Here is a 57,671-nt window from a genome sequence, read left to right as displayed (position 1 = left end):
TTTAATCTTAGCGGTCGATCTTCCTTATATGAGGATCAAAACTTTAGCTAGGCTATATTCCAAAAATGAGATAATCGGTTCGGGGGTTTTTTACCGAACGGAAGAAGGAATTGAACCGTTATGCGGTCTTTATTCTTTGGAATACTTACGGTTTTTATTCCAAGAATTCGAAAAAGGAGTCTTAAATTCCGTTTCTCCCAAACTTTTAGTCCAAAGAGGAAATCCTAGCCTTTTGGATGTTCCTGAGATGGAAAAATCCTCCTTTATTAATCTGAATTCTCCGGAGGATTTAAGGCCTCCAAAGTCCTAAGTTTCCGATTAAAAACCGATTTACATGGGGTCCGAGAGAGAAATCATGGTTCTACCAACCATGCGGGAATAGCTCAGTGGTAGAGCACCTCCTTGCCAAGGAGGGGGTCGCGGGTTCGAATCCCGTTTCCCGCTTACAGAAGTCGTCCTCCGCCTTCTGTCTTCTAAGACCATGGAATTCAAGACAAAGAAAAATCAAAACGCATCCGTAGACCTTAAGTTAACCTTTGATAAGAACGATCTGGAAAAGGCGTTCGAAAAGACATATAAAGAAAAACAAAAGGATCTCAAGATCCCGGGCTTTCGTCCCGGAAAAGCACCGATCGAAATGGTAAAACGCCATTTGGGAGACTCGGTAGCAAACGACGCAATCAATCTTCTATTATTAGAAACCGTAAGCGAACTTTCCGGGAAACTGGAACACAAGATTGTACGTTTCCCTAAATTTACCGTAGAGGACTATGTTCCTGAAAAAAGTTTAGTGGCAACCGCGGTCTATGATACTGATCCGGAAGTTTCCTTGGGGAAATATAAAAAGATCAAGATCAAACTTCCTGAAGTACAAGTGACCGACGAGGATATCACTGAAGAGCTTCAGTTCGTTCGTAAACAACTTGCCAGAAAACTTCTGAGAGAGCCGAGCGAAGGAGCCGAGAACGGCGATATCGTGGACATGGAATTCGAAGTGAAGGAAGACGGGCAGGAACCTAAGAACGCTAAAAACGGTTCAAGCGATTATAAATTAGGAGAAGCTAATAATCTTCCCGGTTTTGACGACAACCTGTACGGTATTAAAACAGGAGAGACTAAGAACTTCTCTTATACTTACCCGAGCGATTATCCGAGAGAAGATCTGGCCGGCAAGAAGATGGAATTCGCCATGACCTTAAAGGCGATCTATAAAGAAGTTCTCCCCGAATTGGACGATGATCTTGCGAGCGAATACGATGGTTCTTCTTCTCTTCAAGTTTTGAAAGATAAGGTGAAAACCGATCTACAAAAGAATTATACGGAAGCCGTAAAAAATAAGAAGATGGAAGAGATCTACAAGGAACTGGTAGCGGATTCCAAGTTTGTATTCCCTGAATCCTATCTTACTGAAGAATCAGAGCATGTGTATCAAAATATGATGCAGGATGTTTTGGGAAGAGGGCAGGCCAGAATTCCTAAAGAACAGATCCCGAGTATCGAAAAATATGCAGAAATGGTAGGAAAACCTTTAGAAGAAGTAATGGGTTCCTTCAAAACCATCGCAGAAAATAGACTGAAAGGCTATTTCTCCAGACAGAAACTGGCTTCTACCGAAAATATTGTTTTGACGGACGAGGATTTCGACCGCGAAATCTCGACCCTTGCCTCAAGATATGGTATGCCTGACGCCGATTTTAAAAAAGAATTGGAAAAAGGTAAACTTCTGGAAACTTACCGGGACAATTTTTTAGCAAAAAAGATAGACGATACCCTCTTCCAGCTTGTAGAAAAGAAATACAACGAGAAGATGAGTATCCGTCAGCTAAAGGAATTCCTTTCTAATAAGGAAACTGGAGAAGTATGGCAATAATTCCTACAGTTATAGAGCAAACCGGTCGCGGAGAAATGCGGTATGACGTATTTTCCCGCCTCTTAAAGGACAGAATTATCTTTCTAGGTGACGCAATCTCTGACGATTACGCGAACGTAATCATCGCCCAACTACTGTTTCTGGACGCGGAAAATCCGGACAGGGACATCTACTTATATCTGAATTCCCCGGGTGGATATGTATCTTCCGGGCTTGCCATTTACGACACTATGCAGTATATTAAGGCAGACGTTCGTACACTTTGTATTGGCCAGGCTTCTTCAATGGCTGCACTACTTCTGGCAGGCGGGGCAAAGGGCAAAAGATCCGCTCTTCCTCATTCCAGAATTATGATGCACCAGCCAACCGGAGGAGCTACCGGTCAGGCTTCCGATATCGCTATCCAGGCTAAGGAAGTTCTGAAATTAAAGCAGGTGTTAAACGGTTTGTATGCTAAACACACGGGCAAATCTGTGGAAGAAGTGCAAAAGGATACCGAGAGGGACCTTTACATGACTCCGGAAGAAGCCCAGAAATACGGGATCATAGATTCCGTAATTTCTATAGAGCGTCAAAAGAACTGATAGGGGATCAACGTGGCAAAGAAACCGACCGGAACCAATAATAAACAAAAATTATTTTGTTCGTTCTGCGGAAAAGAACAAGACTCCGTAAAACGACTGGTTGCCGGTCCGGGTGTTTATATTTGCGACGAATGTATCTCTCTTTGCAATGAGATCATTGCAGAAGAGCCTGAGCAGGAAAAAGAACGCACAGAACTTTTGGGAGAAGTCCCTAATCCTGCCGCTATCAAAGCGATCCTAGACCAATACGTAATCGGACAAGACCATGCTAAAAAAGCTTTGTCCGTTGCGGTCTATAATCACTATAAAAGAATTTATCTCAAAGACAAAAAAGCGGATATCGAATTAGAAAAATCGAATATTCTACTGATCGGGCCTACAGGTTCCGGAAAAACTTTGCTCGCCCAAACTCTTGCAAAGATCATCAAGGTCCCGTTTGCGATCGTAGATGCTACCGCACTCACCGAAGCTGGATATGTTGGAGAAGATGTTGAGAATATCATTCTTAAGCTGATCCAAAACGCTGATAATGATATCAAAAAAGCAGAGATCGGTATCATCTATATAGACGAAGTAGATAAGATCGCGCGCAAGTCTGACAGTGCATCCATCACGAGAGACGTGAGTGGAGAAGGTGTACAACAAGCACTTCTAAAAATTATAGAAGGAACAGTTGCAAACGTTCCTCCTCAGGGTGGAAGAAAACATCCTCACCAAGAATATCTTCAAGTAGATACTAAAAATATCCTATTCATTCTAGGTGGAGCATTCGTTGACCTGGATAATATTATCAAAACCAGAACCGGTGTAAAAACAATCGGGTTCGGCAGCGATGAAAAAGACGGAAAAGTTTTAAGAGACGAGAGCAAAGGTGAAATTTTAGCTCGAGTAATTCCTGAAGACTTAATGAAGTTCGGACTGATCCCAGAATTTATCGGCCGTATGCCAGTGATCGCTACTCTACAAGACTTGAGTGTAGAAATGCTCAAACGTATTTTCAGAGAGCCTAAAAACGCGATCTTACGCCAATACACCAAGATCCTAGAAATGGAAAATGTAAAACTTTCTTTCGAAGAAGCTGCTATCGATAAGATCGCTCAGCTTGCGATCGAAAGGGCATCCGGAGCAAGAGGATTACGCGCTATCGTTGAAAATCTAATGCTGGATCTGATGTATGAAATTCCTTCTCGCAAAGACGTAGAAGAAGTGATCATCACAGAAGATTCAGTGACCGGAACCAAACCTCCAAAACTAATTCTGAAAAAAGAACCAAAAATCGCTTAAGAGACGCAGAGCGAGCAGAGTCGCCGCGGTATTGTTTCTCACGCAGAGACGCAAAGCCGCAGAGGTTTCTCACACGAAGATACGGAGTTTGTTATGGGCTAATGGAAATAGCCTTGCCTTATAAACAAATCCTTTTCCAAACCCCTCAGCGTCTCCGCGCCTCTGCGTGTAATTATCCCTGCGTCTCTTCTAACTCCGCGTCTCCTAATTTAGAGTAGCAATATCTATTACAAATCTGTAACGTACGTCGCTTTTAACGACTCTTTCGTAAGCTTCGTTCACTTTCTGGATAGAGATCAGTTCTATATCGCTGGTAATATTATGTTTACCGCAGAAATCCAACATCTCTTGGGTTTCTGCGATCCCGCCGATCAAAGAACCGGCCAAGCTCTTACGACCCATGATGAGAGAAAATGCTCCTACAGGAACCTGTTCTTCCGGAACGCCTACCACTACCAGAGAACCGTCCAATCTTAATAGGCTGAGATAAGCATTCCAATCCAAAGGCATAGAAACAGTATTGATGATCAGATCAAAACTTCCTTTTAACTTATTGAATGTGCTCTTTTCGGAAGTCGCATAAAAATGATCCGCGCCTAAACGTTTTGCATCCGCTTCTTTTTTGTTGGATTGGCTGAGGACAGTAACTTCTGCACCGAGTGCGTGAGCGATCTTTACACCCATATGACCAAGTCCGCCAAGACCGATGATCGCTACTTTTTTACCGGGACCCGCTTTCCAATGAGCAAGAGGAGAATATAGGGTGATCCCTGCACAAAGCAGGGGAGCCGCAGCATCCAAAGGAAGATTATCAGGAATTCTTAATACATAATTCTGATCGACTACGATCTTATTGGAATAACCGCCGTAGGTCGGGGTCTTTCTGTCCTGTTCTCTTCCGTTATAAGTGGCGCTCATCCCACCTTCGCAGAATTGTTCCAGACCTGCTTTACAATGTTCGCATTCCCTGCAAGAGTCCACAAAACATCCGACTCCTACCTTATCTCCTACTTTAAACTTAGTGACCTTAGGTCCTATTTTTGACACAACACCGGTGATCTCGTGACCCGGGACCATGGGAAAGATAGATCCTCCCCATTCGTCTCTTGCCTGGTGTATGTCCGAATGACAGATACCGCAGTATTGAATATCGATGACTACATCTTCGTCTTTTGCATCTCTTCTATCGAATTGAAAAGGTGCCAAAGGAGCCTTTGCAATAGCGGCAGCATAACCTTTTGCTTGGATCATTTTGTTCCTCGTTTGGTTTGGAATATTGGATGAATTTCAAGTGGTGAGAAATTCGAAAATTTTCAGTCTGAAAATTTCCCTAGTTAGACAAGATCATCCCGGTTTTGTTTTTTATTTTTTATTCTATTCTAAAAAATGAATATTATCCTTTGGTCTGGGTCGGGAGGCACAGAGTTTTGGAGAGGCGCAGTGCAGGATTATCTCACGCAGAGGCGCGGAGCCGCTAAGGTTTTTTGTTTAGAAAATCTGGTAAAAAATTCGGAACTAAAGAATCTAAAAATTCTCTGCGTCTTGGCGTCTCTGCGTGCCAAAGCTCTCTGTGTCTCTTTTATCCTCTGCGTCTCTAATCTCTAACCCGGCCCACGGTCAAGATTGCCGCCTTAGATAGGCCCTTCTTGCCGGATTCCATTTCTAAAAATCTTCCGAAATCAAGTGTGAGTTCCCTGGAATTCTTATATTCTCTGCCGGCACTCCAGTTTTGGAGTTGGATCAGAAGTGGAGCAACACCCGCGGAGCTAGTAAGTTCAGTCAGCCTATCGCTCAAAAAAACCAAGTATTCTCCAGGCCTGATCTGGATCTTTTTTACTTCTCTTGTAGAACTTCTGAAATCATAGAATACTTGTTTAGAGATCGGTAATATATTCGTTTTACCGGATTTATGAACGAGTGCGGGTAGTTTCTGGAACTGCAGGATACCTGCTTCTCCGTTTCTTGTTTCCAAATAGAATAATGTAAGATTCAAATAAGAGATAGGTGTGGATCTGAGTGCACGATCTATTTTATAAAGCAGATCTTCTCCTCTTAGTCCCGTGGTTTCCTGGGCGAGGGAAATCATACCTTCTATCCTTGCCTTGAGAGAAGATTCGATTGCTCCGTGGTTCGGAAAACCCGCTAATACTCCAAAACAACCGTCCGCCGTCGGAATAATATTGGCGTAATCCGATTCCCCGCTATCGGATGTGCGGGGAAAAACAGTAATGTCAAGGTTTTTGATCTTATGAAGTCTGATCTTATGGAAAAACTTTTGGATCCGGTCGGAGAGTTCTCTTTCTTTTTTATTTAAGGATTCCTGGGAAACCGTTTCTTCTTTAGTCTTTTTCTGGTATAGAGCGATACGGAAGTGCCTGGCAAGTTCTCCTAGTTCATCGTCTTTTTCGGATTCTCCGGAATCCTCATATACATCCTGGGACCAGTTTTGTAAGAGTTGGGAAATGGATTTAAGGGATTTAAAACTTAAACTTAAAAGATAATAGGTAAGTATTCCAAGTAGAACGGAAAAGGATAGACCGACTAGGAGCCTGATCCAAACAAATGCTCTTAATTCTTTTCTGATCTCTTCGCCGAATAAAAAATCATCTAGAAGTAGATAAGATAAAAATAATACGAAAGAAGCTGTAAAAGAAGCGAACGCTAATTTATGCTTGGATTGAAGATTCGGAAACAACTCATTTCCTCTCTATAATTGCGATTAGCGCCAATGAGATCCCGAATAGGACTAACAATGGAACAAATAACATTAACATTGAGATTACGTCCGGTCCAGGAGATAATACTGCTGCTGCGAACGCGATCCCTATGAATGCCTCTCTCCAATGTTTGAGTAAAAAAGAAAGTTTTAATATTCCGACTGCCGCAAGCAATACCATGATCACAGGAAGTTGGAAAGACAATCCGAAGATCAAATGCATATTGAAGAATACATCATAATATTCATCTATAGGAAGTCTGGTCTCTATATCTAAAGGCCGAACGGTAACTAAAAATATTTTTAGAAAACTTTCGAATGCTTGTGCCCAGCACAACCAAACCCCTAACCAAAACAGAATTGTAGAAAATGCGATCAGAGCTTTTCCGAGTCTCGCGGTTCTTGGTTCTAATGCAGGAGAAACGAATCCCCATAAAAAGGCTAAGGCAAAAGGGAATGTTATCAAGATAGAGACCATGAATCCTGTTCGTAGGTATACCATGAAAGGAGCCATGAGTTTGATCTGGTAGAATGTAGCGGATTCTCCCAAAATGTTCTTGTACGGTTTAATAACAATCTTATGCAGTTCTTCTCCGAAATACAAAGCTACCACGAAAAAAACTGTGAACACCAGAATGGAACGGATCAGAACGGAACGTAATTCTTCTAAATGTTCCCCCAGGGTCATAAACTTTTCCCTGTCATGAGGAAAACTTTCCTCCGGGGCAGAGATTATAGGCGGGGGAGTACTGGAGAGGTTCTTTTTTTTAGAAGGCATATCGAAAGGTTGGAGTTCCTTCCCTGTTATAAAAGGGCCCGAGGGCCCTTATCATATTAAGCGGATTTTTTGGATTTTTTAGGAGAAGAAGCAGGAGCGGCCGGTTTTGTTTCCGGTTCCTGGATTTTAGCCGATTCGGATTCTGCATCTCCGGATAAAGATTTGCGAAATTGGCGGATTCCGTCTCCTAAATCCTTTGCTAAAGAGGGAAGTCGCTTGCCCCCGAAAAGCAGGAGAGCTAAACCTAGTATGAAAAAGATTTCCCAAGGGCCTAAATTTAAAAATGCGAGTGGTGCGTACATATACTATCTCCTTAGTTAGAATTTTGCCTCTGTAATATATGTCAAATAGTTAGTAGGAACAAGCCGATAATTCTATTGGGACTTAGGTTCAGATAGAAAGGCAAAACGGACGAGTTTATGAGAATAGAATCCAGCCCCTTAGATTCAATCTCCGTTCCTCTTCCTGTTCGAGAACCGGGTGGAGAGGAAGAAAAAGAAGAAGATCGGAAAAAAGCGGAGAATACTCCGAATTCCGATTATATGTACGCTCTTTCTGTCGGAAGTTTGATAAATGTGCAGGTATAATTAATGGCTCTTACTAAGGAACAGAAGCAGGAATTCCAGGAGAAACTGGCGGATTTTCGTGCATTTTTGGAGGATTTGAAGAAGGAAGGAAATCTTCTCAAGGCCCAATCCAGAAAAGATCCTAAAATGGAAGCTTACTTCAATGTGGCTCTTTCCTTAAATTCTATCAAAAACATAAATACCTGTCTTCTGATCAATGAGATCTCCGTTGCGATCTTGGATCTGAAATCGGATACCTACCTCAACCAGGGGAGGAAAGAAATTTATAGCGCGATCTCCTTTATGGAAAAAGTAGTCGGAACCGACTTTGAGTCTGGTCTGGGAGAAAATAAGGACCTTCTCGCCAAAATTATAGAATTCAATCCTCTCCAAAGACTGAATTACGTAAAGGGACTTAAGAACTGCACTACGAACACGATCGAGGCATTCGGTTCTAACTCCAAATGGAAATGGAGTTTTCCGGAGATACATTTCAAAATCGCCATACTTAGTAAGAATCTTTTTGACTTCCGGGCTTTTGAGAAGGAAAGAGACTTAGAGAATCCGTTTTACTATCCTAGGCAGGAACACTATAATTTAATTCTGGAACTTTGTAACTTTGCCGCTCAGGAATATCGTGCCAAATTCGATTTGTCCACCCAGGACGCCGGGGATCTGAAAAAATCCATATCCCTTTTGGAGGTAAACCGTAAAATCCTGCAAACCACAGGCGAAACGGAGGACCTGGGAAAGACAAAAACCCTGATAGAATCCCTAAAAGAAAAGGTAGAGTCGATAGAAGCTGAGAAGGAAAAGAAGAAAAAGAAGAAATAGACCCGTCCAATTTGTTATAAAGAGTGGGAAAAAAACAGGAGAAAATCTAGCACATGGCATTGACCGAAATAAACGATTCAACTTTCAGTTCCGAGATCAACAAGGGCATGGTTCTAGTAGATTGCTGGGCGGAATGGTGTGGTCCTTGTAGAATGGTTTCCCCGGTTCTGGAAGAGCTGTCGTCCGAGATGAATGAGATCTTAAAAATTAAAAAATTAAACGTAGACGATAACCAGGACACGGCACAAAAATTAAATATCCAATCTCTGCCGACACTTCTACTTTTCAAAGACGGACAATTGGTGGATAAGATCATAGGGGCCCTTCCTAAGGCGCAAATCAAAAGTTTCATCGAAAGACATAAATAAAAAATTCGATCTCGACTGCGGCGGAATTTTCCATGCTAAAAGAACAAACCAGGGGATATATAGAGCTTCCTAGAGGGGGCTATTTAGTAGAAACAAGCGAGGGCTTCTTTCAGATCGGCTCTCCTCCAGAAACCATCAAAGATACGATGGCCGAAAAAAAGACTCCCCTGGTGTTTATACTTCCTAATAAATTTTTTCACGTAGAAAAGGGGATCAGTACTGCAGAGCTTGAATTCCCGATTTACTTTAACTTCTTCTTAAGACAAAAAAAGACTACGATCATTTGTACTGCCGAGCAAAAAGATCAGCTCATCACAGTACTTAAAGAATCCTTAATGGGTCCTGAAGAGATCAATTTAGAATCCGAGTATCTGGACGGTGCGGAGTCTTTCGGCTTTCCGGATATGAAAGCGGAGATGGGTTATTTCAGAGGGTATAAGGGACTAGACGATGTAGTCGACTTCCAAGTATTCGATAGAGATAATATGGTCAACCTGGGAAAGGTTTTAGTTCGTAAACTTCCTTCCGGTGATTTTAGGATTACCGACGGAACAAAAGAAACCGAGATCCCCGGCGAAGTCGGATTCAATATCAAATATGAGATCGGTCATAGATTAGAGGAACCTTTCCAAGCTCCTTTACTTGGGATTACATGTCTCGGACCTTCTCATGGATTCGATCCTGCAGATAACACTTCCGGTTTTATTATCTGGTTGAACCACCAAGGTATTATGGTGGATCCACCCGTGAACTCTACCGAGTGGCTTAGGCTGTCTAACGTAAATCCTAAACTGATCAACCACGTTATTCTCACTCACTGTCATGCGGATCATGACGCGGGTACCTTCCAGAAAATTATGGAAGAGACCAAGATCACAATTCACGCAACCGCAACTGTGATGGAAAGTTTTATCCGTAAATATTCCGCACTCACTAAAATTCCTCGTAAAGAATTACTGGAACTTTTCAATTTCCAACAAATCATCATAGGTAGACCTGCGATGATCAATGGTGGAGAATTCAATTTTCATTATGCATTACATTCTATTCCTTCCGTAGGATTCGAATTCTTCTTCCAAGACCAATCTTTCGTGTATACTTCGGATCACTTGAACGAGCCTGAAGTGCATGATAAGATGTATGAGAAGGGAGTTCTTCCTGAATCCCGCTGGAAATTTTTGAAAGAATTCCCTTGGGACAGAAGGATTATTTATCATGAGGCCGGAATTCCTCCTCTTCATACAAGAGTTAGTTATCTAGCAAGCTTGCCTCCTGAGATCCAGGAAAAGATCACAGTATATCATATAGCAAGAACCGATATGCCTCCAGGCACTAAGCTGAAACTGGCTCGTTTCGGAATAGAGAACACTGTTTATCCTGAGATCACTCCTCCTAAACATATGGAGGCTTATAATCTTCTAGATATTTTAAGCCAAATCGATATTTTCAGCGGTTTCCCGATTGAGAAGGCCAAGGAATTCCTACTCATTGTCCGAGAAGAAAAATACAAACGCGGCGATCAGATCATCAAGAAGGGAACACCAGGAGATAAATTTTATATCATCGCATCCGGGAACGTAAAGTTCGAGGGACTTCTAGGAGAGTCCGATATAGCGCCGATTAAACGATACGGTCAGTATGAATATTTCGGAGAAGCGTCTCTTGTTCTAGATCTTCCTAGGGCTGCGGACGTTTTTGCGGAAACGGATGTAGTAGCTCTTACAATAGAGAAGAATAAGTTCTTACAGTTTATCAGAAATACGGATCTAAGACAAAACTTAATACGACTGAACAGCATTCGTGATAGTAACTCTTGGAAAACACTGTTAGATTCACGTCATTTTAAAGGATTAACCAGCCATCAAGTCACTCAATTAGAAATGATCATGAGACTTTCTAAGGTGAACAAAGGTTCAGTGCTTATTACGGAAAAAGCGTTTTACCACGAGGCATATATTATCCGTCATGGAAAAGTAAGCGTATATCAACACGGCAAAAAATTGGCCGAGTTGACCGATGGGGATTTTGTGGGAGAGATCTACTCGATATCCAAAAAGCTGGTGTCCAATTACACGTTCCAAGCAGAATCAGAAACGGAATTGTTCTCTATTTCTCAGAACGAACTCATCCAGTACATTAAACGGAATCCCGGCGTTTACATGAGAATGAATACCGTCTACTGACACGGGAGATATAAATGGAAAGAGTCCTACAATTTACCGAAGAGCATGAAGCTTTTCGTGATATGGCGCGCAAGTTTTTCGAAACCGAAGTTACTCCTCATCACCATGAATGGGAAAAAGTCGGAATGGTCCCGAAAGAACTTTGGAAAAAAGCGGGAGCAAGCGGATTACTTTGCCCTGATGTTCCGGAAGAATACGGCGGATCCGGCGCGGACTTCCTATATAACGTTGTTGTAATAGAAGAATCTTCCAGATCCGGGAATAGCGGATTTTTTGTATCCCTTCATAACGATGTGATCGCACCTTATATAACCGCTTATGCGAACGAAGAGCAAAAGAAAAGATGGTTGCCCGGTTGTTGCAGCGGGGACAGCATTTTAGCGGTCGCTATGACGGAACCTGGAGCAGGTTCTGATCTAAAAAGCCTTAGAACCAGCGCCGTCGACAAGGGAGACCATTATATTGTCAACGGCCAGAAAACATTTATTTCCAACGGACAGCTTGCAAATTTAGTAATTACCGCCGTGAAACATGAAAACGGCACGATTTCGCTTGTTATGATAGAAGAGGGAATGAAAGGTTTCGAAAGAGGCCGTAATCTCGAGAAGATCGGGTTAAAGGCCCAGGACACCTCGGAATTATACTTCAACGACGTAGTAGTTCCTAAAGAGAACGTAATCGGAAAAGACGGACAAGGTTTCCGTTATTTGATGATGAAACTCGCTCAAGAGCGTCTCGTATTGGCGATTGCAGCGGTAGAAGCCACAGCACTCGTCCAGAGAATGACTCTAAAATATATTAAAGAGAGGATGGCTTTCGGGAAAAAGATCGGAAGTTTTCAACACATCAAATTTCAAATGGCGGAAATGGCTACGGAACTGGAAATGTGCCGTACCTTCGTCGACAAGGTGGTTTCGGAGCATATTGCTGGAAAAAAATTAACCGTAGAGGCTTCTATGGCTAAGTATTATTCCACCGAAATGCAAAAACGTCATACTGACCTTTGCCTCCAGTTCTTCGGAGGATACGGTTATATGATGGAATACCCGATAGCAAGAGCGTATTTGGATGCAAGGATCCAGACGATCTATGCCGGGACCACCGAAATCATGAAAGAAATTATTGGTGGAAGTTTAGGACTCTGAAATAAACTCGAAATAGTCATCGTCCAAGGGTAAAATGGATCGAATGGCTCCTTTAGAGAGTATAGTTAGGTGGTGTATTCGATACGCCGCCTTCCTTATTTTAGCTTCTTCCTTATATTTCATCCCGGTTTCTTCTGCAGAAGCGCAGGTAACATGCCTTCCTCCTGCTTCCGGAAACAATGTCTGTAGTTTAATCCCAGCGTCCACAGTCGCTCAGTTCAACGGTTTGGAAGAAACAATCCGTAAAGAATATCTGAACGAGTTGACCAAATCAATGGCGGACGCCTCCGTTCTAGCCAATATCAATTCTTCTATGATGGGACCTGGAACTGTGAATCGTTTCCAAGTGGGAGCGGGTCTAGGAGTTGCAGGAGTCAAAAAGGACGATATCAATATCCAATACGGGGATATTTCCATTCCTAAGTTCCCGAATGTAGGAGCTTCGATCAATCCTGGAGTAATGGTAGGTGTGAACCTAGGCTGGTTACTCGGTCAGGGGCCTTCTCACCAGCCAACCGATGACGAGAAGGATTCAGGCAGGTCCTTCCTGCATAGAATTAATATTTATGCGCACGGATTCCAGGGTGATATCTCCAATGGGGATATTAAATCACTGAGTGATTCCACTTCTAAGGATCTATCCATGTCCGGGAATATAAACAGTTTCGGAATGACCGTTAGATTCCAGATCGCGAAAGAAAGATATACCAAGCTGGACTTCTTCGGATTTACGGGACTTAGTTTGGGGATCGGCTTCCACAGAAAATGGGAAGAGATCAATATGAATTATCATCCGAGCGGAACAGATGCTGTTAAAGTTGCATTCGGTCCGGCTACAGGTAGATGGGACGCCGACGTTAACTTCGCTTATCAATCCAAGGTACAATCCGTTCCGGTGGATATTAGGACCGGAGTTAGGCTATTCTATATATTAACCCTATTTGCAGGTGCAGGTATTTCCAATAATACGGGATATACTAAATTGAATTTAGGAGTAAGCGGTCCTTTGTATTTGGCCCTAGATCCTAACGCGTCAGGCCTTCCTCCTCAGGTCATCCAACAGATGAACGGTAATGCAGGCGGAACACTATCCTTAAGGACCAGTGGAGCTGCAGATGTTAGAACTCAGATGAACTATTTTGTGGGTGGTTTCGAATTGAACATATTGATGTTCAAGGTATTGGCGGAAGCAATGGCCACTGACGATAAGATCTATTCTGCGAACCTGGGTGTTAAGTTCGCTCTATAAGTATAGTGTCCGGGTGGGACCGGGCTGTTTATTTCTGATATTTTTATATAAGCTTATATGAAAAAGGCACGCCTTTTGCAGTATTGTTAGTAGAATGCAAAAGTCTGAAATCCATTGGATAAAATGTCCAGGAATTCAGCAATAAAGGTATCCGATGATCACTACTCCAGGAAAACCTCTACATCTCTCTTGTATCCCTAGGGGCGAGGCTTATGCCCTAAAGGTCAATATTTCTAAAAACGAGATAGGGATCATTTATAGGGTCACCGCAGTCCTTTATGTTCATGGTTGGAATATAGAAGAGGCAATCGCCGAAACCTCCATGGATGGCTATATCCAAGACATCTTTATAGTGAAACGTATAGACGGTTCTCCGATGACGGACGAACATCTGAATGCGATCCATGCGGATCTTCATGAGCTGTTTTACGGTGGAATGTCAGTGATGAACTATTTGGCGAACCATCCTGAAAAGATGGAAAGTTTAAGGGCCAAGGTGGAAATTACTCCTGAAATTTTCCTATTCAACTCCGAGATCAGCGATTCCACAGTGATGGATCTTAGAATGGAAGATAGACCTGGTATCTTATTTGAGATCTCTCAAATCCTATTCTTATTCGGAGTGGATATTCTTTCCTTTAAAGCCGTAACGGATTCAGGTCAGGTAAGAGATACATTCTTACTTAGATTGGAAAGTGGATCCAAGCTGGACGAAAAACTCCATTTTCACAGACTCAAAGAAGCATTGAACGCGGTTCTTTGATCCGAACTAATCGAAGCAGATCATCCGATATACGTCAGAATATTCTTCTTTTCTAATTTTTAGGAGACGGCTGTTTTACAAATAGAAACAGACCTAAGAAAAGTAAACTTAAGATCCCTGAAACCAAAAAGGAAGTCTGAGGCCCTTTCTGAGAATATATCACGCTGAATATGATGGGAGAGATCCCTCTTCCGAAAGATCCTAAACTTCTTAATATTCCCAGATTTTTTCCCTGTTCGCTCGGAGAAGAGAACAAGGAAACGATAGAAGATACTGTAGGATTTAAGAACGCACTTCCCATCGCTAAAAAAGTCAATGCCACGAATAATAAGAACGTAGATCCTTCGGAAGCGATCACCGACGTGCTGGAAAAATATAGGAATGAAAATCCGAGTATCAAAAATACGGAAGCGAGAAGTCCCACTTTTTTTTCAGGAACTTTTCCGCTGATCCTGCGAATGATCCCGCCTTGTACGAATACAATGATGAGTCCGATATAAACGAAAGTATAACCTATACTTACAGGTTTATAACCTAAGAATTGATCCAAATAAAAGTTAAGGGAGAATTCGAATCCGGAAAAGAACAATAAGAAGTATAAATTCAAGAAACCCATATACATGATCTCTTTAGAACCTAGATCAAAAACTCCTAATGCAGGGTGGATCCTTCCTTCCGATTTTTTACGTAAGTTATGAGGAAGAGTCTCTCTGAATCTAAAAAGTATTAAAAGTAAATTTACGAAAGATGCGGCAGTCGCCATCAGAGCGACGGAAGGGAAGATCGTCATCTTCTCCAATGGTAAAAAAGGAAGAAGATAAGAAGGATCCGTATGTGCCAAGATCCCGCCGATAGAAGGACCTGCAATAAATCCAAGACCGATCCCGGCTCCGATCATTCCCATTCCTTTAGTTCTGTCTTGTTCAGAAGTGGAATCCGCCATCGCAGCAGTTGCCACGGAAACATTCCCGCCCATAAGACCTGTGATCAGTCTTGAAAGAACGAATAAGGAAAAACTTCCCGAGAATAACCAAACCAGGTATCCTAAAAAACTACCGGTGCAGGTAAAAACTAAAACAGGTCTACGTCCAGTACTGTCCGAAAGTTTTCCCCAGATAGGTGAGAACATAAATTGAAGTATGGAATATAAACTGGCTACGATCCCGCCGAAGAGTGCTACGAAAAGTTTCCAGTCACTTGTTCTTCCGTCCAAAATACGGGAAGTCCAACCGGCCAAAAGATCCAATACAGGATCTCCCGCCTGGGCCAGGAAATGATTTAATGTTTCCGGAAAAATAGGGAAGATGAGGGAAAATCCCATCATGTCAATGAAGACTGTAAGTATTAATATGAAGGATTGTTTCCGCATCACGAGTGGCCTGAATAAGATGAGGCCTAGTATCCGGGACCCGGTTTGTTTGTCCCGAATTTTTCTAAGGGTTAACTTTTATCAACTTTTCCGAATTTTACTTTTTAGTAAGCTTTTTCAGCTCTTCTAAAGCAGACTTTGCCTTAGTTTTAAATTCTTCCGGAAGAGCCTCGTCTATTTGTGTGGAAATTTTTTCGAAATTCTCTTTGAGCTGATTGATCACAGCTTTAGAACTTTCATTTGCATTCAGTAGTTTATCCTGAGCGTCACCTACCGTTTTTTGGATCAGGTCCCTAAGTCTATTTGCTTGTTCCGATTGGTTCTGTGCTCCTTTGTTCTTTAGATCCTGGTAGGCATGGTCCAGATCGGAAAGGCTTTGTTTTAGTTTATCTTCTCCGGATTGGAATAATGCGATTCCGGCGTTTAGGATGTCCATTAGAGATTTTTCCATGATTGTTGCTCCGAGGGGACCAAGGATATAGAAGGAAAGGACTTAGGTCCAGTATGTTCGTAGGAAAAATCCGATTTTTTACGGATTTGAAAAGAAATTAGGAGGGATTTTCCAGAAGTTTGCGGATCTGATCCCTGATCTTTGCCGCAGTTTCGTAATCCTCAGCTTTTAGAGCATTGTCTAGAGAATCCTGTAGGATCTCCAACTGGGACTTAGGCAACTGGGAAATTTTTTCTTTTCCGATAGTCTCTCCAGGGATCTCGTCGTCTTTCATTACGATCCCGGCTTCTTCGATGACTTTTTTTGCGAGATAGATCGGAGCGTTAGCACGAAGAGCAAGTGCGATTGAATCACTAGGTCTTGCGTCTAGAACGATGAGCTCTTCGTCTTTACGTAGAGTGATCTTCGCGTAGAAAGTATTATCGATAATTTCTTCGATCGCGATCTTTACGATCTGCACTCCCAGAGTGGTGAGTAGGATTGTCATAAGATCGTGAGTCATTGGTCTAGGAGGTTTTGTACCTTCTAAAACCGAAGTGATGGAATGTGTTTCTAGAGGACCGATAAAAATCGGAACGACCCTCTGATCCGAATCGTCTTTTGCCTTCAAAAATACGGCAAAGCCCACATTCGTGAGAGAGATATTATATATGGTCGCTTCCAAAAGATCCATTTCCTAGTATTTGAACCTATCTTTCGTTTCCCGAAATGTCAAGCGTTCTAAACCTGGGGCTCAAGTCGAGTCCAATCCTTTGATCCAGGAGTCAATTTCCGAGCACATTTCTTTCACCACCGGCATGTGGAAAACGATACCTAAGTGACCCTGTTCGTACGAAAGAATCTTATTTTTTTTGTGAGGAAGTGCGGCAAGATCGTTCTCGATCGTTTCACTCGGAACCACTTTGTCCACCGAACCCAAAACTGAAAAAAGAGGGATCTGCAGATTTTTTTGGAGCGCGGTATAATCCAAAGTTCCGTCGTAGGAGAGAAAAGATCTGTCTTGGCTCAATTGAGATCTCAAAAATTGAAGAACCACTTTTGTGGATTCTTCGCAGAAAATATCTTCGATCAGAAAATACCATTCAGGAGGAGAGATCTGTTTATATCCCACGAAGTCTCTCAGGTTTACAACTTTTGCATGAAGATCAAAAGAAACCGCTCTCAAAGAAGAATGTAATCCCAGAAGAAATTTAAAAAATTTATTCAGGTCCACAGTAGGAAGGGTAGTCTGCAAAGAAAAAGAAGTCAGATCAAAAAGAAAATCTGAGATCGTTTTAGAAGGAACCAGTTTTAGTCCCATCTTTAGAATATCCAGACCCGGGATTTGTGCCTGCAATCTCACAAAATTGGGAGAAGTAATGGAAACGATTCCAGAGATCAATTCTTTCGGATCCAGAAGTGGAACGGTAGGATTCGGTTTTTGTTTTACGATCTCTTCGTATGCGGAACAGTAGAATCTAGGGATCATTCCCCCCATACTATGACCGACTACGACTAGTTGTTCGTTCGGGAAATTCTCTTTGATCCATCCCAGGACAGCAGGAAAATCTTCCTGGATAAAATCATCCACAGTCCAGCCTTCTCGTATCCCAAAGAGAGGAAGTGTCCTTCTGGATCTTCCCCTCATATCCATGGAGAATACCCTATAACCATGGCGGAGGGATAACTCTCTGGCAACCTTGTCCATTACGGACCTTCTGCAAAAAAAGCCGGGGATAAGAAGAAGGTTCTTACCGGTATCATTCCTTTCCTTCGGTTCGAAACGTTTCAAACTAACGGAGTATCCATCCCCAGAAGGAATTAGAAAACTCGCGTCGAGTCGATACGATCTTTGGTAGGTATGAGAATCGAATACTATAGTAGTAACAGGCTCGTCCTGGCCGAAACCTCTGGTATAGAATAGATGTTTTGCTCTGGAATGAAGATCCGACTTTTCGATATTCTTACGTGCGTAGTAAGGATCTCCTTTTAGGCCCATCTCCTTGGAGATCACAAAGTCCACTACGTCATAAAGGCTGTATAACTGCTGGCGGACTTCTTCTTCCTGCTCGGGGCTCATATTGTCCCTGCGGATCCCCCATAACATACCGATCGGAAAACCTTTCACAAACAAAGGAATTCCCGCGGCATAGTTCATTGTTTTGGTAAGAAGCTGCTTTAAGTTGGGATGGACCCTTTCATCATCCAAACTATGGAAATAAACTTCCGGTCTTGCTTTCTTTTCTACGGATAGGATCGCTTCTCTCAAATATCTGGCAGAAAGATTTCCCGGATCTTGGATGGAGATTGGGATCGTATTTCGGATGAAGTCATCTATACTTTGGAGTCCGATCCTATCAGTTACCTGTTTCATTCTAAAATGAGTGGCGGATGCTACGATCTTCAGATTTTTATCTTGGATCGCCTCGAAAATTGCATACTGGAATACAGGTTTTCCATTCGGAAGGGTCATGGAGACCATTTTGTTTACGAATGCGGTCCAAACTTTTTGAAGAAATATGTTCGTACTTTCGGAAAGTGGAAAAATATAAATATCTTCCGCTCCCACCGTATAAGCGCCCCCTTTCCTGCGGGGCTTTGGGGTGACCTTTCGGGCTAGGGTCTGGTCCATTGTTTAAGTTTCCATTTCGCCCTGCAGAATGGCAATCTGGAATTCTGGCTAATTTTGGCCCGAAATTTAGAAAAATCGGGAAGAAATTTCTAAGATCGTACGAAAGAAAATTGATCCGAATGTTGTTCCTTATTGCAGAAACGGATGGAAACTTCTTTCTCTCCATTCAATTTCCATTGGATCTTTCCTTTCAACTGATCGACTAACATATTCACAAGCTGGAGTCCGAGGCCCGGAGAATAATCTGTTCGGAAACCTTTTGGAAAAGGAACCCCATTGTCCGAGACTACCAGGTTTACCCAAGATTCTTCTTTAAAAAGTCGGATGGAAATTTTGCCTTCCTGTTTTTTAGGGAAAGCGTATTTAAAAATATTGGTGACTAGTTCATTCAAAATGAGCCCGAGAGGAATTGCACTTTTTACATCTATTTCCAGATCGTTCAGATCGAGTTGAAGAGAGATCTCTTTTGTTTTTTCTTTAAATGCATTCAGCAGATTTTCAGTGATCTTTTGGATATAACGGTCCAAACGTACGGAATGTGAATTGTTTGAAGTGGATAACATCTCGTACAAATTCCCGACGGAATGGATCCTATTTACCAAATTCTCCAAAGTATTTTCCAGCTTAGTATTTGAAGATCTGGATGCCTCTATCTCTACGATAGAACTGATCATATTCATACTATTTTTAACTCTATGCTGGAGTTCGGTATAGAGATATTCCCTTTCATGAAGATCTTTTGCCAAGGTTTCCAATGCTTCTTTTGCTTCCGTGATATCCACGCAGGAGCCGATAAAACCCGTAAAAATGCCTGATTCATTCGTGATAGGAAGACCATTATCTTGGATCCATCTCCAGTCACCGTTCTTATTCTTCAAACGATAGGTCATGCTGAAAGCTTCTCTTTCATCGAAATGGCTGGAATAGATCTGGATACATTCTGCCAAATCGTTCGGATGAACACCTTCTGCCCAGCCGTCACCAAGCTCTTGTTCCATACTTCTACCCGTAAAATTCAGCCAGGTTTGATTGAACCAGTTACATTTTTTGTCCAGGCCGGAGACCCAGATCATTACAGGAGCAGCGTTTGCTACGGTTTTAAATCTAGTTTCACTTTCTTTAATATTCTCCAGCAAACTATATTCTTTGGAAATATCCCTAAAAACTAAAACGGAACCCGCGGTATAACCTTTTTCGGAACGGATCGGAGCGGAACTTTCCGCGACCCTATGTTCGGAACCTGATTTAGAAATAAGTAATGCTTGGTTTTCCAGACCCATGATCTTTTCTCTAGGGGTAAGAACATCGACAGAGTTTCTCATTCTTCTTTTGGTTTTAGCATTTACGATCTTAAAAACTCTTTCAATAGGTTCTCCGATCGCATCCGTTCTGGACCAGCCGGTCAAAGACTCCGCAACATAGTTCATATCCGTAATATTGCCCAGCTCGTCAGTTGAGATAACTCCGTCTCCGATGGATCTTAATGTGGCTTTTAGAAGTTCTTGGTTTTCTTTTAAGGATTCTTCACTTCTTTTTAAACGAAGATGGGATTCATACAATTTGAAAGCCATTTTGATGGAAGCGATCAGAACGGTTTCTCCTGAATTTTTAACAACATAACCGTACGAAGTGATCTTCTCCGTTTTTTCGACGATCTCCGGTTCGGTATGGCTGGATAGAAATACGATAGGGATGTCCCTTGTTTTTAGAATACGGACCGCAGCGTCCGTGCCATCTTCTTCTCTCCCGAGATCAATGTCCATGAGGACCAGATCGATGGTGTAGTCGTTAGTCGCAATTTGGACCGCTTCCTCTGCGGTGTAGGCGGAGATAACTCTGAACCCGTTCTTTTTCAATCTTTGGGTTTCAGAGAGCGCAATGATGGCCTCATCCTCCACTAGGAGAATGGTTTTCTTTCTTTCTTCCGGGATGGGGAAGTATTCTCTAAAGATTTTTTCTACAGTCTGGATCATCCCGAGTTTCTCCTAACGTAAACTGTGTCAAAGTTTTGACTAATTTAGTTATTCTGACACAATTTACAGTATCCCAAATGAGAGGGCAAGCAAAACTGAAAAATTTAGACTGCCTTCTAATCGCTTCGGTTTTCTGAAAAACTAATTCAAAAGACATAATATTAGGAAATCTTTACCTTATTCTGTCGCATTAAAAAGTTTATGTCTTGTTTCGATCCGGTTCGTCGAAGATCCTACACTCGAAATTTCGGAGAGAATATGAACACATTCCAAAAACGAATTTTACCAACTGCGATCTATCTAGGAACGATCTCGCTTGGTCTCTCTGCGTATTTCTTTTACGAAAGGTCGTTGATCGGATTTCCTGACGGACATCTCACCGAACTGGACCACGCATTTCTTTTATTATATCTCATCTGCGGGATCAAACACTCACTCTATGTTGTTGCGTTCATCTATTTTGGATTAGGTTACGGCTCCAGATTAAAATGGGTCTTCTTCCTTCTATTCTATGCGGGAAGTATCTTTCTGTATTTTGGTGCGGATTGGTTTTTGAGAAGGATCTTGGATCACGGAGTGGGTGGTTAAGTTTGCCAGTTGTGGCGTGTTGGAGTTCCTACAAAAAATATGGGCGGCTCCGAGCAAAGCTCGGAACGGGCTACTTCGGGCTCGCCATTCGCGCTCGTCCGGCTCAAGGCCGGACTGTCGCCCTGCGTATCCCTGCCGCAGGGACTAAATTAAGAATTGACTTGTGATATATCATGATATATATCTTAACGAGGATTAAAATGAATGCAAACTGCAAAACTATTTATAAATGGAAGAAGCCAGGCAGTAAGATTGCCTAAGGAATTTCAATTCAAGGGTGACGACGTTTTCATCCAGAAGGTTGGAGAAGCAGTTATCTTAGTTCCGAAGAATAAAGTATGGAATGTATTTCTTGATGGTTTGAACGGCTTTAGCGAAGATTTTTTAAGGGAAGGACGGGAAACACTTTCTGAATCTGAAAGAGAAAGGTTTTAAGTGTATCTTCTTGATACTAATATTTGCATTTTTCTTATAAAAAAGAAAAATCAAATATTATTGGATAAATTAAAGAAAAATATGAATAAGGGATTATTCATATCTTCTTTGACACTTGCCGAGCTGGAATTCGGCATAGAGAACAGCACGTATAAAGAGAAAAATAGGATTTCACTAATAGAATTTTTATCAATATTCGAAATTCTTCCTTTTGAACAATCTGATGCAAAAGCATTTGGGATTATTAAAGTCGATCTGAAAAAATCAGGAAATTTAATCGGATCTATTGATACATTATTAGCTGCACAAGCTTTATCACGAAATCTTGTGTTCATTACAAACAATACGAAAGAATTTAATAGAGTAAAGAATCTAAAAATAGAGGATTGGTCGTTGTAGTAAGTCATTCGCGCTGCATCATTAAATTTTAAATAAATTCAAAAATTATGGAGAACTTTAAATCATTTACTGTCGAATATTTTGTTTCAAAGGCTCTAAGTTTAAGCGCCACTCCTAATAATCAATATTTATCAGTTTATCATGATTTACTGGATTTTGTTCAAAGTATAGAAAAAATTGATAGAAAATCATTTGTTGTGGTTGCTCATATTGTATATGGATGGATGCCAACCATTCTGGATTATAAATTTTTAAGAGAAGATGATTATTCTTTTTATGAGGAAAATATAAAGATCGGAAATTGTTCCGTAGAATTTTTAAGTTTAATTAAAGAAAAGATCAATAACTCCATTGTAGGTGGGAGTAAATTTTTACATTTTATGAATCCGGAAATGTACGCGATCTGGGATTCGAAGGTATATAAAGCTCTTTTTGATAAGAAAGGAAGGGGCTATAATACAAACAACATAGAGAATTACATTCAATATAACTTAACGTTACGCGATTTTTCCCAAAAACCGGAAATGGTTATGATTCAAAATATACTAAAAGAAAAGAAATATATTGATAAAGAAATAACTAACATGCGTGCATTGGAGACTGTTTTATTTTATTCAATTAACTGAAGAATGTTGCGTTTAAAATAATGAGTAAAGGACTTGCCGTTACGCAGTTTGCCTTCCTGTCAAACTTGGCTCCACGGCGTCTTTTGCACTCGCTTCGCCATCCATGGCTCGCGGCGCATTTGCGACGCTCTCTACGGATCGCTGCAAATGCTCTCGTGCAAAAGCTTCAAGTCCTTCTGGACCGTTTATCTGAAATTGAAATATGGGAAAAAAATGGTGGGCCCAGAAGGACTTGCACCTGCAACCCAGAGATTCTGAATCTGCTGTATGGGCAAATGAGGAAAAATTTTTGGGCCCAGAAGGACTTGCACCTGCAACCCGGAGATTCTGAATCTGCTGTATGGGCAAATGAGGAAAAATTTTTGGGCCCAGAAGGACTTGAACCTTCGACCCGCAGATTATGAGTCTGCTGCTCTAACCAACTGAGCTATAGGCCCGGAGGCTCCATTTTTTGAGGACCACGCCTACTAGCAAGTCGATTTTACTGAGGGTTCAAGTAACGGTTTGGATCGGAAAACCAATCCTTTAAGTCTTGGCGTTCTTTGTAGAAAGCGATATAGAATGTGTAGGCCTTATCTTCTTTTCGGAGCAGAAAAAAATAGAGTTGGAGTGGGTTTCCTCCGGAATTGTCTTCTTTAGACCAACGTAGTATCTCCGTCCTATAGATGCTGAATTTTTCCGGTGTAACGTTTGGAAACACCGCTTCTAGTACCTTGGTTCCCAGAGTTTCTTCTCCGACTCTGTCCAGTTTTCTCCATATGGCAAGCCAAGGCCTGTCTTTGAGTGGGACCGCTCTCCAGCGTTTTCTGGATTCGGTGCGGACCAGTGCTTTTTCAGGAAAATCGATCCGGATAAAATTTTCGGTAAATGTTTCTCCAGGTTGGTAGACTTTTTGGTCCGGGTCTAAGGGAACAGAAGACACGGAAGCGCTTGTGAGGATGAATAAGAAAGGAAGGATTTTGTAGAAGGGAACTCGGATCAAAAGATGATTTCCTCTAAGATCAATTCTCTGTATTTGACTAGCTGGAATACCGGGATGGACTGTTTTTCTTTTCTGTCTGCGAGTGTATCTTCTCCCTTCTTCTTGAATCTTCGAATGGTTTTGTTTTCGAATACGAATACTCCTTGGTATTCTCCTGTTACTTCGTAAGGTGCGCCAGCCGCTAATCTTGATACGTATTTTTTGAATCTTCTATCGAATTTATTATCTCTATATTTATAATATAATGTATGTCCGTTCCAATCGTAGAATACTACGTAGTTTTCCTTTAGGCCTTGGTAATATAGTTTGATTGTTTCCGGATAATTGGGAGAAGAATCAGTTAAGGATTCTTTTATATCGAGGGCTCTAGGTTCTTTAAGAGTGATCGTCCCTCGGTATGTATTTCCTGCGGGTTCCGCATCCAATCTTCTCCCATCCGATGTTGGTATGATACAAAGGATTGCGGATAGGAGAAGGAATTGTTTCATTAATCGTTTTCCAGATCCTCTGATTCTCCGCCGGATGGTTTTCCTCCTCCGGAAGAACCTCCTGAACCGGATGATCCGCCGCCAGTGCTGCCTCCGGAAGATCCGGCTCCTTCTCCGCTTAATGGAACAGGATTAGAACCTTCTCCTCCGCCGCTGCTAGGTCTGGACCTTCTGGATGAAGAAGATCCGGAACCTCCCGCTTTTCTGGTGCTTGTATCTTTTGCAGGTTTGGTCTCTGCACTTGCAGGCACAAAACTAGGATCTAATTTTTTACGAAGTTGGTCCAAAGCATTTTGGGCAGCACGTTTTACTTTTTCGCTGGGATCTCTTTGTGCCTTATATTCTAAAATTTCGATCACTGCAGGATCTTCCGTTTCCGCCAAATGTTTGATGGCGCGGAGTCGGACCATTGCATCGTCGTCTCTTGCGAATGAATATAATTCTTCTATAATTTCCTTATCTCCTAAGGAAACAAGAGCGGTAATTGTGTGTATCTTGAGTGCTTGGTAATCTTGGATATCGTTCTTGGATTTTAAAGCGCGGATCTTTTCCAGAAGTTCTCTGAGAGGAGTGATTGCGGCTTCCGATTTGATCTTTCCGAGTGCGTTTACCGAGTAGGCGCGAAGTGTGATCGGTTCTTTTTCATCTTTTACAGTTGCGATCAAAACATTCTCTATCGAAGACTTTTTTACTTTTCCGAAATAGAGTGCGATTTGTGCTCTTACTTCAGGATCGTTAAACTTCTCTTGGAATCTTGCTTCTAATACGGAGAATGGTTCGTTTGCCTGAGGAAATTCTGCTAATGTTTCTATAAGTGCGATCAGAAAATTCGAATTTTTGGTGAAGTCCTGGGCCTTAAGTAATTCAGTTAAAACAGGGATCCCGGAATCGAATTTTAGTTTTTTGACTACATAGACCGCTTCTTTCTGCACATCTTGCTGGTCATGTTTTAATAATGCGATGATCTTATCTTCGAATTGGGTAAGTTTTAAGATTCCTGAAATTCTAAGAGCATAGATCTTCATGGACCAATCCGGATCCTTGGAAAGGATCACTCCGACTTGGTCGTATAATTCTCCAGCTTCTTCTTTTGGAAAATCTTCTAGTTCTCTTAGAGCGCTTGCTCTTTCTTTTGTGGTCCCGTATTTTAGAACTTTTGAAAGTACTTCTTTTTTCTTACGGATCTGTTCTTCCGTATATTTAGGTTTAGGCGGAGCTTCTTTTGCGGCCAAGGCGCCGAAAGAAAGAAAGGACAATACCAGAGAAAGCGTGGAAATACCGGCCAAGCTAATAAAGCGGGAAGGCCGCAAGATCGGATCTGTTTTGTTTTCGAGGGCCGAGAGCAGGTTATTCGCCTGTTTGCTGCAGCTTGCGGTTTTCTTCTTCGAGTTCCTTGATTCTTCTGTTAAGCTCATTGACTAAATGTTGATTCTCCAGGTTCTGCCGGAACTTTTCTATCAAAGATCGGATGTCTCTGGTTAGATCCTCTATGTTCCAGGGTTTTTCCACGTATCTGCTCAATCCCCCGAAATTTATCGCGTGGATTGCGGAATCCAAACCGGCTTGGCCGGTGAGCAGAATTTTGATCGAGTCAGGAGACCGTTTGTGGACCGATTCCAAAAAATCGGCGCCTTTCATACCGGGCATTACCTGATCCGTAATGATAACTTCGATCACATAACCGGAAGCTTGGATCTCATCCAATAAGGCGAGTGCCTCTTCAGCGCTTCTTGCGGTTTCGATCTCATGAGTCTTACCGAATTCGTTATGAAGCTGTTCCTGGAGAGTCTCCAGCACCGACACTTCATCATCGACACAAATAATATAACCTTTATTCATAATCCTAGACCGAAAGGTTGGCCGGTTTCCCGGAACTAGAGAGTTTTGGAGAATTCTCCCGGAATGTCAAGTAGTTGAATCTTCTTCTTGTAGGATCTTCGACCCAAAATTAGGTTCTTGGATCTAAAAGTCTAGTTTCTCTGGGAAGAAGGTTCCGGATCTCACTTGGAAGTTCCGAAATTCCGGAACAAAGTTTTCTCCAGTTTTGTCCGGAACCGGGAAAAGAAGAAGGATAACTGTCCAAAGAATTTTCCCAGCCTGAAAACGTTTGCGCCTTGGAGTCGATTTCGGAAAGAATAGGGAGTGGACTCCAATTCTGTAATATTTCTAGGACGCTCGTTCTTGTTCTCCATCTAGATTCAGGTGTATATCTCGAATTATATAAGCTTCTTTTACGATCTATGAAAAATCTGTCGTATCTTTCGTAACCTGTGGATCTGCAGTGAGTTTTTCCTCCTTCTCTTTCGAAACCGAATCCTTTCAATAGAACGGATTCTGCTCCTAAAGATTGAAGTAGCGAAACTGCAAGGCCCGCCACATTTAAGGATGGGTTTTCTAAGATCGGTGCATTTGGATAAAATTTTGCTCCTAAGATCTGGTCCAACGGATGGGTAGAAAGATAGATGATCTTTGGGTTTTTGAGGTCGAAGATCCTACAAGCACCGCCAAACCAGGTAAAGATTGGAATATTCTCAGGAATGCGCTCCGGAAAATGGTAGAATGTACCAAGTCCGCTGTCTATAGAAAGCACCGCATGCGGTTGGATCTCGTTTTCTAATAAATAGCCGAGTGCAGTGTCCGAACTGAGTAGGAAGATTTTTTCCTTATTTTGGCGGATCCAATCGATCTCAGATTCTAGGTTTGGCGAAGCTCCTACAAAACATCCTATCTTCCCAGGTTTAGGCGAAATAGTTTTTCCGAGAATTCGATAGGAGTCCCGGCTTTCAGAAGACTTTTTTAGATGTTTGAAGAAGTTCCTGACCCATAATCTTCCGAATTCCTGCTTCGCGAGTTTGTTTTGAGAAACGGATTCTTTCTTTTGGAAGAAGGAGAGGATCTTTTCGCTCAGCTCAGGATAACGTCTGGAATAATTCGGATGAATGAAAATTCGAAGGTTCTTGGTACCAGCAGGCATCCAGTGGGATCTATCTAACTCTGAAAACTTCTCCCAACCATAATGGATCGGGACCCCGCCTAATTTTTCCCTAAGTTCTGCCCCAACTAGAGATTCTAGTTCGGAGAATGGTTCGAGTAGTAGGATTTTTGTAGTATCTTCGACAGATTTCAAATATGAAATCACATGATAGCCGCAGCCAATCCCAATGATTACCAGGATTTCGTCTTTTTGTAGGGGAGAAGGAATAGAAAGAGAGATTCTCTCTCCCTCTTTGATCGGATTTTGTGTAGAATGTAGATGGAAGGAGGAATTTTCCTCCTTCAAATTATTAGAACCGTCAGATTGCCGGACAAGCTGGAAGATAGATTAATCCTCGTCTTCTTCGTCCTCATCGTCGTCGGAATCATCATCATCTTCCTCTTCTTCATCCTCGTCGTCATCGGAATCGTCTTCCTCTTCGTCGTAGGATTCTCCCTCTTCACCATCTTCCATGTCCATAAGAGGTTTTGCAGCTTCTTCCGGAATGAAATCTTCTTCCATATCTTCTTCTGCGATGGGGGCTTGAGGAGCTTCGAATAGCCCGTTGAATTGAGAATAAGTGGCTCCGTTTCCTTGAGCTTCCGCTTCAGTGATGGCTCTTTCTTCTTTAGTTACGTATTTATACTGAACTTCGTCGTTTGCGAGTGCAAACATCGCTTGGACTGCAAGTTTGCGTCCTTTGATCTTTTTAGGCAATTCGAGTCTGTCGATTCTATCCAGGACTTGGAAGCCGGCTACGGCTCTTTCATACTTGTTTTTTTTGGCCAGTTCAATCAAAGTTACAATATCGAATTCTGAATTCTGGTTCTGGGTCATTTTGTATTCCTGAGAGGGGATAGAGGCCTTTGAAACTACCATCATTCTCAATTTCCCTTCTCTGTCAATCCCTTATATCTTTCGTTTATTCCTTGAATTCTGGGGAGAATCTTCGATTTTGGTAAACGCCCATGGATTCTCAGGCCAACTCCGATTCCAGGCTTAGTTTTCCCTTTTCCAAGGGGATTTTCTTCCGCCTAATCCTTTTAATAATAGCGAGCCTTCTTACTGTTTGTGCTCCATCAGAACAATCCAATCTAGGTGTCAAAGATTTTGAAGGCATCAGTTTGGAAGGGGAGAATATCCGAATATCGGATATTGCAGCGGACCGTATCGCACTGAATGTGTACGGACCGAATTGCCTTCCTTGTATCAAGGAAATCCCGGTTTTAAATTATCTGAATGCGGAACTGAAAAAAACTCCGCATATCAAGTTATACATGATCGTGGATCCGGATATATTTTTTGATAATCCGGAAGCTCTTTCTACCGAACAAAAAATGAAAGAAGCTGCGGTTCTAATGAAAGAAGAAGTTAAAAAATTCGGAATACAACTTCCTGTCCTGATCATGAAGCCGCCTTTCAAAGTGGATCGTACCGAAGGACTAGTGACCGGAACTCCGGAAACGCTTCTATTCAAAACAAAACCTTTGATCTTATATTATAATTTTATTGGGCCGATCAGCGAAGAGTCCGACCCGAATAAAATCCCTAAAAATATGAAAGTGATCTTCTTCAAAAAAATGGCCGGCCAATCATGAGATGTCTCATCGTTCGGTTCAAGGACTGCGAAGGTCCCGGAACTCTATTGGATTCTTTGCAATCTAGGAATTATAGGATCACTTATCATAACGCGTACGACGAAAGAGTGCATATCGTTCCCGCGGCACATCAGATGTTCGATCTGGTAGTATTCTTAGGCGGACCCCAAACGGTCCATGATCCGAATCAGCATAAATTTTTCAAACCTTGGCTGGAACTTGCGTCTCACTTAGTATCTATGAAAGATAAAAAGGTGATCGGGATCTGTTTGGGTTCTCAGATCCTAGCAACTGTCTTAGGCGCCAAGGTGTACGAAGGAGAGAAGGGCCCGGAAGTAGGGTTCTCTGACGTAAAAGTGATGGATCCTTCTAACCCTGCATTCTCTAAATTGAGCGGGACTTCTTCATTTCCGGCTTTTCATCTACACGAAGATGTATTCGAGATCCCTAAAGGTGCAGATCATCTGTTACAAGGAAGTTTTTATTCTAACCAGATGTTTGGATATGAGAACCGAGTATTCGGTATCCAATGTCATCTGGAAGTAACAGAGAATATGTTAAGCGTTTGGAAGAATGTACATTCTGAATTTATAAAAAAAGCAGGATGGATTCCCGGACCCGAAACGGAAGATCTTAGGTCTCAGATGGAAAGAGCCGGCAGGGCTTTGTTCGAAGGAATTTTGGATTTATAATATTTTTATCCAGTGTCCCGAATTCCGGGACTATTATCATATTGAATTGAAACGGTTGATGGTGCATACATGATTCAGAAATTACTCAGGGTTTTATTCGGAAGTAAATACGAAAGAGATCTTAAAAGACTCACTCCGATTGTAGTCCAAATCAATTCTTTGGAAGAGTCTATGCGCTCCCTAAGCGACTCTGAACTTTCTTCCCAGACTAGAAAGTTTAAAGAAAGGCTCTCTAAAGGAGAAACTCTGGATGATATTCTTCCGGAAGCATTCGCTACAGTAAGAGAAGCAGCCTTAAGAAAATTAGGGATGCGCCATTTTGATGTGCAGATGATGGGCGGTATCTCTCTTCACTGGGGAAATATCTCCGAAATGAAAACCGGAGAGGGTAAAACTCTTACTTCTACACTTGCGGTTTATCTAAATGCGTTAGCAGGTAAAGGTGTTCATGTGGTTACAGTGAACGATTACCTGGCAAGAAGGGATGCAAATTGGATGAAACCGATTTACGATTTCTTGGAACTAACTGTCGGGATCATCCAACATGATATGGACCATGATGATCGTAAAAAGGCATATTCTTCAGATATTACTTACGGAACCAATAACGAATACGGTTTCGATTATTTGAGAGACAATATGGTCTCCCATATTGATCATAAAGTTCAGAGAGCACATTATTTTGCGATCGTGGATGAGGTGGATTCGATTCTTATCGACGAAGCTAGAACTCCACTGATTATTTCAGGTCCTTCCGACGAATCCACTGACAAATACACTCGTATAGACAAGATCATTCCTAGGTTAGTCGAGGGAGAAGATTACGAGAAAGATGAGAAGGCCAAAAACACTCTGATGACGGAAAAGGGTGTGGCTCATGTAGAAGAGATCCTAGGGATCGAGAACTTATACGCTCCTCAAAACGTGGATCTGGTCCATCACGTTCACCAAGCATTAAAAGCTCATAAAATATTCCAGAGAGACGTGGACTATGTGGTACAAAACGGAGAAGTGATCATCGTAGATGAGTTCACCGGTCGTTTGATGTCCGGCAGGAGATACTCTGACGGACTTCACCAAGCTCTGGAAGCGAAGGAAGGAGTTCCGATCGCAAGAGAATCCCAAACTCTCGCCAGTATCACCTTCCAAAACTATTTCAGATTGTACGAAAAACTTTCCGGTATGACTGGAACTGCAGACACGGAAGCGGAAGAATTCCATAAGATCTATAATCTGGATGTGATCGTAATTCCTCCGAACGTCCCGGTCCAAAGAAAGGATGCAGCTGATAGAGTTTATAGAACTGAAAAAGAAAAATTCACCGCAATTTTAAATGAGATCAAGGATTGCAGAGATAAAAAGCAGCCTGTGCTCGTAGGTACGATCTCTATCGAAAAATCGGAGGTTCTTGCTAGACTTTTGGCTCAGGCAGGGATTGCGCATAACGTCTTAAACGCTAAATTCCATGAAAAAGAAGCTGAGATCATCGCAAATGCAGGAAAACCTGCAGCGGTTACGATCGCTACGAACATGGCGGGAAGGGGAACGGATATCGTTTTAGGCGGGGCTCAGCTATTTAAAGAAAGTCTGGAGTCTTGGAAAGAATCGGATCCGGTAATCAGTGAATTTAAAGAAGCAGTTGTTCGTGCAGACTTCGAAAGAGCGGAATCCGTTTCTCAAAGATTGGATTCTCAGGCCAAAAAATCCAAGGCAAATGAAATATTGACCAGTGCAAAGATCTGGAGAAAGAACCACGAAGAGGTTCTGGAAGCAGGCGGTCTTCATATTTTAGGAACGGAAAGACATGAGGCGAGAAGGATAGACAATCAGCTTAGAGGTCGTTCCGGTCGTCAGGGAGATCCTGGTTCTAGTAGATTCTACCTTTCCTTACAAGACGATCTGATGAGGATTTTCGGATCCGATAGGATCGCAGGCATCATGGAAAGACTTAAGATGCCGGAAGGACAAGAGATCGAGCACCCAATGGTGTCTAACGCGATTGCCAGAGCCCAAAAAAGGGTGGAAGGTCATAACTTCGATATTCGTAAACATCTTTTGGAATACGACGATGTAATGAACCGCCAAAGGATCGTGATCTATAAGATGAGAAACGAAGTCCTGGAAGGCGGAGATGTAACCGGACAAGCAAAAAGTTTCTTAGAAGAAATGATCGAAGCCCAAGTGGTTGCCACCTGTGAGGGAGGAAATCCTAATAATTGGGAATGGGATGTTTTAAAAGAATGGTTCGAAGGTCTCGGACTTCCTTGGAAAGTGGATCAGGATGAAATTAAAAAATCCAAAAATCCTCAATTAGCAGTTTTTGATTCTTTGAATAATTCCGCTCAAGGCTTTTACCAGGATAAAGCGGACCGTATCGGCGCCGATGTTTGGAAACTTTTAGAAAGAAATATTTTCTTAGATATTCTGGATCATCGTTGGAAAGAACATCTATATTCCATGGACCATCTGAGAGAAGGTATCTGGACAGTAGGTTATGGCGAAAAGAACCCACTCGTAGAATATAAACTGCAAGGTTTTAGATTATTCGACCAAGCAATCGAGAATATGAAATACGAGATCGTTAGCTTCCTCCTTCGTGTAGAAGTTACCGAAAAAACTCAGTTGCCTGAAGAGAAAAAAGAGTATAAAAAAGTAGGTCAGGAATTGACCGGAGGCTTCCAAGAATTACAGGGAGCTAAACCTAAAAATCCTGCAGCAGAGGCAATGCCTGTGACTTCCGGAGGCGGGGGTTCCGAAAGGAAGACGAGCAGGAGAAAAAGAAAATGAGATCCGCGTCTGCAGTCGTATTCACTCTTTGCCTATTCAACTTTGTTCAGTGTGCGTATTTTTTCCCTGAATCGAGTAAGGAATCTAAGAGCCCGAAACGATTGTATTCCGAATGTATGGAAACCTTTGCGGATGACGTGAAGTGTAAAGAATTCGTACTTAAATCTATTCCGGATGCAGACATAAGTTTATTGGGAAAAGATGCGGATCCGAATGCAGTACAAGCTTCTACTACTATCTTTATTAGAGAAGAGTTGGTTCGATCCTTATTGTATCAAAATAAATTATATGTAAAAAACAAACTTGGGGAACCGGACGAAAAAAGGATCGTGAATAATTGGGCCCCAGGAATGGAAGAATGGTTATACTATAGACCTGTCTCTAAATTTGCAGAAGGATCTAGACCGGATAGAGAGATCTTGATACGCTTTCAGCGAGGTGCAGTAATCCATGTGGGTTATACACCACCTAGTCCTAATCGTTAGTTAATCTTCTATTTAATTCGACAAAAAACGGATTGGAATATTAGAAGTTTCTTCGTAATATATAGTAAGGATTGACGGAATAATCCGCTATATTCTTTTGGCATAATAGTGCGGCGCATACCTTACATTCTGCTGATATTGCTACAGATTGCTCTGGTAGTCTTTTCATCCACTTTGGAATGGGTGGATAGAGACTTAGAGAGCCGTGCTATTTCTTTATCCCAAACAAAGAAAAACATTTCCACCGCCCTTGAATCGGATCTTAACGACTCCGAAGGTTTAGTCTATACTCAAGCAAGAGAGAGAGACAGTAGATTTGTCGATTTTATTGCTGATGAGTTAACTGGTTATCCTTGGACCCCATCCACATTCGATTCTAATATCGTATTCGTAGACAGCCGATATAGATCGGAAAGACTTCTACACTTCTCCTTAACAAATCTACCCCCACCTATCCAGGCTTAATCAGTTATATTACTTCGGAACGATTTTCAGGCCATAGGTCTATGAATTTCGTTCCATAGGGGGTCTTTGCGCAAGCTAAAGCTATCTTTAGAGATAACTTCGTACAACTATGAATAAAAAGATACTAACGTTCCTAATTTTGGTCTGGGTGACAAATCAGACCGTATCTCAGCCGGATTCGTCCACAGGCGGTGCTCCTGGGGTAAGTGATCCTTTGTATTCCGAAGCAAGGATCGCGGCAGCTTCGGGAGATCAGGAGAGGACACAAGTTCGTTTAGAACTTGCCAAGGCAGAAGAGTTGCTTTGGAAGAATAACCTTCTATTACTCGCTTCTAAATTTAATATCGATGCGAGAAAAGCAGGCATAGAGCAAGCAGGCCTCTATGCGAACCCGAATATTTTTATAGATCAGAGTATTTTCGCCGAGCCTACACAACGTTATTTCGATTTTACCAGATCGGGACAAACCGTGGTGCAAATCCAACAAGTATTCTTGCTCGGCGGTAAGATAGACAAACGGATCAGAGTTGCCGAGTTAAGCGCTAAGATGAGCGAACAGGAATTTTACGATCTTGCAAGAGCGCTGATCACTAAACTTCGTAGGACCTTCTACTTTATTCATTATTATAGAGATGCTATCGCTTTTTATGATAAAAGTTTGATCGCTTTGGATAAAACAGTAAACTCCGCAGAACTTGCTTATAAAAGAAGAGCGGTCCTTCAGGCGGAAGTTTTACGTTTAAAGGCACTTCTATTCTTCTTAAGAAAGGAAAGAGAAGATCTCAGGATCAAGGTGCTTGAGAAAGAAGCGGATCTAAGAGTTCTTCTAAACGAAGACACTTACAAGAGCCAGTCTGTCGCGATCGTTCCTGTTTTGGATCTGGACTTCGTGGAAAAAGCGACCTTAGAAGGTTTAAAATTAGATAATATGCTTTCTAAGGCTCGGGAATATAGGCCCGATCTGAAAAAAGCTGTCCAAGCTTTAAGATACGAAGAAGCCAACCTGGAATTACAACATGCGAATGCGATCCCGGATCTTGCATTCGGTCCTATGTACAACAGAGGGGGAACCGCCTTCCAGAACTATTGGGGGATTACCGCTCAGTTGAATATTCCGATCTTCGATAGGAACCAAGGTAATATCAAGGCTGCAGAAAAATCCATCCAAGTCAGAAAACAGGAATTAAAAAACCTGATCTTGGAAGTGGAGAATGATGTGAGCGTTGCCTTGGCTACCGCAAAAGCAAAAGACGATCTTTATCGAAAATTCAGAAATACTTATACTAAGGATTACGCGGATCTCGCCGAGGATATGATCCTTAGTTACGAAAAACGTTATATATCCATTTTAGAATTCGCAGACTTCTTCGAAACATACAGATCCAGTATCGTGGAAATGTTACGCCTCCAAACGGACAGAATGGAAGCGATCGAAGGAGTAAATTACTCTGTCGGAACGGGACTGATTATCCCTAGTTATAAATCCAACGGAGATTCCGGTGCTAAAGAAGGGGGCTCGAAATGATTCCATCATCTAACAAACTTAGAATTTTATTAATCGTTCTGGTGGCGGCCATTTCCGTTTCCATTGTTTCTTTTACATTGAACAAGGGCGGGAAAAAAAACGCTCCTCGTCCTCAGAAGGCGATCGTTCACGATCATGGAGAAAGGATAGAGTTTAAAGAAAATAGTCCCGGCCTAGAGATCGTCAAAAGTGCGGAGATAGGTAAGCCCGGAGAATTCGTAAATGTAGAAGCCCCTGCAAGGTTGATTGCCACTACTTCTCCTTCCGTATCCGATTCAGAGCAGATCGTATTATTCGAATCTGCAGAGTTGAATGATCTTTATGTGGGTTATGTTCATGCTAAGAACAGTCTGAATAGATCCCGCAAAAATTTGGATCGTATTAAGGATATGTTCAAACATAGGGTCGCTACCGAAAAAGATTTGGTAGAAGCAGAAACCGAAGTGAATAACGACGAGGCCGAATTCGCCGAGTTCGAAGGAAAACTGAGAGCTGTAGGTTTAAACCCCGCATTGATCAAAAAGGCAGCCGGTCAAACTGCTTGGATCATCTCAGACGTTCCCGAGTCCCAGCTTTCGAGTCTGCAAAAAGGAAGAAGGGTAAAAGTTGTATTTAACTCCTTCCCGAACCAGGAATGGAACGGAACAGCAGAAGCACTCGGAGATAACGTAGATCCGTATACAAGAACCGTAAAAGTCAGGATCGCGATCAAAAACGAAGGTTATAGATTAAAACCCGGAATGTTTGCAACGGTAAAATTCCCGGAAGAAACGGGAAGTGACTCGGTAGTTATTCCTTTTAACTCGGTTGTTACAGTAGAGGGTAAAAACTACGTATTCGTAGAAGAAACTCCTCACGAATTTTTCAGAAGAGAAGTTGTACTCGGGATCTCAACTAGAGAAAGAGTCAATGTTCTGGAAGGTTTAACCAAAGGGGACAGGGTGGTTGTGGAAGGAGCCATTCTATTGAAAGGGCTTAGTTTCGGATTTTAATCTCTATGAAAAGAATACTAAGTTTTATTATTATAATATTCTTATTTTCTTTTTTTTCATCCGTTTATTCGGAAGAAAAAAAGAAGGATGAGAAAAACGAGAAGAACGGAGAATATTCTCCGGAATGGACGCCTGATCCGGATCGTAAGACCAGATTCGGAGAAGAAGAAAAAGACGAGCTTACTCAGAAAACTCTTCCTAAGTCTACGAACTTCTTCGTATACGGAGCTACTGTAGGTTCTCCCGGAAGTATAAATCTGAATGTCGGTTACTATTATAAGGATGTCGTAATACGCGGATCCGGAGGACATTGGGGACCTCATTGGTGGGGTTGGCAGGCGGATCTAGGATTTAGTTTCTGGAAAACTTCCGTAATTGCTCATAGCGTTTCCGTAGTATTAGGACAATTCCAAGTAAATCCTTTTGCACCGGAGTTGGGAAGAGGTGGACAAACTTCTTATCCTACAGGTACGGATTTTCCAGGATACCAACATAGGGACCCAACCTTCGAGGATCTGATCATTCGTTCCTATGTTGCGGAGCAGAATCCGAATCTGGCGGCTATTTTGGAATATGATAGCAGAGATAAGCAGAAGGTAACTTTAAACCAAAGATATATAGGACTTACTTACGATTTCCTTCTTGGAAATTTTTTCTTACAAGTTGGTGGGGGTATAGGAAGTGGGGATTATAAAAATCCGCAACTTCTAATTCAGTTGGGTTACTTGTTCGATACGAGGTCTTATTAATGATAGATAAACTAATAGAATCAGTACTCAAGTATAGGGTTCCGACTCTTATCGCCTCTCTATTCGTAGCGATCTTAGGAGTTTGGGCTTGGACGGATATTCGAAAGGAAGCATATTCGGATATCGCAGATACTCAGGTTCGTTTGATCGCTAAATTTCCTGGAAAAGCCGCCGTCGAAGTGGAAGAAAGAGTTACTCTTCCGATCGAAAGGGTTTTGAATGCGATTCCTAAAGTAGCTGTTCGTCGCTCTAGAACGATCAATGGTCTTGTAGTCTTCCAATTCGTATTCGAGGACGGAACGGATGATTATTTTGCAAGGATGCGGCTTATGGAAAGGGTCGCAGATGCGGATATTCCTGAGGAAGTCCAACCTGCTCTAGGACCTATGAGTTCTCCTGTTGGTGAAATTTTCAGATATGTTGTGGAGTCTTCCGGAAATCACACACCTATGGAACTCCGTACGATCCAAGATTGGATCGTAATGCCTAAGATGCTTTCTATTGCCGGGATTGCAGACGTGGTAACCTTCGGAGGTTTACCTAAACAATTCCATATAGTAACTTCTCCTGATAAATTAGTACGTTATAAACTTACCATAAACGATGTGATCCAAGCGGTTCAGGGAAATAACCTGAACACTGGTGGAAATCTTCTCTTACAAGGAGAGCAAGGATTTCCGATCCGTTCTTTGGGCGCGATCCGAGAAGCTCAGCATATAGAGAATATCGTAGTGAAAACTGTGAATGGAGTCCCTGTTTTTATCAGAGATCTTGCTACAGTAGAGATTTCCCATCCTATTCCGAGTGGTGTCTTGGGTTATACGGTTCGTATGGATGATCAGGTCATGGATGTGGATTCTTCCGTCCAAGGTCTTGTGGCTATGCGCCGTTGGGGAGACCCCAACGAAATGGGAGATAGGATCCGCGCCAAGGTAAAAGAGATCAATGAGAACTATCTTCCCGACGGAGTGCAGCTTAGAACGACGTATGATAGAAGTGATCTTGTAAACTATACGTTACGCACTATAGGGAGGACCCTGATAGAAGGTGTGATGGTAGTCAGCTTAGTGCTCATCTTCTTCATTGGAAGTGCTAAGGCGTCTCTTGTAGTGGTGGCAACTATTCCATTCGCATTATTATTCGCATTCCTTCTCATGAATATGACAGGGATCCCTGCAAGTTTACTTTCCTTAGGAGCTATAGACTTCGGGATCGTAGTGGATGGTGCAGTGATCATGGTGGAGAATATCATCCGAAGATATAGGGATGCTACTCCGGCGGATAAGAGTAAAGGGATCATTAAACTTACCGCGGAATCCGCAGGAGAAGTTGGTACTGAGATCTTGTTCTCTATTTTGATCATCATTCTCGCATATTTACCTATCTTCTCCTTTGAACGTATCGAAGGAAGATTGTTCAAGCCGATGGCATTCACCATCTCCTTTGCGATCTTCGGAGCATTACTTTTCTCAATGACAGTCGTTCCGGTATTAATGACTTATATGTTCCGAAAATATTTCGAATCGGAGAGGCCTGGACCGATCGCATGGCATAACCCTTTTTACGGTTGGGTAGAAGAACGTTATAAAAAGTTAATAGTCTATCTAGTTGCAAAATCCAAGAAAGTGGTCATTTACACATTCCTTGCAGTAACTATATTTTTAGGGATCGGCGGATACAAACTCGGGACAGAATTCCTGCCTGAGATGGACGAAGGCGGTTTTAACTTAAGGATCTTTTTCCCTGTAGGGATCTCTCTTCCGGAAGCTCGTAAGTTTATGCCTAAGATCCGGGAAACGATCTATAAAAATGAACAAGTAAGCGTAGTAATTTCTCAGCTAGGAAGGAACGACGATGGAACTGACCCACTTCCTCCGAACAGATTGGAGGTTCTCGTAGGATTAAAAGACTACGATGATTGGAAGGAAAGGATCACTAAACAGGAACTTCTTCTTAGAATGAAAAACGATCTGGAAGCGACACTTCCCGGAGCAAGGATCAGTTTTTCTCAGCCTATCATGGATAACTTGTCGGAAGCCATCATGGGAACAATCGCTGACCTTGCTGTATTCGTTTCCGGTCAGGACTTAAAAGTAATGCGTAAACTTGCGGAAGAGATCCTGGAAATCGTGAAGGATATGCACGGAGCGAGTGAGTTCGGGATCGAACAGGAAGCTGATAGTCCTCAGTTAACGGTTCGTATCGATCGAGAAGCTGCTGCACGTTATGGGATCAATGTAAGCGATATACAACAGATGGTGGAAGCTGCCATCGGAATGCAGAGGATTAGTACTTTATACGAGGGGCCTTCCGACATTCCTCCAAAAACACCTGCAAGATTCGGGATCGTAGTCCGATTCTCAAAAGATTATAGAGCTTCCAAAAGAGCGATCGAGGCTATGCCTATTATTTCTCCAAAAGGAGAAAGAGTTCCGCTTTCTCAATTGGCAAAGATTACTTTGGAAGACGGACCTACTATGATCTTCCGCCAAGAAGGTAGAAGGACGATCACAGTTCGTACCAACGTAAGGGGAAGAGACCAAGGTGGATTCGTAGCCGAACTCAGGAAAAAGATCCAAGCGAAGATCAAACTTCCGGAAGGATACGAAGTCCGTTACGGCGGGCAGTATGAGAACCTGGCACGTGTGGGTAAAAAATTGGCCATCGTGATCCCGGTCACCATCGCGATCATTTTCGGAGTGCTATTTTTACTTTATAGAAATCTAAAATACGTATATGTGGCCCTTGCATGTTTGCCTCTTTCGTTGGTTGGAGGAATGTATGCACTTTTACTAAGGGGATACTATTTTAACGTATCCAGCGGGGTAGGGTTCATTTCCCTTTTCGGGATCGCTACAATGTCCGGGGTTCTTTTTGTCTCCAGAACAAATCATCTTTTACAGGACGAGCCGACCTTAACTACTAAAGAAGCGGTTACACAAGCGGCCGTGATCCAATTGCGACCAATGTTAATGACAATGTTGCTTGCTCTCCTTGGTTTGATCCCTGCTACCTTGGCTTCAGGGGTAGGTTCCGACGTCCAGAGACCATTGGCTACCGTAATTGTAGGAGGATTATTCTCCGCATTATTCCTAGTATTGAGTGTTCTTCCTTCACTCTACTTAGTAGTGGTGGGAGAAAGAAAATATCCCGTAGAAGAGGAAACATTTGCTCTTCATCCGGAAGCATACGTATCCCTGTACGATGAAGAAGATATCGAAGATACTTCTTCCCATAAGAATGGAAGTAAGAAAGTAAAGAAAAAAGTAGTCGCTAAAAAAAGACGTTAGGGTATGCACTTGGCCTAAATATAGATAGGTGATGACCATGAATTTGCCCGAAAAAATTTTGATCCTAACCGGAGTTTTAAATTTAGCATACGGAAGTTTAACAGGATTCGCATATGCATTCGCAAGAATGAAGGCTGAATTTCCTTCCAGATATTTGCAGGCTGCACATATAGGACCGCTAATGCAAGGTGCTATGATCTTAGGGTTGGTATTTGCATTCCAACTGGCTTCTCTTTCCGAAACGGCTGCTTTGGTGGGAGCGATTTCTTTTGCTGTTTCTTCCGGATTTATTGCGTTAAAAGATACTGTGGATTGGCTCCAAGGGATCAAAGATGAATTTAAGGAAAATCCTCCTCTTGGAAAGATCCTAGGCGGAATCGGAGTCACTGCAAATCTGGTAGGGATTGCAATTATCGCGTATGGGGTTTTGGCCGCTTGATCTTTTAGGAAGAAGCGGGGAAGGTACCGGCCTTAAAACCGATCCATTATCCGACGTATAAATATTAAAAATCTATCTAGGGCCTTACAAATTTCTTGGATAGATTTATAGGATTCCGATCCAAGAAATCAGGAACCGCCTGAAGTTTTTTTAAACTTTTTTCGCTCTAAAAATCTTAAGAGAGGATCTGAGATGAGCGAGCACTTAAAGGCAAAACTGAAAAAAGCCGAAGGCGGCTTTTGGAAAAGGACTTTCAGATCCTGTTGGAATATTCTTCCTCATTCTTTCAGAAGACAATTGGTTGCCATGTCTGGACAATCAGATCTGGATTTTTGAGAATGTACCTTCTTCTTTCCTAATCCTTGGTATCGATTTCCTAAGAAGATAAAAAAAGAGCGCCCTTTCGGACGCTCTTTTTTATAGAAATCTACTAATTCGAATTAATCGAACTTAGCAACGACCCCTAAGGTTATACCGTATTGGTCTTTGCTCTTCTCACCGGAAGAAGTTACGAATTGATAACCGGTCGCCCAGTCTCTTCTCATATCCAATTTGATGAGTAGATTTTCAGTGTAGTTCCAAACCGGAGTTACAGTAAATGTTTTATACTGTCCGTAGTTGGAAGATCCACCGTAATCTTTGTAGTTTTTCGGGTCTAAAGCCGCAAGTAGTTGATCTGCAGTTAAACCAGCCAATCCAGGAGTAGCTGCAAGGATTTGCTCAGCGATTGCTTTATCTTGTGCATATTTTCCTGCATACCAAGAGTTAGCTGCTTGCGATCCTGCAAACGGGTTGAAAGTAGTCAAACGGCCGTTGTTAGAGCTATCGTCGATATACTCGAAACGAACGTTGATTCCCCAAGTCTCACCGATTTTGAACTTACTGAAGATCCCATAAGCCTTATAAGAGCTTTTTGTTTTTTCAGTAGTTACAGTTCCGCCAAGGATGGTTTCAATTGTAGCCGCACCTGTCGGGTTGTACTGTTGTTGTGCAAGGTTCGCCGCTGCTGCACCACCTGCCTTCTCGCTCCAAGTATAGTCTAAGTCAACTTGGATCCTGTCGGTAGGAGTGATGGATAAGATTGCATGGTTCATGAACCAATAATCTTTATTATACTTAGCATTCGGTGCGTTAAGTACTGCAACTGCCGGGTCTCCGGTTTGAGCAGCCAACTGATCAGCCAAATATTGTTTGGTTGGATCGATCCTTCCAGTAGCACCATCTTGAGAATACAAAGTGTTCCAAGTAACGGACAATTTGTCTTCGATCAAGGTTCCTTTTACCTGAGTTCCAATCGCTTTATGTTGAGTAGCTGCTTCATAGAAGTAGTTATTCGTAGTGCTTCCGTCAGGAACTCCGGTTCTATAACCAGTACCACCACCACTGTTATACAGATAAAAGGTTCCAGCCCATTTGTCTGTAAATTGAGTAGTTAAGCGAGCACCGGTGTGAATGAAGGGGATTGTGTTTTGGAAGATGGCCCCTATCGAGTAGTTAGGGTTGTTCATCGATTCCAATACTTCGTATCCGATATGCGTTGCCATTTTACCAACGTCTAAGGTCATCCCTTTCAACACTGGGAAATACATGCTGATATACGCTTGTTTCAGCAGGTTATAGTTGTATACTCCGTTTGCTTGGGAATATGGCGCCTCTTGGAATGCGTTGTTTTGTCCGTTTTGGAAATCCACACGGAATCCCCAAGGGCTGGATTTTTCAGCGGTCTTTTGTACTGCAAGAGCTGCTGCGTTAACACCAAAGTTTTTGTTGCTAGTTTCGAACGATCTGGTCGTATCTACGGCGCTTCCTTGGAGTGGGTTGTTATTGTACATGTAGTACACATCCACAAATCCGGAAAAGTCTACCTTATCATACCATTTCGTATCTTCAGGTTCTGGGGCTGGAGCAGCTTTCACTGCACCTGCTGCCTTCGGGTCCGGCGTTTCCTTCTTCGCTTGGGCAAAAATCGAAGAGGCGGTCACCAGAGTAAAGGTAGCAATGAGGCTGGCTGTTTTTTTTCTCATCATTCTCCTAAATCTCCTATGCCGATAAGTATGCAACTAGCGTGCCAACATGTTAAAAATAGGCAAAGAGACTAAATTAGGCTTAAAAACGATTCTAAATCAAATATATCATGCTCAAATATTAGAAACTTTTAGGGATAATTTTTTAAAATTAACATAGTGCTTAAAAATTAAGCTAAATTTAGAGCGCTGAAAGATTGGGTTTTGTAGGCACTTCGACAAATTAGGCCCTAAACTAAGGCCTTTGGATTAGAGAGATTTACGGATCAGATCCAGAAGAAGTTCTTTTGAATTTAGATTGGGATCTTGGAGTACGGCAAGCAAAGAAGACCGCAATACTTCTCCTAGTTTAGGGGCTGGTAGTTCCGGGAATTTTTCTCGAACTAGGTTTCCGTCTATGGTCAGGTCGGAGAGTAGAAGTGGAGGATCCTTCTTCCATTCTTGTTCCGCGCCGGCGAGCCAGAATGCTTCTTCGTTTAGAAAGGCTGCCCAAAGAATGGAAAGTTCTATGCAGCAATCCCAAAATTCCTTTTTACCGGTGTACTGCGCGATCGGATGAAGTAGATGAGTTCGAAGCCCAGGAAAAGTTTTTAACTCTTCTCTATTCTGGATGATTGAATATAGGGTTTTTACTAGAAACTGAGAATCCTTTGTTCTTTGGTTGGAGAATCTGAGTTCTTTAAAAAATACGGTCGAATCGGAAAACCAGTTTTGTTCCGAGAAGCAAGACACCAAAAAGTAAGCTATTTTTGATCTTTCGGATGATTGTAGAAGTTTGGAGAATCCGTTTTTATGTTTTTCCCAATCTCCGGAATAGAATTTGGTCTTACTGATCAATTCCAGTACTTTATATTTTTTTAATAGATCGAGTCCGCCGATCGGATTTTTACTTTTGAGTATTTTTAAAAATTCGTCGTGTATTCTTTCCGGAGAAACCTTTGCAGTGATCGGTCTGCAGGTTTCGATTGCTTCTGCAGTTTCCGGATGGATCGTAAATCCGAGTGTGGAAACGAATCGAATTGCGCGGACCGGTCTGAGTCCGTCTTCCGTAAATCTGGAAACCGGGTTTCCGATGGTCCTAATTAAGGAATTTTGAATATCTTCTAGTCCGGAATGTTCGTCCACCAACGTCTTTTCTTGGAGATCCAATGCAAGGGCGTTCATTGTGAAGTCCCTTCTTTTTAGATCTTCGCTCAGACTTACTCCGAATTGTACTGTTTCTGGCCTTCTGCCGTCTATATAGTCTTCGTCTTTTCTGAATGTGGTCAATTCATAGGATCTATCTTGGAATAATACCGTGATAGTTCCGTGTTTAATCCCGGTTGGAACTGTCCTTTTGAAGATCTTCTGCATTTTTTCCGGAGAAATGGAAACCGCAAGGTCGTATTCATGGGGGATTTTGTTTAATATTAGATCTCGGACACTTCCTCCTACTAGATAAGCTTCTCCTTCATGATTTCGTATCGTATTACTAATCTCTAATAGATCCTCTAAAAAAGGAGAAGGGATTTGGGAAATGAGTTTATTAGGATCCGGGTTCATCATTCCTGGACGATCTTTTTCCAAATTGGTAGATAACGATCTTTCAGTGCGGGGTTTTTGGAAAAAATTTCTTCGACCTGCTTTTTGGTTTTTTCGTCTACGGAAACTCTTAAGAAGGGAAGATCGGCTTGTTGGGAAAGGATCTGGTCTATTCTTTTACCGATTTCATCCCAGGCTGTATTGCAGATCTCTTTGTATTCTTGGTCGGTATGTTCGTTGCATAGGATTGCAAGTTCCAGATACTTTCCTTCTTTTTTCAGCTCTTTCATTTTGTCCAAGATACTTGCCTTACAATCGGATAAGGCGAAAATTATTAGAAGGCTAAAGCATATCTGAAGTATATACTTTCGAGAACTCATGCTTAGGATTTTTTAGAAAGATCTCTATTGGGAAACCATTTTTTATTTTAGAATTCTCCGCATCTTAGCGCCTCTGTGCGAACCCGAGTAGCCCGGTCCTCGCGAAGCGAGGAGCCGCCCAAATTTTCCGATGTAGGAACTCCTACACGCCGTCTAAAATTATCTCAGGATTCGAAAGCCAGGTTTGCGAGTTTATCTGCCCGCTTGTTTTTTTCACGCGGCACATGATGGATTGAGAAAAGTTTGAGTTTAGAAGTCAGGCCTTTGACCTTTTCTTTTGCGATTTGGAGGTGAGGGGATTTGACTTTGTATTCTCCCTTGAATTGTTTTACCACCAGTTCTGAATCCAGATAGGCTGTGACTTCGACAGCGTCTTGGGAGAGGCAATATTCTATCCCAGCTTCCAGGGCTGCCCATTCCGCCACATTATTCGTTCCGTCGGAGATCCTACGTGAGATGGAATGCACCTCGGCTTCTCCTTCGTAAACGGCTACCCCAATGGAAGAAGGTCCCGGGTTTCCTTTGGAAGCACCGTCGCAGTATATTTTGAACTTTTTCACGAGGTTTAATCTTGGTTTTTAGATCCCAAAACGAATTGGAAAGGTCTCCAAAAAATCAAATATCCGAAGAGGATCAGTAAGGAAACTAAAAAGGAGAGTATACCTAAAATCAAAAATTGAAAAGTTCGATATAAATGATCGAATGTATGCGGGAAAAACAGCCCTCCGATTAGGCAGAAAAGTCCGGCTGCTAATAACGCGAACAGAACAAAAGGAAGGGATAAAAAATAAAATAGATAGCTTAAGGCAGTGAATCCGAAAGCCAATTTATAAGCGTTCCAACGTGCCGGATGATCCATCATTAAACCAAATACCATCAATAGTCCTATCCTTCGGAGGCTTTGGTTTGGCAATGTAAAAATAGATCTATATCATGGCAAAGATGGGGTTGGATTATTTTACATTCCTAGGTTCTCTTCCGGAGACTCCCGAATCTAAGTGCGCTTATTATCCGGAAAGGAATTCAAAGGTGAAGGGTTTCTTTTCTAAGGAAAAACTTCCTCCCGAAATTTTAGATGATCTTTTTCGTTTTGGGTTTAGAAGGTCCGGCTATTTCTTTTATAGGACCAATTGTTCCGTATGTTCTCATTGTCTCAGTTATAGAGTTCTATTACTTGAATTTTTTCCTAGTGCAAACCACAGAAGACTGATCAAAAAGAATCGTGATCTTGCTTTAAAAATTTCTCCGCCGATTATTGATCCTGATAAAAAGAATTTATATGTGAAGTACCAAAGATCCCGTCATGAAGGAAGCTATGGTGAATCCGAATCTGAAATTCTGGAGAATATGAAGTTCCAGATGTACGCGGGTTCTGAAAATTCAGGGGAACTTCTTCTTTATAAAGACGATGTACTTTTAGGCTGGATCTTATTGGATTTTGGGTTTGAAACCGTGTCTGCCGTGTATTCTGTTTTTGATCCGGAAGAAAGTAAAAGAAGTTTGGGAAATTTTCTGATACTTTCCTCTATTCTTTGGGCCAAAGAGAATGGTTTTAAAGAATTTCAATTGGGCCTTTTTCTTCCGGGACATCCTAAGATGGATTATAAAAAGAACTGGAAGCCTGCAGAAATTTTGGATCGTGATAAAGGTGTTTGGAAGAAGAGCGAGTCTTTTCTTTCGGATTATTTTTTAGAGAATGGCCCGGATGGAGACAGGCTTACTTTATAGTTTTCTCCGCGCCTTGGCGTCTCTGCGTGAGATCGCAGAAGTATTTATTGGCACGCAGAGACACGGAGCCGCAGAGATTTTAATTTTCAATTCCTTCTAGTTCCTCTCCAAAAACGGCCCAAATCAGGCTTGTCAGTCTGGCCTTGCGCCCCAGAAAGGTTGGTATGGCTAAAAAGATCATCGTAGTAGGCGCTTCTAGCGGTATCGGAAAAGAAATTGCATCTCAATTGATCGAAGAGGGACATCAAGTCGCTGCTTTTGCAAGAAGAGAGAAGGAGCTGAAAAAACTTCCTTCTTCCAAGGCAAAAAACTTATTCGTCAAACACGACGTTACTGAATACTCCAAGGTCCCGGGAGAATTTGCCAAGGCTGTAAAAGCTTTAGGCGGCTTGGACGAAATTTATTACGCATCCGGTGTGATGCATAGGGTCGGTGCGGAAGAATTTCCTATCGAAAAAGATTTGGAAATGTTGGAAGTTAATCTTTTAGGTTGTGTGGCTTGGTTGGATTCCGCAGCTGCATATTTCCAAGAGAAGAAGGCCGGCAAAATTATAGGGATATCTTCCATCGCAGGTGATAGAGGCCGCAGAGGGAATCCGGTTTATAACGCATCTAAAGCTGGAATGTCCACTTACTTAGAAGCTTTACGCAATCGTTTAGCGGTAAAAGGGATCCAAGTGGTTACAGTAAAACCTGGAATGATCGAGACCCCGATGACGGAAGGTCTACCGGGCCTTATGTGGTTGATCACCGCTAAGGAAGCCGCTCAAGTTATATTAGCAAAAGTGAATGCAGGAAAAGAGAATTTCTATGTGCCTGCTCGTTGGGCATTGGTCTCTTTGATCATTAGACTTATCCCTTCTTTTATTTTCAGAAAACTTTCCGTTTAAGGAAAAGGTGATCTAAAATGGCAACCGCTTCTAAAAAAAAGACAGTTAAAAAAGCGACATCTCCCAAAACTAAAAAAGCAGTTTTCGATCTAAAAGAGTTCGAGTCCCGTTTAAGTCCTGCTCAAAAAGTAGAAGCCTGGGGAATGAACCATTTCTCCAATAGTAAGGTTTTTTTACCTATATCTATCCAGGACTTTAAGGATCTATTCTCTTATGCAAGAGATACGAATACAAAAGTTGCATTTAGGGGAGGAGGTTGCAGCTACGGTGATGCTGCTACGAACGAAAAAGGGATCGTAGTAGATATCCGTAACTTTAATAAGATCTTATCCTTTGATCCTAAAACCGGGATCTTGGTTGCGGAATCCGGAGTCACCATCAAACAACTTTGGGAGTTCGGGATCGAAAGAGGATTTTGGCCTCCTGTTGTAAGTGGAACAATGTTCCCTACGTTAGGCGGTGCACTTTCTATGAATATTCATGGAAAGAATAACTTCGCAGTTGGACCGATCGGAGATCATATCCAGGAATTTACCTTTTTAAGTCCTGATGGAAAAGAATCCGTTTGTTCTCCTAAAAAAAATTCGGATCTATTTTACTCTGCGATTTCCGGCTTCGGGATGTTAGGAGCATTCCTGACTGTCACCATCAAACTCAAAAAAATCTACTCCGGTAAAATGAAAGTTTGGCCGGTGAATACTGCAAACCTGCAAGAGATGTATGATTATTTTGAAAGAGAATACAAACAATCCGACTATTTAGTAGGTTGGGTGGATGGATTTGCCTCCGGAAAAGGTTTAGGTCGAGGTCAGATCCATAAAGCGGTTCATCTAAAAGCGGGAGAAGATCCTGATTTTCCTGAAAATTGCAAATTGGAAAATCAAATTCTACCAAGCACATTTTTAGGGATCATTCCTAAGTCTTGGATGTGGCTATTCATGTATCCATTCAGCAATAAGTTCGGAATGAGATTCGTGAATTTCGGAAAATGGATCTCCGGGTTTTTAAATAATAATAAACCTTATGAGCAAGGACATGCAGAATACGCTTTTCTTTTGGACTATGTTCCGAATTGGAAATTTATGTATAAGCCTGGTGCGATGATCCAATACCAAAGTTTTATTCCGAAAGAGAATGCAGTAAAAGGTTTCGAAGAGATCCTAAGTCTTTGTCAAAAAAGAGGGATCGTAAACTGGCTTGGTGTATTTAAGAAACATAGACCTGACAAATTTTTACTCACCCATGCGGTAGACGGTTATTCTATGGCTATGGATTTTCCTATGACCAAAGGTAATAAAACTAAACTTTGGGAACTTGCCAAAGAAATGGATGAGATCGTTGTGAAGAATGGAGGAAGATTCTATTTTGCAAAAGACAGCACTCTTCGCCCTGAAGTTTACAGAAGATCCATGCCTAAACAGAACCTTGAAAAGTTCAGAACCATGAAGAAAAAATTGGATCCGAAAAATCTATTAGAGTCGGATCTATTTAGAAGAGTCTGGGGAAAGTAAGATCGTATTTTTTGGTTCGCACGGAGGGCACCGAGATCACGGAGGCTAATTGTAATTCTTTTTATCTCTGTGTGCTTCGTGAGCTCTGTGCGAAATCAGATCATTTAGTTATTTTACTAAATTCTAAAGTTTCCATATTGATCGAAGGACTTTGGTAGAATACTCTGTTCTTAAATGTAAAATGTTCTGATTTAGGAACTAAAACTTCTCGAGGATAGGAGTCTTTAAAACCTACCACAGTTACCTGGGTTTTTCCGATCCTATACAATTTTTCCAAAAGTGCATCGAAAGATCCTGCGGAATCAATTTCATATACTTCTCTCTCTTCTCTAAAAGAATTTGCCGGTAAAAACACGGAACCTTTTCTGTAGATCACGATTTTAGAAGTATGATCGCTGAGTTCTTTTTGTTCGGTCACAACCGATTTTGTGAATTTATAATATAATCTGTCGAATACTACACCTCCTATAATAGAATAGGAGATAAGAAGGATGGCAGTAATCCTAAACGGTTTGCTGAGTTTTTCCCAATTTTTTTCTAAAATTGAGAATAAGAACAAAAGTAAAAAAGGAAGGATAGTGATCAAAAATCTAGGTCCGAATAATACTCCCTGCCAAAATTTAGTAGAGGTCAGAAGACCGGAAAGAAGTATAAAGATCCCTAGTCCGTATAAGATCCGAGTTAACGGATCAGATTTCGGTCTCCATAGAACGATAAATGCCAAAGCAGGATAGGCTCCGAATAATCCTAAGGAACCTTTTCCTAAAAACATCAATTGCCATAAATAATAGATTTGAGAGACTAATTCGTAAGAAGAAGATTCTTGTAAATAACCTCTGGATCCTAAGGGGTGTCCAACCACGGAATAATTGATCACCGCTTGTACGGTCAAAAGAGCTCCGAAGGTAAACGGGAATAATGCAGTTTTCGGATTTCTGAATATTCTAAAAGCATAAACTAAAGAAAGACTGGCTGCCAGTAAAATTATCTCTTGCCGGAAGAAAGCTGCAAATCCGAAAAATCCACCTGCAAATACTAGATCGGCAGAGTTGGAGGATGCGTCCTCTTTAAGTAAAAAATAAATTCCTTGAGTGACTCCGAAGATTGCCAAGATCGTTTCAGATAGATCCGAGGAGAATAAGCTGAATGCAGACCCTAATAATAAGATCAAAAAGAAAAATTTAGATTCTTTCTTTAAATCTAAAAGTTCTGAAATTCGGAATAATGCCCTTAGTGTTAAAATCCCGAATATTAATGATAAGAAGAAACTTCCGAATCTTCCCATCAAAAGAGCGAATGGGTACTGGATCGCAGTATAATAAAAAGGAAAAATATAATAACATTTTCCTTTATAAACATGGGTCATAGTGGACCCTTTTTTTAGATCCAAAGGTAGGAATCTAAACTCCGGATCTATTTCTTTTCCGGAATATCGGCAGGAAAAATCAGGAAAACCGTTATGCAGAAGGTCTGCAAGTTGTTGTTGTTTGATCGCTCCGTCTCCGACCCGAATTCCCGTTTGGTACTGCCATGCCAAAAATAAGGATAAAAACACCGTTCCGAAAATCAGGAAACCTGCATACTTGCCAGTGAAGGAAGAAACCCGGGAAAGGAGACGATTGAACATTCTACTAAGAAGCTTCTGGAAAATCCAAGGTCAAGAAGAAATCCCAAGGGAGAATTTTGATCTTTTTTGGGGGTTCCGAATTCTGAATGACACTTAAATTCCCGATGTTTCCTTGGAGGTTGTGAATTCCGTCTTAAAAAAGATCCGTTCCTTTTTCCTTAGGCCTCTTCCTAAATTCTTTTTTCCGATCTCTTGTATTCTATTCTCCTATGTGGTGATCATGAATTCTTGGGTAACGGAAGATGCTTATATCAGTTTTAGGACTGTGGATAATTTTTTAAATGGGTTCGGCTTGAGATGGAATACTTACGAAAGGGTCCAGGCTTATACTCATCCACTTTGGCTTTTCGGTCTGATCCTTCTTTCATTTGTTAAGATTCCAATATATTATTCTTCTTTAATTCTTTCTTGGATTTGTGTGGGGGCAACAGTCTATTTGCTCGTTACTCGGTTTGGAAAAAAAGAAGGGGGCTTTTGGTATGGATCTTGGATACTTTTAGTATTACTACTATCCAGGGCGTTTATAGATTTTTCTAGTTCCGGTTTGGAAAACCCACTTTCCTTTCTTTTGATTATTTTGTTTTTAAATAAAGCATTCGATCTGGAAAATAGATCCGAATTCCGGGACATTCTTCTTTTCTTTTTTTATCTTTCTTTATCATATCTAAACAGACAAGACACGATTCTTTTAGGGCTTCCTTTCCTTCTATATTTGTATAAGCCCTTAAAACGGGATAAATCCTGGAGTAAGTTTATCGGAGCCGCCATTTTAGGGCTTCAGCCAGTTCTTCTTTGGTCCGCATTTTCACTAGTATATTACGGATATCTGTTTCCGAATACTGCATACGCAAAATTGAATACTGACCTTACTATTTCTCATTTATGGCCGTATGGTATCGACTATTTAGAGAATGGTTTTCGATGGGATATTTTTACCTCGCTTACGATCGGCTCTGTAATTTTACTTTTACCTTATTTTATTTGGAAAAAGAAAATTTTAGAAGCGGCTCTTTCCACAGGAGTTGGACTTTATATTTTATATGTATGTTCCATAGGCGGGGACTTTATGGCGGGGAGGTTTTTTGCTCTTCCATTTGTCGTCTGCCTGTTCTTGTTTGTGGAACTTTCTCCTGGTTTTTTGCCTAGGGTGAGCGTTCTATTTTTTATCGCCTTATTCCTGTTAAACCAAAACTCCTATTTGTATATTACAAAAGACTATTCTAGACTTAGAAACGACGGAGAGATCCAGGATGAAAAAGGTGCTTATTTTAGAAGCACTAACTTTCTTCGCTCCTTTAAATTCCGGGAATTTCCGGATCATGGGTGGGCAGATGTAGGTAGAAACTATAAGAAGGCACCTAAGGACCCTGACAAGGCATGTGCTACAATTAACGTAGGCTTTTATGGCTATTTTGCCGGTGAAAATCGTAAGATTATAGACTCTAATGCTTTAACGGATCCTTTATTAAGTAAATTGAAATCAGTTTCTAACTGGAGAGTGGGGCATTTTACTCGAAATATTCCTGTAGGATACTTAGAATCGGTTACTTCAGGACAAAACCGGATCCAAGATCCGGATCTAAAAGTATACTATGATCGATTGAAATTGTTAACCGAATCGGAAGATCTTTTCACAAAAGAGAGATTTATGGAAATTCTCCGAGAAAATTCAGGCGGTAATAGAAATTTGATACTAAATTCCGGACCAAGAACTCCATGGCTAGGAATTCCGGAAGATTTCCGTTGTGGACTGGGAGTCGGTTACTAGTTTAAGTAGTCTTCATTCTCCTTTTATCATTTGATCTGAACTTTTGATTTTAAATTCTTGATCCTTCTTACAGGGTTCCCATTTTATTGTTAAGAATGAGCGAAGGAAGAGCTTCTTGGAATGCATCCAAATGGAAAGAATGGTTTTCCGAAGGTGAGATTGTTCCGTACTTTCAGCCCATTTTGTCCGTCGAAAAAGATTCTATCTTCGGTTACGAGGCACTCGCTCGTTTTATAGATAAGGAAGGCACGGTCCATAGTCTTGGTCCGTTCTTCTTAGCGGATATACCTCATTCTTTTTCCGTTTCCGAAAGAGAAGAATTCAAAAATCTTAAATTAGAAATAGATAGGGCCGTTCGTAAAAAAGCGGTGGAGAAGATCGGTAATACTCCAGGCCTGGATCCGAAAGCAAAACTTTTTCTGAATATATCTCCTTCTTTTATGCAGGACTATCTATCTTCCAAAACGGATGATGAACCTTATACCTTGCAGATCGCAAAAAGTGCCGGTCTAGATCCTAAGAGGATCGTGATCGAAATTATAGAGGAACATTTTTCCGGAGAGATAGATCAGCTAAAACCTCTGATCAATCTATATAAAAGATCCGGGTTTTTAGTGGCTATAGACGATCTTGGATCCAAATCCTCTAATCTGGATCGGATCGGCGCATTACATCCTGATATTATCAAAGTGGATCTGGGGCTTATTCGTAGTTCTGTTGCTTCCAGGAATTTTCAGGAGATACTATTCACATTGTCCAGACTTGCTGAAAGCTTGGGATGTTCTCTTTTGTTCGAAGGCCTGGAAACTGAAACGGAACTTTATAACGCTCTGACATACGGGGCCAGATTTTTACAAGGTTTCTATTTCGCAGAGCCGACACCTGAGTTAATAGATATCAACGGTTTAAGCATTCGATTTTCCCAACTTCATGAATTATTCTTTAATTATAAAAAATACCAGCTGCTTAGGCGTATTAAAAAAGAGAAGGAACTGGAAGATCGATTGGAATCTTCCGGTATAGAGGTGATCTCTTCCAACGGAATTGTGACTATTAAATTAAGAAATTCTTATCTTCTGGAAAAATCGGTTTTTAGAATGTATGTTACCAATCATGAAGGAAGACAACTTTCTCCTAACTATTCAGGGATCTCGGATTCCGGAATGTTGGAAGACGATTCCTTTGTGGGAAGGAACTGGAGTTGGAGACCATACTTCTTAGAACAATTTTATAAGAATGCAAAAGATCCTTCCGGCGGTTGGATCGCAAGCAATCCATACTATGACTTGGAAAGCAATCTGCTCTTAGTGACTTATTCTAAAAGTATGGAAGAAGGAAACGTTCTATTCGTAGATGTACGAATGTGGGATTTTCCTTAAGTTTTTCCCGGTTCCGTTACATTAGCGGTTTTGATCCGACCGAATAAAAAATTTTTTCAATTTTAGCCGACTTTTACACCCGAGTCGGAAAGCATACGATTTACATTGTCTATAAAACGTTTTTTCTCTCCGGGTCTTGCGGAGTTTCCTTCCAAAGAAAGTCCTACATATAAGTTCCCATCCGTATCTCTTGCAATGGAGCGTACTACTCCGTAAGCAGTGATCGGAGATTGCATTTTGAAAAATATATCGAATGTGAATCCTTTTCTTCTAGGTAGCTCGCCGTTTAGATCAGGATGATTGATCTTTACTCTCAAACCGCCAGTGGAAAGATCTATAACCGCAAATCTTTCTTTTACTAAGATCGTATTGGATTCTCTGATCCGATCCACCATATCAAAAGTAAGGGTTTTGATCTCCATTACTTCGGTTATATCTATTTCTCTAGTCCTATTTTGGGCATGCACATATCCGATAGGAATAGCCTGCTCATCATGGTTGATATAGATAACCGGAACGATTAATTCCGATCTGATCTTTTGGTTGGCATATTCTATGATCTTTTTACGAACATCATCTTCATCTCCAAGTTCATGTTCATAATCTATAAATCCGTTCGGATCCGAAGATTTAAAAGAGTCAGGTTTTTGTGTATTCGGAATATATAATATTTTGCCGGTCTTTTTGACTAGGTCGAACTTATCCCCGATAGAATTGAAAACATCTATTTTTACTATATCGAACTTAGGCTTAAGAGTTCTTTCCGTATCCGCGAAATTGACTTTTACGGAAGTGGGTATATTGAATAAGTTCGCGTCGATTGTGGTCCTGCTAGTACGCAGATTCGTGATCCAAACGCTTCCATCCGGAGGTTTGATCCTTGTGAATTTTCTCTCTCTGCTTGCGATGGAAACATGGTCCACCTGCATGATGTATTGATTATTCGGTTTTTCTTCCAGGACCTCGCATTCTAGTTCGACGTATCTCGCGAGTAATTTGTACAAAACAATATGAGCATTCAGCTTAAATTGTTCGGCCATTCGACCTTGTACTAAAATTTTTGTGGCGTCCTTATTGACGGAGAGAAGTTGAACGGATTCGTGTGTTTCCGTATCCCTTACGAGTAGATCTGTTTTGAGTAGAAATTTTCCAATGATATGGAGTTTTTTACCAGGATCTGTGATGAACTCTTTGTCTCTTTGTTTCCTTTGAACCTTTTCCATTAAATTCCTAGGTCGATCGGATTCCGGCGGAAAATTATCTTGATTCCAGCCTTTGGCTTCGTTTTGATGTAATAGGTAAGGTACACTAATGTCAAACCAATCTTACCGAGACTCCCAATTTTTAGACGGCCTATCCGGCGAAGAACTTTTCAGCATGCAAATCGGGCTTACTTATCGGGACTTTTTAGTCCTGCCCGGTTTTATCGATTTCAATCCTTCCGAAGTTGAACTAGAGACTAGATTAACTAAAAAGATCAAACTTAAGAAGCCATTCGTGAGTTCCCCAATGGACACTGTGACCGAGTCCTCTATGGCAATCGCACAGGCCCTTATGGGAGGGATCGGAATTATCCATTATAATAATTCTGTCGAAGAACAGGTTGCCGAAGTCAGCAAGGTGAAACGTTTCGAAAACGGTTTCATTTCAGACCCGGTTGTTCTTGGACCGAAAAATACGATCCACGATCTGGACAGGATCAAAGAAACTTTAGGATTCACCGGAATTCCAATCACTGCAGATGGGACCAGAAATTCTAAACTGGTTGGGATTGTAACCAATAGAGATATCGATTTCGAAAGAGATCGTTCTATCCCTGTGGAAAAAGTAATGACCACTGATGTGATTACCGGAAAAGCAGGGATCACTTTAAAAGAAGCAAACGATATTATCAAAAAAGAGAAGATCGGAAAACTTCCGATCATAGACAAAGACGGAAAACTTATCTCTTTAGTGAGTCGTTCCGATCTGAAAAAGAATAAGGAATTCCCAGATTCTTCCAAGGACGAGAACAAAAGGCTCAGATGTGGAGCTGCGGTTTCTACCTTGCCAGAATCCAGGGACAGGGTCGCTGCATTATACGAAGCCGGAGTGGATGTGATCATCATCGATTCCGCCCAGGGAAACTCGATCTACCAGATAGAGATGCTCCAATTCATTAAGTCCAATTTCAAAAATCTGGAAGTGATCGGTGGTAACGTGGTCACCCGCGGCCAGGCAGAAAACCTGATCGGTGCGGGAGCTGACGGACTTAGGATCGGAATGGGACCCGGTTCCATTTGTATCACCCAAGATACTATGGCAGTGGGAAGAGCGCAAGCAACTGCGGTGTACCAAACTGCTGCCCATGCTGCAAAATATGACGTTCCTGTTATTGCAGATGGTGGAATTTCTAATATTGGAGATATCGCAAATGCTTTGGCAATCGGGGCTTCTGCATGTATGATGGGATTTATGTTCGCAGGAACATCCGAGGCACCTGGAGAGTATTTTTATGAGAATGGAATACGTCTCAAAAAATACCGCGGAATGGCAAGTATAGAAGCAATGAAAGCCGGCGGAGACAAACGTTACTTCAACGAGGGCCAAAAAGTAAAAGTGGCTCAGGGAGTGAGCGGTTCCGTAGTGGATAGAGGTTCAATTCTGAACTTTATTCCATATTTAAGCCTGGGACTAAGACTTTCTTTTCAGGATATGGGATTCCGTTCCGTCCAAGACTTACATAAAGGACTACGGGAAGGAAAACTCAGATTCGAAAGAAGGAGTGAATCCGCTCAAGCCCAAGGTTCTGTTCATAGTCTTTACTCTTATAGTGCACCTAGTTTAAGAGCAGAGTAATTAAATTAGATCCCTCGGATTTGCGGGAAGGAAAGGTTTTGAAAAAGTTTCATCTTATTTCGATAATCCTAATATTCCCGATCCTGATGACTGGGGATGTATCCCATGCTCAGGCTCCACCCGATAAAGCAAGAGTCGCCCAGGAACTAGTCGCAAGACTAGACCAGGCACTCTTGAAGGCGGACGGTTTAGTAAAAGCAAATCTGATCCTGATCAAAAAGACGGGAGATTCCTGGACCTGGGACATGAGCATTTTTAGAAAGGGAGAAGATTCACTCTCCCTATTCGAAAGCAAAGGCCGGGGTCTGGAATATAAGATCTTATTTAAGGAAGATGGAGAATTGATCTTCGCCTTCAATGCACTTTCCCGTAAAATTTTCAAAAAGAACGACGAAGAAAAATACGAGAACCATCTCAATACAGGATTCAGTTTTGTGGATCTGGCGGGAACTTCTTACCAAGCGAATTATAACCCGATCGTACAAAGCGATTTGGATATTGCGGGGAAGAAGATGAAACGTGTCGCTCTTAGACCGATCGTTCCTTATTTTTATTCCAAACTGATCTTACTTTTGGAACCGGATACATTAAGACCAACTCGTTTGGATTTTCATGATAAGGACGGGGTACTTTATAAAACAATGAACATAAAGTACGGTCCAGTTAAGGTAAAAGCAAAGCAGAAGGTCACAAAAGAAGATATAGTCAGTAGATTGGAAATGTTGGATCTGAATACAGGTGCGATCAGCGTATTGGAATATACCGAAGTGGACCGAGATGTAAAACCGGATCCTTCTTTATTCGAATTGGATAATCTAAACAGACTGTAATGTCCTCGGAAGAGATCGTTTTTTTTCGACCGGGTTTTGTTTCTTCTCCCGAACTGAAATTAGAGGGAGAAGAGATCTCTCATCTAAAAGCATTTAGAGTTTTTTCAGAAGATAAAACGGTGATCATCAAGGATGGTGAGGGTGCAAGTTTTGCATACAGTGTACCTTCTTCTTCTAAAATCGGAAGTCTGATCGGTACCGATAAAAAAGAAAGACCTAAAACCAAAGCAAAGATCGCAACTGCAATTCCGAAAGGAAACAGACTGGAATGGCTCATCCAAAAAGGAACGGAGCTTGGGATCACTGAATTTATTTTTTTAGTATTCTCTCATTCGGATAGAAAAGACTTAAATCCGGAAAGGCTTTTGAAAGTAGCGGCGGAAGCTTCTTCTCAATCCGGCCAAGATTTTTTGCCTGAGATCAAAGGACCGATCTCACTTTCTAAATTTTTAGAAGGGTCAAAATCTTCTAAAGAGGAACTTCTACTTTTTGATCCAAGATCTGAAATACGGATCAATCCTGAAAACATACAAAACAAAACAGTTTTGATCGGACCGGAAGGTGGATTTAGAAAAGAAGAATTAGAACTGATCTCTCAGTTTGGGATTTTATCTGTAAATGTGGGAGAATCTATTTTGAGAATAGAGACCGCTGGAATTTTTGCGGCCTCTTTATTTAGGTTAGGAAGTTTACGCTGATTACTGGCCGAATCCGGTGGAACCTAGGATCAGAACGCAGGTGTTCAAATAATTATCACAATCACTTTTGCAGCTTTGGGATAATTGGAAACAAAGTGTAGAAATATTACAGCTTGTATTACAAGAAGTCAGGCAAGAGTTTAAAGCGGCCAAATTAGTCGTAGTGACCGTGGTGCCGTATTTATTTTCGCAAGCACTCTTACAGGATGGATAAGATCC

The 57,671-nt window shown here is 41.6% G+C and carries 56 protein-coding genes, 2 tRNA genes and 1 pseudogene (2 of these 59 running past the window's edge); 35 read left to right on the top strand and 24 right to left on the bottom strand.

Annotated elements, in window-relative coordinates:
* From EHR06_RS06630 to clpX, 5 genes are all read left to right on the top strand, one after another.
* A protein-coding gene (locus EHR06_RS06630; RefSeq protein ID WP_135756276.1) for a molybdenum cofactor guanylyltransferase crosses the window boundary here: on the top strand, positions 1–310 show its 3' portion. It extends 302 nt beyond the left edge of the window; the window shows 310 of its 612 coding nt (coding positions 303–612); its start codon lies beyond the left edge, outside the window; the stop codon is at positions 308–310.
* Positions 311–372: 62 nt separating this feature from the next.
* Positions 373–444 (top strand) — tRNA-Gly (locus EHR06_RS06625).
* Between the two features lie 37 nt (positions 445–481).
* Complete coding sequence (gene tig, locus EHR06_RS06620) at positions 482–1,870, top strand: trigger factor (RefSeq protein ID WP_135756275.1); 1,389 nt, start codon at positions 482–484, stop codon at positions 1,868–1,870.
* Positions 1,861–2,454 carry an ATP-dependent Clp endopeptidase proteolytic subunit ClpP gene (clpP, locus tag EHR06_RS06615; protein ID WP_008592146.1) on the top strand — a complete coding sequence of 198 codons (594 nt, stop codon included), beginning with the start codon at positions 1,861–1,863 and terminating at the stop codon, positions 2,452–2,454. Before tig ends, clpP begins: the two co-directional genes overlap by 10 nt.
* Before the next feature lie 12 nt (positions 2,455–2,466).
* Positions 2,467–3,738, top strand: coding sequence for an ATP-dependent Clp protease ATP-binding subunit ClpX (clpX, locus tag EHR06_RS06610; protein WP_135615939.1), 1,272 nt, complete (start codon positions 2,467–2,469; stop codon positions 3,736–3,738).
* A gap of 204 nt (positions 3,739–3,942) precedes the next feature.
* Here clpX and EHR06_RS06605 read toward each other — a convergent pair whose 3' ends face one another.
* The 4 genes from EHR06_RS06605 to EHR06_RS06590 form a co-directional block, all read right to left on the bottom strand.
* The gene (locus EHR06_RS06605; RefSeq protein WP_135756274.1) at positions 3,943–4,989 is read right to left on the bottom strand and encodes an NAD(P)-dependent alcohol dehydrogenase; all 1,047 of its coding nucleotides are present in this window, start codon (positions 4,987–4,989) and stop codon (positions 3,943–3,945) included.
* 343 nt (positions 4,990–5,332) lie between these two features.
* Entirely contained in the window at positions 5,333–6,433 is a 1,101-nt protein-coding gene (rktP, locus tag EHR06_RS06600; protein WP_135756273.1) for an Arg-Lys translocation region protein phosphatase RktP, read from the bottom strand.
* Between the two features lies 1 nt (position 6,434).
* Positions 6,435–7,232 carry a twin-arginine translocase subunit TatC gene (tatC, locus tag EHR06_RS06595; RefSeq protein WP_135756272.1) on the bottom strand — a complete coding sequence of 266 codons (798 nt, stop codon included), beginning with the start codon at positions 7,230–7,232 and terminating at the stop codon, positions 6,435–6,437.
* 56 nt (positions 7,233–7,288) lie between these two features.
* Complete coding sequence (locus EHR06_RS06590; protein WP_135626206.1) at positions 7,289–7,534, bottom strand: twin-arginine translocase TatA/TatE family subunit; 246 nt, start codon at positions 7,532–7,534, stop codon at positions 7,289–7,291.
* 117 nt (positions 7,535–7,651) lie between these two features.
* On the opposite strand from EHR06_RS06590, the gene EHR06_RS19120 reads away from it, so the two are divergent.
* The 7 genes from EHR06_RS19120 (at position 7,652) to EHR06_RS06560 (ending at position 14,340) form a co-directional block, all read left to right on the top strand.
* Positions 7,652–7,819 carry a hypothetical protein gene (locus EHR06_RS19120; protein WP_165782619.1) on the top strand — a complete coding sequence of 56 codons (168 nt, stop codon included), beginning with the start codon at positions 7,652–7,654 and terminating at the stop codon, positions 7,817–7,819.
* Positions 7,820–7,822: 3 nt separating this feature from the next.
* Positions 7,823–8,632, top strand: coding sequence for a hypothetical protein (locus EHR06_RS06585; RefSeq protein ID WP_135756271.1), 810 nt, complete (start codon positions 7,823–7,825; stop codon positions 8,630–8,632).
* Positions 8,633–8,685: 53 nt separating this feature from the next.
* Positions 8,686–9,000: a thioredoxin gene (gene trxA / locus EHR06_RS06580; RefSeq protein ID WP_135756270.1), complete on the top strand. Its 315-nt coding sequence runs from the start codon at positions 8,686–8,688 to the stop codon at positions 8,998–9,000.
* Between the two features lie 32 nt (positions 9,001–9,032).
* Positions 9,033–11,183 carry a cAMP/cGMP-dependent 3',5'-cyclic-AMP/GMP phosphodiesterase gene (locus tag EHR06_RS06575; protein ID WP_135756269.1) on the top strand — a complete coding sequence of 717 codons (2,151 nt, stop codon included), beginning with the start codon at positions 9,033–9,035 and terminating at the stop codon, positions 11,181–11,183.
* Positions 11,184–11,197: 14 nt separating this feature from the next.
* A complete protein-coding gene (locus EHR06_RS06570) occupies positions 11,198–12,328 on the top strand; it encodes an acyl-CoA dehydrogenase family protein (RefSeq protein ID WP_135756268.1) in 1,131 nt (376 codons plus the stop codon).
* Between the two features lie 34 nt (positions 12,329–12,362).
* Positions 12,363–13,577 carry an Lsa36 family surface (lipo)protein gene (locus EHR06_RS06565; protein ID WP_135756267.1) on the top strand — a complete coding sequence of 405 codons (1,215 nt, stop codon included), beginning with the start codon at positions 12,363–12,365 and terminating at the stop codon, positions 13,575–13,577.
* A 154-nt stretch (positions 13,578–13,731) separates the two neighbouring features.
* Complete coding sequence (locus EHR06_RS06560) at positions 13,732–14,340, top strand: hypothetical protein (protein WP_135756266.1); 609 nt, start codon at positions 13,732–13,734, stop codon at positions 14,338–14,340.
* Between the two features lie 52 nt (positions 14,341–14,392).
* Here EHR06_RS06560 and EHR06_RS06555 read toward each other — a convergent pair whose 3' ends face one another.
* From EHR06_RS06555 to EHR06_RS06535, 5 genes are all read right to left on the bottom strand, one after another.
* Positions 14,393–15,709, bottom strand: coding sequence for an MFS transporter (locus EHR06_RS06555; RefSeq protein WP_135756265.1), 1,317 nt, complete (start codon positions 15,707–15,709; stop codon positions 14,393–14,395).
* 97 nt (positions 15,710–15,806) lie between these two features.
* Complete coding sequence (locus EHR06_RS06550) at positions 15,807–16,160, bottom strand: phasin-related domain-containing protein (protein ID WP_135756264.1); 354 nt, start codon at positions 16,158–16,160, stop codon at positions 15,807–15,809.
* Between the two features lie 97 nt (positions 16,161–16,257).
* The gene (locus tag EHR06_RS06545) at positions 16,258–16,833 is read right to left on the bottom strand and encodes a bifunctional nuclease domain-containing protein (protein WP_008592198.1); all 576 of its coding nucleotides are present in this window, start codon (positions 16,831–16,833) and stop codon (positions 16,258–16,260) included.
* A gap of 60 nt (positions 16,834–16,893) precedes the next feature.
* A complete protein-coding gene (locus EHR06_RS06540; RefSeq protein WP_135756263.1) occupies positions 16,894–18,771 on the bottom strand; it encodes an alpha/beta fold hydrolase in 1,878 nt (625 codons plus the stop codon).
* Between the two features lie 89 nt (positions 18,772–18,860).
* Positions 18,861–20,744 carry a PAS domain S-box protein gene (locus EHR06_RS06535; RefSeq protein ID WP_135756262.1) on the bottom strand — a complete coding sequence of 628 codons (1,884 nt, stop codon included), beginning with the start codon at positions 20,742–20,744 and terminating at the stop codon, positions 18,861–18,863.
* Positions 20,745–21,002: 258 nt separating this feature from the next.
* On the opposite strand from EHR06_RS06535, the gene EHR06_RS06530 reads away from it, so the two are divergent.
* From EHR06_RS06530 to EHR06_RS06515, 4 genes are all read left to right on the top strand, one after another.
* Complete coding sequence (locus EHR06_RS06530) at positions 21,003–21,332, top strand: hypothetical protein (protein ID WP_135756261.1); 330 nt, start codon at positions 21,003–21,005, stop codon at positions 21,330–21,332.
* A 204-nt stretch (positions 21,333–21,536) separates the two neighbouring features.
* Positions 21,537–21,767, top strand: a complete 231-nt coding sequence (gene vapB, locus EHR06_RS06525) for a type II toxin-antitoxin system antitoxin VapB (RefSeq protein WP_135756260.1) — start codon at positions 21,537–21,539, stop codon at positions 21,765–21,767.
* Positions 21,768–22,166, top strand: a complete 399-nt coding sequence (gene vapC, locus EHR06_RS06520) for a type II toxin-antitoxin system tRNA(fMet)-specific endonuclease VapC (RefSeq protein WP_135756259.1) — start codon at positions 21,768–21,770, stop codon at positions 22,164–22,166. It abuts the gene before it with no gap.
* 47 nt (positions 22,167–22,213) lie between these two features.
* Positions 22,214–22,792, top strand: a complete 579-nt coding sequence (locus EHR06_RS06515; protein WP_135756258.1) for a hypothetical protein — start codon at positions 22,214–22,216, stop codon at positions 22,790–22,792.
* Between the two features lie 363 nt (positions 22,793–23,155).
* On the opposite strand, the gene EHR06_RS06510 is transcribed toward EHR06_RS06515, so the two are convergent.
* From EHR06_RS06510 to EHR06_RS06480, 7 genes are all read right to left on the bottom strand, one after another.
* Positions 23,156–23,229, bottom strand: a tRNA-Ile gene (locus EHR06_RS06510).
* A 44-nt stretch (positions 23,230–23,273) separates the two neighbouring features.
* On the bottom strand, positions 23,274–23,774 hold the full coding sequence (locus tag EHR06_RS06505; protein ID WP_135756257.1) for a hypothetical protein: 501 nt from the start codon (positions 23,772–23,774) through the stop codon (positions 23,274–23,276).
* On the bottom strand, positions 23,771–24,262 hold the full coding sequence (locus tag EHR06_RS06500) for an LIC_11959 family protein (protein WP_135756256.1): 492 nt from the start codon (positions 24,260–24,262) through the stop codon (positions 23,771–23,773). The genes EHR06_RS06505 and EHR06_RS06500 overlap by 4 nt, the downstream gene beginning before the upstream one ends.
* On the bottom strand, positions 24,262–25,677 hold the full coding sequence (locus EHR06_RS06495) for a HEAT repeat domain-containing protein (RefSeq protein WP_425269482.1): 1,416 nt from the start codon (positions 25,675–25,677) through the stop codon (positions 24,262–24,264). The genes EHR06_RS06500 and EHR06_RS06495 overlap by 1 nt, the downstream gene beginning before the upstream one ends.
* Complete coding sequence (locus tag EHR06_RS06490; RefSeq protein WP_135756255.1) at positions 25,610–26,101, bottom strand: response regulator; 492 nt, start codon at positions 26,099–26,101, stop codon at positions 25,610–25,612. Before EHR06_RS06490 ends, EHR06_RS06495 begins: the two co-directional genes overlap by 68 nt.
* A 109-nt stretch (positions 26,102–26,210) precedes the next feature.
* Positions 26,211–27,542 (bottom strand): 6-hydroxymethylpterin diphosphokinase MptE-like protein, encoded by a 1,332-nt coding sequence (locus tag EHR06_RS06485; RefSeq protein ID WP_135756254.1) that lies wholly within the window; start codon positions 27,540–27,542, stop codon positions 26,211–26,213.
* A gap of 42 nt (positions 27,543–27,584) precedes the next feature.
* Positions 27,585–28,118 (bottom strand): DNA primase, encoded by a 534-nt coding sequence (locus tag EHR06_RS06480; RefSeq protein WP_135756253.1) that lies wholly within the window; start codon positions 28,116–28,118, stop codon positions 27,585–27,587.
* 86 nt (positions 28,119–28,204) lie between these two features.
* On the opposite strand from EHR06_RS06480, the gene EHR06_RS06475 reads away from it, so the two are divergent.
* The 11 genes and pseudogenes from EHR06_RS06475 to EHR06_RS19115 all read left to right on the top strand — a co-directional run bounded on the left by EHR06_RS06475 (position 28,205) and on the right by EHR06_RS19115 (position 40,594).
* Positions 28,205–28,834: a TlpA family protein disulfide reductase gene (locus EHR06_RS06475; RefSeq protein WP_135756252.1), complete on the top strand. Its 630-nt coding sequence runs from the start codon at positions 28,205–28,207 to the stop codon at positions 28,832–28,834.
* The gene (locus EHR06_RS06470) at positions 28,831–29,526 is read left to right on the top strand and encodes a type 1 glutamine amidotransferase (RefSeq protein ID WP_135756251.1); all 696 of its coding nucleotides are present in this window, start codon (positions 28,831–28,833) and stop codon (positions 29,524–29,526) included. Before EHR06_RS06475 ends, EHR06_RS06470 begins: the two co-directional genes overlap by 4 nt.
* Before the next feature lie 69 nt (positions 29,527–29,595).
* Positions 29,596–32,313 (top strand): preprotein translocase subunit SecA, encoded by a 2,718-nt coding sequence (gene secA, locus EHR06_RS06465; protein WP_135756250.1) that lies wholly within the window; start codon positions 29,596–29,598, stop codon positions 32,311–32,313.
* Positions 32,310–32,798 (top strand): hypothetical protein, encoded by a 489-nt coding sequence (locus tag EHR06_RS06460; protein WP_135756249.1) that lies wholly within the window; start codon positions 32,310–32,312, stop codon positions 32,796–32,798. The genes secA and EHR06_RS06460 overlap by 4 nt, the downstream gene beginning before the upstream one ends.
* Before the next feature lie 138 nt (positions 32,799–32,936).
* Positions 32,937–33,263 carry a hypothetical protein gene (locus EHR06_RS06455; RefSeq protein WP_244288525.1) on the top strand — a complete coding sequence of 109 codons (327 nt, stop codon included), beginning with the start codon at positions 32,937–32,939 and terminating at the stop codon, positions 33,261–33,263.
* 109 nt (positions 33,264–33,372) lie between these two features.
* Complete coding sequence (locus tag EHR06_RS06450) at positions 33,373–34,788, top strand: TolC family protein (RefSeq protein WP_135756248.1); 1,416 nt, start codon at positions 33,373–33,375, stop codon at positions 34,786–34,788.
* The gene (locus EHR06_RS06445; protein ID WP_135756247.1) at positions 34,785–35,780 is read left to right on the top strand and encodes an efflux RND transporter periplasmic adaptor subunit; all 996 of its coding nucleotides are present in this window, start codon (positions 34,785–34,787) and stop codon (positions 35,778–35,780) included. Before EHR06_RS06450 ends, EHR06_RS06445 begins: the two co-directional genes overlap by 4 nt.
* 113 nt (positions 35,781–35,893) lie before the next feature.
* Positions 35,894–36,529 (top strand): annotated as a pseudogene (locus EHR06_RS06440) (hypothetical protein); the annotation flags it as partial.
* The gene (locus EHR06_RS06435; RefSeq protein WP_135756245.1) at positions 36,529–39,819 is read left to right on the top strand and encodes an efflux RND transporter permease subunit; all 3,291 of its coding nucleotides are present in this window, start codon (positions 36,529–36,531) and stop codon (positions 39,817–39,819) included. The pseudogene EHR06_RS06440 and the gene EHR06_RS06435, both read left to right, overlap by 1 nt.
* A gap of 37 nt (positions 39,820–39,856) precedes the next feature.
* A complete protein-coding gene (locus tag EHR06_RS06430; RefSeq protein WP_135756244.1) occupies positions 39,857–40,258 on the top strand; it encodes a hypothetical protein in 402 nt (133 codons plus the stop codon).
* A gap of 192 nt (positions 40,259–40,450) precedes the next feature.
* Positions 40,451–40,594 (top strand): hypothetical protein, encoded by a 144-nt coding sequence (locus tag EHR06_RS19115; RefSeq protein WP_167492275.1) that lies wholly within the window; start codon positions 40,451–40,453, stop codon positions 40,592–40,594.
* 104 nt (positions 40,595–40,698) lie between these two features.
* On the opposite strand, the gene EHR06_RS06425 is transcribed toward EHR06_RS19115, so the two are convergent.
* The 5 genes from EHR06_RS06425 to EHR06_RS06405 all read right to left on the bottom strand — a co-directional run bounded on the left by EHR06_RS06425 (position 40,699) and on the right by EHR06_RS06405 (position 45,060).
* Entirely contained in the window at positions 40,699–42,285 is a 1,587-nt protein-coding gene (locus EHR06_RS06425) for an outer membrane beta-barrel protein (protein ID WP_208757752.1), read from the bottom strand.
* A gap of 246 nt (positions 42,286–42,531) precedes the next feature.
* Positions 42,532–43,827, bottom strand: coding sequence for a CCA tRNA nucleotidyltransferase (locus EHR06_RS06420; RefSeq protein WP_135756243.1), 1,296 nt, complete (start codon positions 43,825–43,827; stop codon positions 42,532–42,534).
* Positions 43,824–44,093 (bottom strand): hypothetical protein, encoded by a 270-nt coding sequence (locus tag EHR06_RS06415; protein ID WP_244288524.1) that lies wholly within the window; start codon positions 44,091–44,093, stop codon positions 43,824–43,826. The genes EHR06_RS06420 and EHR06_RS06415 overlap by 4 nt, the downstream gene beginning before the upstream one ends.
* Positions 44,094–44,347: 254 nt before the next feature.
* Complete coding sequence (locus EHR06_RS06410) at positions 44,348–44,743, bottom strand: ribonuclease HI family protein (RefSeq protein ID WP_135756241.1); 396 nt, start codon at positions 44,741–44,743, stop codon at positions 44,348–44,350.
* 5 nt (positions 44,744–44,748) lie between these two features.
* Positions 44,749–45,060 carry a hypothetical protein gene (locus EHR06_RS06405; protein WP_135756240.1) on the bottom strand — a complete coding sequence of 104 codons (312 nt, stop codon included), beginning with the start codon at positions 45,058–45,060 and terminating at the stop codon, positions 44,749–44,751.
* 56 nt (positions 45,061–45,116) lie between these two features.
* Between EHR06_RS06405 and EHR06_RS06400 the strand changes: the two genes are divergently transcribed.
* The 3 genes from EHR06_RS06400 to EHR06_RS06390 all read left to right on the top strand — a co-directional run bounded on the left by EHR06_RS06400 (position 45,117) and on the right by EHR06_RS06390 (position 48,312).
* On the top strand, positions 45,117–45,911 hold the full coding sequence (locus EHR06_RS06400) for an arginyltransferase (RefSeq protein ID WP_135756239.1): 795 nt from the start codon (positions 45,117–45,119) through the stop codon (positions 45,909–45,911).
* 164 nt (positions 45,912–46,075) lie between these two features.
* Entirely contained in the window at positions 46,076–46,801 is a 726-nt protein-coding gene (locus EHR06_RS06395; RefSeq protein ID WP_135756238.1) for an SDR family NAD(P)-dependent oxidoreductase, read from the top strand.
* A 17-nt stretch (positions 46,802–46,818) separates the two neighbouring features.
* Positions 46,819–48,312 (top strand): FAD-binding oxidoreductase, encoded by a 1,494-nt coding sequence (locus EHR06_RS06390; RefSeq protein ID WP_135756237.1) that lies wholly within the window; start codon positions 46,819–46,821, stop codon positions 48,310–48,312.
* 100 nt (positions 48,313–48,412) lie between these two features.
* Here EHR06_RS06390 and EHR06_RS06385 read toward each other — a convergent pair whose 3' ends face one another.
* Positions 48,413–49,939 carry an LA_3751/LA_3752 family putative glycosyltransferase gene (locus EHR06_RS06385; protein ID WP_135756236.1) on the bottom strand — a complete coding sequence of 509 codons (1,527 nt, stop codon included), beginning with the start codon at positions 49,937–49,939 and terminating at the stop codon, positions 48,413–48,415.
* A gap of 121 nt (positions 49,940–50,060) precedes the next feature.
* Between EHR06_RS06385 and EHR06_RS06380 the strand changes: the two genes are divergently transcribed.
* Both EHR06_RS06380 and EHR06_RS06375 read left to right on the top strand, forming a co-directional pair.
* Positions 50,061–51,707 carry a hypothetical protein gene (locus tag EHR06_RS06380; RefSeq protein ID WP_244288523.1) on the top strand — a complete coding sequence of 549 codons (1,647 nt, stop codon included), beginning with the start codon at positions 50,061–50,063 and terminating at the stop codon, positions 51,705–51,707.
* Positions 51,708–51,802: 95 nt separating this feature from the next.
* Positions 51,803–53,086 (top strand): EAL domain-containing protein, encoded by a 1,284-nt coding sequence (locus EHR06_RS06375; RefSeq protein WP_208757751.1) that lies wholly within the window; start codon positions 51,803–51,805, stop codon positions 53,084–53,086.
* 62 nt (positions 53,087–53,148) lie between these two features.
* On the opposite strand, the gene EHR06_RS06370 is transcribed toward EHR06_RS06375, so the two are convergent.
* Entirely contained in the window at positions 53,149–54,309 is a 1,161-nt protein-coding gene (locus tag EHR06_RS06370; protein ID WP_135756233.1) for a DUF1577 domain-containing protein, read from the bottom strand.
* Between the two features lie 88 nt (positions 54,310–54,397).
* On the opposite strand from EHR06_RS06370, the gene guaB reads away from it, so the two are divergent.
* The 3 genes from guaB (at position 54,398) to EHR06_RS06355 (ending at position 57,452) form a co-directional block, all read left to right on the top strand.
* Positions 54,398–55,924, top strand: coding sequence for an IMP dehydrogenase (gene guaB / locus EHR06_RS06365; protein WP_135756232.1), 1,527 nt, complete (start codon positions 54,398–54,400; stop codon positions 55,922–55,924).
* Positions 55,925–56,010: 86 nt separating this feature from the next.
* Entirely contained in the window at positions 56,011–56,754 is a 744-nt protein-coding gene (locus tag EHR06_RS06360; RefSeq protein ID WP_100709663.1) for an outer membrane lipoprotein-sorting protein, read from the top strand.
* Complete coding sequence (locus EHR06_RS06355; RefSeq protein ID WP_135756231.1) at positions 56,754–57,452, top strand: 16S rRNA (uracil(1498)-N(3))-methyltransferase; 699 nt, start codon at positions 56,754–56,756, stop codon at positions 57,450–57,452. The genes EHR06_RS06360 and EHR06_RS06355 overlap by 1 nt, the downstream gene beginning before the upstream one ends.
* Here the strand turns inward: EHR06_RS06355 and EHR06_RS06350 are convergent, their stop codons facing one another.
* Positions 57,453–57,671, bottom strand: partial view of a hypothetical protein gene (locus tag EHR06_RS06350; RefSeq protein WP_135756230.1) — the 3' portion only. 120 nt of this gene lie beyond the right edge of the window; the window shows 219 of its 339 coding nt (coding positions 121–339); its start codon lies off the right edge, out of view — the gene reads right to left on this strand; the stop codon is at positions 57,453–57,455.

The sequence above is a fragment of the Leptospira dzoumogneensis genome, assembly GCF_004770895.1.
Taxonomy (GTDB): domain Bacteria; phylum Spirochaetota; class Leptospiria; order Leptospirales; family Leptospiraceae; genus Leptospira_B; species Leptospira_B dzoumogneensis.
The sequence above is the reverse complement of the archived record's forward strand: the minus strand, read 5'-3'. Positions and strand labels throughout refer to the sequence as shown.

Coding starts and splice junctions, on each gene's coding strand:
- EHR06_RS06385 (WP_135756236.1), bottom strand. CDS start 49,939: ATGTTCAATCGTCTCCTTTCCCGGGTTTCTTCCTTCACTGGCAAGTAT.
- EHR06_RS06480 (WP_135756253.1), bottom strand. CDS start 28,118: ATGATGGTAGTTTCAAAGGCCTCTATCCCCTCTCAGGAATACAAAATG.
- EHR06_RS06590 (WP_135626206.1), bottom strand. CDS start 7,534: ATGTACGCACCACTCGCATTTTTAAATTTAGGCCCTTGGGAAATCTTT.
- EHR06_RS06445 (WP_135756247.1), top strand. CDS start 34,785: ATGATTCCATCATCTAACAAACTTAGAATTTTATTAATCGTTCTGGTG.
- tatC (WP_135756272.1), bottom strand. CDS start 7,232: ATGCCTTCTAAAAAAAAGAACCTCTCCAGTACTCCCCCGCCTATAATC.
- EHR06_RS06575 (WP_135756269.1), top strand. CDS start 9,033: ATGCTAAAAGAACAAACCAGGGGATATATAGAGCTTCCTAGAGGGGGC.
- EHR06_RS06355 (WP_135756231.1), top strand. CDS start 56,754: ATGTCCTCGGAAGAGATCGTTTTTTTTCGACCGGGTTTTGTTTCTTCT.
- EHR06_RS06540 (WP_135756263.1), bottom strand. CDS start 18,771: ATGGACCAGACCCTAGCCCGAAAGGTCACCCCAAAGCCCCGCAGGAAA.
- EHR06_RS06490 (WP_135756255.1), bottom strand. CDS start 26,101: ATGAATAAAGGTTATATTATTTGTGTCGATGATGAAGTGTCGGTGCTG.
- secA (WP_135756250.1), top strand. CDS start 29,596: ATGATTCAGAAATTACTCAGGGTTTTATTCGGAAGTAAATACGAAAGA.
- EHR06_RS06405 (WP_135756240.1), bottom strand. CDS start 45,060: ATGGTATTTGGTTTAATGATGGATCATCCGGCACGTTGGAACGCTTAT.
- EHR06_RS06400 (WP_135756239.1), top strand. CDS start 45,117: ATGGCAAAGATGGGGTTGGATTATTTTACATTCCTAGGTTCTCTTCCG.
- EHR06_RS19120 (WP_165782619.1), top strand. CDS start 7,652: ATGAGAATAGAATCCAGCCCCTTAGATTCAATCTCCGTTCCTCTTCCT.
- EHR06_RS06500 (WP_135756256.1), bottom strand. CDS start 24,262: ATGAAACAATTCCTTCTCCTATCCGCAATCCTTTGTATCATACCAACA.
- vapB (WP_135756260.1), top strand. CDS start 21,537: ATGCAAACTGCAAAACTATTTATAAATGGAAGAAGCCAGGCAGTAAGA.
- clpP (WP_008592146.1), top strand. CDS start 1,861: ATGGCAATAATTCCTACAGTTATAGAGCAAACCGGTCGCGGAGAAATG.
- EHR06_RS06560 (WP_135756266.1), top strand. CDS start 13,732: ATGATCACTACTCCAGGAAAACCTCTACATCTCTCTTGTATCCCTAGG.
- EHR06_RS06450 (WP_135756248.1), top strand. CDS start 33,373: ATGAATAAAAAGATACTAACGTTCCTAATTTTGGTCTGGGTGACAAAT.
- EHR06_RS06545 (WP_008592198.1), bottom strand. CDS start 16,833: ATGGATCTTTTGGAAGCGACCATATATAATATCTCTCTCACGAATGTG.
- tig (WP_135756275.1), top strand. CDS start 482: ATGGAATTCAAGACAAAGAAAAATCAAAACGCATCCGTAGACCTTAAG.
- EHR06_RS06375 (WP_208757751.1), top strand. CDS start 51,803: ATGAGCGAAGGAAGAGCTTCTTGGAATGCATCCAAATGGAAAGAATGG.
- trxA (WP_135756270.1), top strand. CDS start 8,686: ATGGCATTGACCGAAATAAACGATTCAACTTTCAGTTCCGAGATCAAC.
- EHR06_RS06515 (WP_135756258.1), top strand. CDS start 22,214: ATGGAGAACTTTAAATCATTTACTGTCGAATATTTTGTTTCAAAGGCT.
- EHR06_RS06535 (WP_135756262.1), bottom strand. CDS start 20,744: ATGATCCAGACTGTAGAAAAAATCTTTAGAGAATACTTCCCCATCCCG.
- guaB (WP_135756232.1), top strand. CDS start 54,398: ATGTCAAACCAATCTTACCGAGACTCCCAATTTTTAGACGGCCTATCC.
- EHR06_RS06360 (WP_100709663.1), top strand. CDS start 56,011: ATGACTGGGGATGTATCCCATGCTCAGGCTCCACCCGATAAAGCAAGA.
- EHR06_RS06565 (WP_135756267.1), top strand. CDS start 12,363: ATGGATCGAATGGCTCCTTTAGAGAGTATAGTTAGGTGGTGTATTCGA.
- EHR06_RS06415 (WP_244288524.1), bottom strand. CDS start 44,093: ATGAAAGAGCTGAAAAAAGAAGGAAAGTATCTGGAACTTGCAATCCTA.
- EHR06_RS06570 (WP_135756268.1), top strand. CDS start 11,198: ATGGAAAGAGTCCTACAATTTACCGAAGAGCATGAAGCTTTTCGTGAT.
- EHR06_RS06460 (WP_135756249.1), top strand. CDS start 32,310: ATGAGATCCGCGTCTGCAGTCGTATTCACTCTTTGCCTATTCAACTTT.
- EHR06_RS06390 (WP_135756237.1), top strand. CDS start 46,819: ATGGCAACCGCTTCTAAAAAAAAGACAGTTAAAAAAGCGACATCTCCC.
- EHR06_RS06420 (WP_135756243.1), bottom strand. CDS start 43,827: ATGATGAACCCGGATCCTAATAAACTCATTTCCCAAATCCCTTCTCCT.
- EHR06_RS06370 (WP_135756233.1), bottom strand. CDS start 54,309: ATGGAAAAGGTTCAAAGGAAACAAAGAGACAAAGAGTTCATCACAGAT.
- EHR06_RS06550 (WP_135756264.1), bottom strand. CDS start 16,160: ATGGAAAAATCTCTAATGGACATCCTAAACGCCGGAATCGCATTATTC.
- EHR06_RS06395 (WP_135756238.1), top strand. CDS start 46,076: ATGGCTAAAAAGATCATCGTAGTAGGCGCTTCTAGCGGTATCGGAAAA.
- EHR06_RS06430 (WP_135756244.1), top strand. CDS start 39,857: ATGAATTTGCCCGAAAAAATTTTGATCCTAACCGGAGTTTTAAATTTA.
- EHR06_RS19115 (WP_167492275.1), top strand. CDS start 40,451: ATGAGCGAGCACTTAAAGGCAAAACTGAAAAAAGCCGAAGGCGGCTTT.
- EHR06_RS06605 (WP_135756274.1), bottom strand. CDS start 4,989: ATGATCCAAGCAAAAGGTTATGCTGCCGCTATTGCAAAGGCTCCTTTG.
- EHR06_RS06470 (WP_135756251.1), top strand. CDS start 28,831: ATGAGATGTCTCATCGTTCGGTTCAAGGACTGCGAAGGTCCCGGAACT.
- EHR06_RS06435 (WP_135756245.1), top strand. CDS start 36,529: ATGATAGATAAACTAATAGAATCAGTACTCAAGTATAGGGTTCCGACT.
- EHR06_RS06475 (WP_135756252.1), top strand. CDS start 28,205: ATGGATTCTCAGGCCAACTCCGATTCCAGGCTTAGTTTTCCCTTTTCC.
- EHR06_RS06585 (WP_135756271.1), top strand. CDS start 7,823: ATGGCTCTTACTAAGGAACAGAAGCAGGAATTCCAGGAGAAACTGGCG.
- EHR06_RS06530 (WP_135756261.1), top strand. CDS start 21,003: ATGAACACATTCCAAAAACGAATTTTACCAACTGCGATCTATCTAGGA.
- EHR06_RS06425 (WP_208757752.1), bottom strand. CDS start 42,285: ATGATGAGAAAAAAAACAGCCAGCCTCATTGCTACCTTTACTCTGGTG.
- EHR06_RS06495 (WP_425269482.1), bottom strand. CDS start 25,677: ATGAGCTTAACAGAAGAATCAAGGAACTCGAAGAAGAAAACCGCAAGC.
- EHR06_RS06555 (WP_135756265.1), bottom strand. CDS start 15,709: ATGCGGAAACAATCCTTCATATTAATACTTACAGTCTTCATTGACATG.